The sequence below is a fragment of the Chitinophaga sp. CB10 genome, assembly GCA_001870995.2.
Lineage (GTDB): Bacteria > Bacteroidota > Bacteroidia > Chitinophagales > Chitinophagaceae > Chitinophaga.
On the sequence record MLAV02000022.1, the window covers coordinates 1 to 57,671 of the forward strand.

40 protein-coding genes and 1 pseudogene (1 of these 41 running past the window's edge) are annotated in these 57,671 nt (G+C 46.2%); 13 read left to right on the forward strand and 28 right to left on the reverse strand.

Features of this window, described 5'->3' with window-relative positions; translation table 11 throughout:
• Window positions 1-113 precede the first annotated feature (113 nt).
• Together BOC67_RS23290 and BOC67_RS23295 are read left to right on the forward strand one after the other, a co-directional pair.
• A protein-coding gene (locus BOC67_RS23290; RefSeq protein ID WP_291914245.1) for an IS3 family transposase occupies window positions 114-1,219 on the forward strand; the annotation gives its coding sequence in 2 pieces (ribosomal slippage) (window positions 114-375 and window positions 375-1,219; 1,107 coding nt in all).
• Between the two features lie 36 nt (window positions 1,220-1,255).
• Window positions 1,256-1,546, forward strand: a pseudogene (locus BOC67_RS23295) (helix-turn-helix domain-containing protein); the annotation flags it as partial.
• Window positions 1,547-1,598: 52 nt separating this feature from the next.
• On the opposite strand, the gene BOC67_RS23300 reads toward BOC67_RS23295, so the two are convergent.
• The 9 genes from BOC67_RS23300 to BOC67_RS23340 all read right to left on the reverse strand — a co-directional run bounded on the left by BOC67_RS23300 (window position 1,599) and on the right by BOC67_RS23340 (window position 25,121).
• Window positions 1,599-1,931 carry a hypothetical protein gene (locus BOC67_RS23300; RefSeq protein ID WP_291914247.1) on the reverse strand — a complete coding sequence of 111 codons (333 nt, stop codon included), beginning with the start codon at window positions 1,929-1,931 and terminating at the stop codon, window positions 1,599-1,601.
• A 1-nt stretch (window position 1,932) separates the two neighbouring features.
• Complete coding sequence (locus BOC67_RS23305; RefSeq protein WP_291914250.1) at window positions 1,933-10,239, reverse strand: RHS repeat-associated core domain-containing protein; 8,307 nt, start codon at window positions 10,237-10,239, stop codon at window positions 1,933-1,935.
• 13 nt (window positions 10,240-10,252) lie between these two features.
• Window positions 10,253-10,984, reverse strand: a complete 732-nt coding sequence (locus BOC67_RS23310) for a hypothetical protein (protein WP_291914252.1) — start codon at window positions 10,982-10,984, stop codon at window positions 10,253-10,255.
• Window positions 10,981-14,445, reverse strand: coding sequence for a hypothetical protein (locus BOC67_RS23315; protein WP_291914255.1), 3,465 nt, complete (start codon window positions 14,443-14,445; stop codon window positions 10,981-10,983). The genes BOC67_RS23310 and BOC67_RS23315 overlap by 4 nt, the downstream gene beginning before the upstream one ends.
• A 26-nt stretch (window positions 14,446-14,471) precedes the next feature.
• Entirely contained in the window at window positions 14,472-14,936 is a 465-nt protein-coding gene (locus BOC67_RS23320; protein ID WP_291914257.1) for a hypothetical protein, read from the reverse strand.
• 27 nt (window positions 14,937-14,963) lie between these two features.
• Window positions 14,964-20,552 (reverse strand): PA14 domain-containing protein, encoded by a 5,589-nt coding sequence (locus BOC67_RS23325; RefSeq protein WP_291914260.1) that lies wholly within the window; start codon window positions 20,550-20,552, stop codon window positions 14,964-14,966.
• A gap of 33 nt (window positions 20,553-20,585) precedes the next feature.
• Window positions 20,586-21,671: a hypothetical protein gene (locus BOC67_RS23330; RefSeq protein WP_291914264.1), complete on the reverse strand. Its 1,086-nt coding sequence runs from the start codon at window positions 21,669-21,671 to the stop codon at window positions 20,586-20,588.
• 9 nt (window positions 21,672-21,680) lie between these two features.
• Window positions 21,681-23,834 carry a hypothetical protein gene (locus BOC67_RS23335; protein WP_291914265.1) on the reverse strand — a complete coding sequence of 718 codons (2,154 nt, stop codon included), beginning with the start codon at window positions 23,832-23,834 and terminating at the stop codon, window positions 21,681-21,683.
• A 492-nt stretch (window positions 23,835-24,326) separates the two neighbouring features.
• Window positions 24,327-25,121 (reverse strand): hypothetical protein, encoded by a 795-nt coding sequence (locus BOC67_RS23340; RefSeq protein ID WP_291914266.1) that lies wholly within the window; start codon window positions 25,119-25,121, stop codon window positions 24,327-24,329.
• Between the two features lie 455 nt (window positions 25,122-25,576).
• Between BOC67_RS23340 and BOC67_RS23345 the strand changes: the two genes are divergently transcribed.
• Window positions 25,577-25,900 carry an FHA domain-containing protein gene (locus BOC67_RS23345; RefSeq protein ID WP_291914267.1) on the forward strand — a complete coding sequence of 108 codons (324 nt, stop codon included), beginning with the start codon at window positions 25,577-25,579 and terminating at the stop codon, window positions 25,898-25,900.
• On the opposite strand, the gene BOC67_RS23350 is transcribed toward BOC67_RS23345, so the two are convergent.
• Entirely contained in the window at window positions 25,897-26,646 is a 750-nt protein-coding gene (locus BOC67_RS23350) for a carboxypeptidase-like regulatory domain-containing protein (protein ID WP_367115586.1), read from the reverse strand. The two genes, BOC67_RS23345 and BOC67_RS23350, sit on opposite strands and share 4 nt — an antisense overlap.
• A 176-nt stretch (window positions 26,647-26,822) precedes the next feature.
• Here BOC67_RS23350 and BOC67_RS23355 point away from each other — a divergent pair, with 176 nt between their 5' ends.
• The 5 genes from BOC67_RS23355 (at window position 26,823) to BOC67_RS23375 (ending at window position 34,369) form a co-directional block, all read left to right on the forward strand.
• On the forward strand, window positions 26,823-27,761 hold the full coding sequence (locus BOC67_RS23355) for a ribose-phosphate diphosphokinase (protein WP_291914270.1): 939 nt from the start codon (window positions 26,823-26,825) through the stop codon (window positions 27,759-27,761).
• Between the two features lie 106 nt (window positions 27,762-27,867).
• Window positions 27,868-28,320 carry a GNAT family N-acetyltransferase gene (locus tag BOC67_RS23360; RefSeq protein ID WP_291914271.1) on the forward strand — a complete coding sequence of 151 codons (453 nt, stop codon included), beginning with the start codon at window positions 27,868-27,870 and terminating at the stop codon, window positions 28,318-28,320.
• A gap of 141 nt (window positions 28,321-28,461) precedes the next feature.
• On the forward strand, window positions 28,462-31,995 hold the full coding sequence (locus BOC67_RS23365; protein ID WP_291914273.1) for a SusC/RagA family TonB-linked outer membrane protein: 3,534 nt from the start codon (window positions 28,462-28,464) through the stop codon (window positions 31,993-31,995).
• Between the two features lie 13 nt (window positions 31,996-32,008).
• On the forward strand, window positions 32,009-33,493 hold the full coding sequence (locus BOC67_RS23370; RefSeq protein ID WP_291914275.1) for a SusD/RagB family nutrient-binding outer membrane lipoprotein: 1,485 nt from the start codon (window positions 32,009-32,011) through the stop codon (window positions 33,491-33,493).
• Window positions 33,494-33,655: 162 nt separating this feature from the next.
• On the forward strand, window positions 33,656-34,369 hold the full coding sequence (locus BOC67_RS23375; protein ID WP_291914277.1) for a DUF2490 domain-containing protein: 714 nt from the start codon (window positions 33,656-33,658) through the stop codon (window positions 34,367-34,369).
• 205 nt (window positions 34,370-34,574) lie between these two features.
• Here BOC67_RS23375 and BOC67_RS23380 read toward each other — a convergent pair whose 3' ends face one another.
• The 3 genes from BOC67_RS23380 to BOC67_RS23390 form a co-directional block, all read right to left on the reverse strand.
• Complete coding sequence (locus BOC67_RS23380; RefSeq protein ID WP_291914279.1) at window positions 34,575-35,054, reverse strand: YcxB family protein; 480 nt, start codon at window positions 35,052-35,054, stop codon at window positions 34,575-34,577.
• An 18-nt stretch (window positions 35,055-35,072) separates the two neighbouring features.
• Window positions 35,073-35,573 (reverse strand): hypothetical protein, encoded by a 501-nt coding sequence (locus BOC67_RS23385; protein ID WP_291914280.1) that lies wholly within the window; start codon window positions 35,571-35,573, stop codon window positions 35,073-35,075.
• Between the two features lie 587 nt (window positions 35,574-36,160).
• Window positions 36,161-39,472, reverse strand: coding sequence for a vitamin B12-dependent ribonucleotide reductase (locus BOC67_RS23390; RefSeq protein ID WP_291914282.1), 3,312 nt, complete (start codon window positions 39,470-39,472; stop codon window positions 36,161-36,163).
• Window positions 39,473-39,812: 340 nt separating this feature from the next.
• Here BOC67_RS23390 and BOC67_RS23395 point away from each other — a divergent pair, with 340 nt between their 5' ends.
• Window positions 39,813-40,574: a geranylgeranylglyceryl/heptaprenylglyceryl phosphate synthase gene (locus tag BOC67_RS23395; RefSeq protein ID WP_291914283.1), complete on the forward strand. Its 762-nt coding sequence runs from the start codon at window positions 39,813-39,815 to the stop codon at window positions 40,572-40,574.
• 85 nt (window positions 40,575-40,659) lie between these two features.
• Here BOC67_RS23395 and BOC67_RS23400 read toward each other — a convergent pair whose 3' ends face one another.
• The 3 genes from BOC67_RS23400 to BOC67_RS23410 all read right to left on the reverse strand — a co-directional run bounded on the left by BOC67_RS23400 (window position 40,660) and on the right by BOC67_RS23410 (window position 43,083).
• Window positions 40,660-41,112 (reverse strand): carboxymuconolactone decarboxylase family protein, encoded by a 453-nt coding sequence (locus tag BOC67_RS23400; RefSeq protein WP_291914285.1) that lies wholly within the window; start codon window positions 41,110-41,112, stop codon window positions 40,660-40,662.
• 259 nt (window positions 41,113-41,371) lie between these two features.
• A complete protein-coding gene (locus BOC67_RS23405) occupies window positions 41,372-42,100 on the reverse strand; it encodes a response regulator (protein WP_073081691.1) in 729 nt (242 codons plus the stop codon).
• Window positions 42,101-42,195: 95 nt separating this feature from the next.
• The gene (locus tag BOC67_RS23410) at window positions 42,196-43,083 is read right to left on the reverse strand and encodes a sensor histidine kinase (RefSeq protein ID WP_291914288.1); all 888 of its coding nucleotides are present in this window, start codon (window positions 43,081-43,083) and stop codon (window positions 42,196-42,198) included.
• A 370-nt stretch (window positions 43,084-43,453) separates the two neighbouring features.
• Between BOC67_RS23410 and dxs the strand changes: the two genes are divergently transcribed.
• The 3 genes from dxs (at window position 43,454) to BOC67_RS23425 (ending at window position 47,743) form a co-directional block, all read left to right on the forward strand.
• Complete coding sequence (gene dxs, locus BOC67_RS23415; protein WP_291914289.1) at window positions 43,454-45,379, forward strand: 1-deoxy-D-xylulose-5-phosphate synthase; 1,926 nt, start codon at window positions 43,454-43,456, stop codon at window positions 45,377-45,379.
• Window positions 45,380-45,453: 74 nt separating this feature from the next.
• Entirely contained in the window at window positions 45,454-46,500 is a 1,047-nt protein-coding gene (locus tag BOC67_RS23420) for a ferredoxin--NADP reductase (protein WP_291914290.1), read from the forward strand.
• A 52-nt stretch (window positions 46,501-46,552) separates the two neighbouring features.
• On the forward strand, window positions 46,553-47,743 hold the full coding sequence (locus BOC67_RS23425) for a PAS domain-containing protein (RefSeq protein WP_291914291.1): 1,191 nt from the start codon (window positions 46,553-46,555) through the stop codon (window positions 47,741-47,743).
• Here BOC67_RS23425 and BOC67_RS23430 read toward each other — a convergent pair.
• The 12 genes from BOC67_RS23430 to BOC67_RS23485 all read right to left on the reverse strand — a co-directional run bounded on the left by BOC67_RS23430 (window position 47,724) and on the right by BOC67_RS23485 (window position 57,319).
• The gene (locus BOC67_RS23430) at window positions 47,724-48,101 is read right to left on the reverse strand and encodes a hypothetical protein (RefSeq protein ID WP_291914292.1); all 378 of its coding nucleotides are present in this window, start codon (window positions 48,099-48,101) and stop codon (window positions 47,724-47,726) included. The genes BOC67_RS23425 and BOC67_RS23430 overlap by 20 nt on opposite strands.
• A 152-nt stretch (window positions 48,102-48,253) precedes the next feature.
• A complete protein-coding gene (locus BOC67_RS23435; RefSeq protein ID WP_291914295.1) occupies window positions 48,254-48,991 on the reverse strand; it encodes an HAD family hydrolase in 738 nt (245 codons plus the stop codon).
• A gap of 137 nt (window positions 48,992-49,128) precedes the next feature.
• Window positions 49,129-50,085 (reverse strand): DUF6528 family protein, encoded by a 957-nt coding sequence (locus BOC67_RS23440; protein ID WP_291914298.1) that lies wholly within the window; start codon window positions 50,083-50,085, stop codon window positions 49,129-49,131.
• A 98-nt stretch (window positions 50,086-50,183) separates the two neighbouring features.
• Window positions 50,184-50,897: a pirin family protein gene (locus BOC67_RS23445; protein ID WP_291914301.1), complete on the reverse strand. Its 714-nt coding sequence runs from the start codon at window positions 50,895-50,897 to the stop codon at window positions 50,184-50,186.
• Window positions 50,898-51,049: 152 nt separating this feature from the next.
• Complete coding sequence (locus BOC67_RS23450) at window positions 51,050-51,460, reverse strand: OsmC family protein (RefSeq protein WP_291914303.1); 411 nt, start codon at window positions 51,458-51,460, stop codon at window positions 51,050-51,052.
• 188 nt (window positions 51,461-51,648) lie between these two features.
• A complete protein-coding gene (locus BOC67_RS23455; protein ID WP_291914306.1) occupies window positions 51,649-52,176 on the reverse strand; it encodes a YceI family protein in 528 nt (175 codons plus the stop codon).
• 62 nt (window positions 52,177-52,238) lie between these two features.
• Entirely contained in the window at window positions 52,239-53,108 is an 870-nt protein-coding gene (locus BOC67_RS23460; protein ID WP_291914309.1) for a pirin family protein, read from the reverse strand.
• A 143-nt stretch (window positions 53,109-53,251) separates the two neighbouring features.
• On the reverse strand, window positions 53,252-54,157 hold the full coding sequence (locus BOC67_RS23465; protein WP_291914312.1) for a helix-turn-helix domain-containing protein: 906 nt from the start codon (window positions 54,155-54,157) through the stop codon (window positions 53,252-53,254).
• A complete protein-coding gene (locus tag BOC67_RS23470; RefSeq protein WP_291914315.1) occupies window positions 54,150-54,941 on the reverse strand; it encodes a segregation/condensation protein A in 792 nt (263 codons plus the stop codon). Before BOC67_RS23470 ends, BOC67_RS23465 begins: the two co-directional genes overlap by 8 nt.
• Window positions 54,942-55,015: 74 nt before the next feature.
• On the reverse strand, window positions 55,016-55,963 hold the full coding sequence (locus BOC67_RS23475) for a DUF3078 domain-containing protein (protein WP_291914318.1): 948 nt from the start codon (window positions 55,961-55,963) through the stop codon (window positions 55,016-55,018).
• Between the two features lie 103 nt (window positions 55,964-56,066).
• Complete coding sequence (gene mscL, locus BOC67_RS23480) at window positions 56,067-56,495, reverse strand: large conductance mechanosensitive channel protein MscL (protein WP_291914320.1); 429 nt, start codon at window positions 56,493-56,495, stop codon at window positions 56,067-56,069.
• A 77-nt stretch (window positions 56,496-56,572) separates the two neighbouring features.
• Window positions 56,573-57,319 carry a PPK2 family polyphosphate kinase gene (locus tag BOC67_RS23485; protein ID WP_291914323.1) on the reverse strand — a complete coding sequence of 249 codons (747 nt, stop codon included), beginning with the start codon at window positions 57,317-57,319 and terminating at the stop codon, window positions 56,573-56,575.
• 118 nt (window positions 57,320-57,437) lie between these two features.
• On the opposite strand from BOC67_RS23485, the gene BOC67_RS23490 reads away from it, so the two are divergent.
• Window positions 57,438-57,671, forward strand: the beginning of a protein-coding gene (locus tag BOC67_RS23490; RefSeq protein ID WP_291914325.1) for a DMT family transporter. 642 nt of this gene lie beyond the right edge of the window; the window shows 234 of its 876 coding nt (coding positions 1-234); it begins with the start codon at window positions 57,438-57,440; the stop codon falls past the right edge of the window.

Here is a 57,671-nt window from a genome sequence, read left to right on the forward strand (position 1 = left end):
TTATCAACCAATACGATTGCACAACATTTTTTATTTCATAATTATATACATATTTTTCATTATCATTTAAGTCGCCACTTTAATAGCACAACACGTTAACTTTAATCTTGACCATGAAAAGAAAAAATTTCACAGAAAGCCAAATCGTATCCGCCCTGAAGCAACAGGAAGGCGGTATCACCGTTAAAGACATTGCCCGCGACCTGGGTATAAGTGAAGCAACCTTCTACAACTGGAAAGCAAAGTATGGAGGCATGGAGGCCAGTGAGGTAAAACGTCTTAAGGACCTTGAAGCTGAACATGCAGAGCTGAAGAAAATGTACGCAGAGTTATGCATAGAAAACCGGGCCATGAAGAATCTTATCGAAAAAAAGTTGTAACGCCCCAGGAAAAACGGGATGCAGTTGAATACCTAGTAAAGGAAGAACAACTGAGTATCCGCAAGGCGTGTAAAATAGCAGCTATCCCGCGTAGTACGTACGAATACAGAGCCATCCGCAGGAATGATACTGCGATTCAGGATGCTTTATCAGCTTTGGTTGAAAAACATGTGGATATTGGCTTCTGGCAGTCCTATTATCGGTTAAGAAACAAAGGATATGCGTGGAATCATAAAAAAGTCTATCGCGTGTATACCGACCTGAAACTGAATATTCGTCGACGGGTTAAGCGTCGTCTCCCTTCACGGATCAAAGAGGCATTGCTGATACCTGAAACACCCAACGAAGTCTGGAGTATTGATTTCATGTGTGACGCATTGGTGGATGGCAGGAAGTTCCGGCTGTTAAATGTAATAGATGACTTTAATCGGGAATCATTAGCGATTGAAGTAGATACATCATTGCCATCTTTGCGGGTAATCAGGGTATTAGAAAGGATCATAGAGGGCCGCGGGCAGCCACGTTGTATCCGGACTGATAACGGTCCCGAGTTTATAAGCCACAAGCTCCAGCAATGGTGTGAAAGCAGAGAGATCAAGTTGGCTTATATCCAGCCTGGGAAACCAACACAGAATGCGTTTATAGAGCGAAAAAACGGAACGCTCCGCAGGGGGCTGTTAAATGCCTATCTATTCAACAGTCTTGCAGAAGTTCGGCTTATGGCGGAAGAATGGAGAATAGACTACAATACTGAAAGACCGCATAAAGCCCTTGGGTATCTATCTCCTTGCAAATACGCCGAGCGTTTTTATCAAGGTCTATTGCATGAGAAGCTCTAATCCTGACTGGCTTAGTTTTAGGGGAAGCTTACACTCTCCCAGAGCGAGTTGGCCAAGCTCCTTAATACCAATCATTCCATCATTGGTAAATATGAACGTGATGAGGTAAAGCCAACCATCGACGTGGTTAAAAGGCTCGCCGATGAACTGGATACTACTGTGGGATTTTTATTAGGGGAGACCAGCCAGGTGAACGTGCTTAAAGATCCTGCTATGCTTAAAAGACTTAATGATATAGATGCGCTCTCTGAGGAGGATAAAAAGTATATCCTGTATGCCATTGATGGTTTGCTCCGCGATGCTAAAACTAGAGCTGCTTATAAATAGAAACAGGCTCCCAATAATTGAGAGCCTGTTTCTGTTTTCTTAATCTCCAAAGCTATTCTTGTTTTGGATTTCTAATCTTATCCAAAGCCTTATTAAGCATTTTAAAATCATCTACTGCTATCTTTCTATTATCAACTTTAGTAATCCATTTCTCATAAGCAGCTTTGATTAATAAAAAACCTTCTTCCGTCAAATCGGATACTTGAATCTTAGTTTCTTCAGTCACCTCTTCATCATCTGCTAATATAACACGTGTAGTTAAATTATTTTGCTGCAAGTAACTAATGATACTTTTAAAATACGCATACACAATTGAACTATCAAATTCATAATTTCTTGGCTGTTGAGTATGCCAACTCACCTGATCAATAGTAAAATCTTTCATATTACTCTCTTCTACTTATTGTTGTTAAAATATCTTTTACATTATAAATTGTCCCTTTCTTTCCAGGAGCTTTGACATAATGACCGCCTGCCGCTCTAATACGTGCCTCCTTAGCTATTTGAGCTGTCTTATCCGCTGTCTTACTTGTTGTCTCAATAAGCTTGGCAACTAGGCCATTCTTAACAACAGCAAAGTCAATTCGCCTTCCTTCCCCAGTTAATGGATCAACCACCTTTTTACCATTAGCATCTCGTAAAAACCGTTCGGAGTATATCTGTGCATCAGGATATTGTTGTTTCAAACTCGCAAGTTCATCTGCTTCTCTTTCATCCCCCTTTACCCGATTCTTTTCGACGTGCGCCGCTGTAGAGTATAGCGTAACAATAGACTCAATACTCAATTTGGTAGCTGTTGTTAACAATGTATTATTACTTGCGACAGCCATACTTGGTGCACTACCTCCACCACTACCCAAACTCAACATTGCGAATCCAGGCACTCCAACGTCTGTAGCCCAATTATATGCAGGGGCCTGCTCCGGGGTCAACCCTATATCAGAGGCTGGTCTATTTAACCCCCCAAATGAAACAGAGGCTCCGCCCGCATTCATAAGCCCTAAAACAGATGGCATCACTAAGTCCAACAACGCATCCCGGTTTCGTCTACCCGTTTCAGTTACAAATGGAAAATTCTTGATACCTGTCCATATCATCTGAAGATTCTCAGGAGTTACAGGCATCGGCATCAAAGAAGAGCTTGGACCAGGACCTGCTGGCGCCATCCCTAGATGATCTATTAGGCTTATTGGAGAGTTACCTGCAAACTGATAAGGGCTATTTTCAGGATAATCCATTGTTAATGGATCGACACTTAAGAACCTGCCAATTCGTGGATCATAGATTCTTGCTTCAAACGCAATCTGATTCCCTTCTCCCTTCACCTCATTATCATTCTCTTTCCCATTAAACCCATAACGATACCTCCCATCATTCACCCCTCTACCCCAAAGCCCCATACCAAATGGTGCATAATCCTGGGCGGATAGAATCCTTGGAACATAATACGTTATAGTTGTATCATTATCCCCCATGCCTATTTTATCATCAGCTACGGTCGCCAGGACGTTACCCAAATGATTGGACAATTCAAAGAGCTTGTTACCCCGCTCAAAGGTAGTTAAAAATCCAGAACCCAAAGTCCCCAGCGACACTCTTTCACCAAGGTCATTTTCGGCACCTTCTAATTTAGTAATTAAATTATCAATACCAAGGCGCGAACTACCATAGATATGCGTTTCAACCTGACTCATTACACCTCCGTTGATACCATTATCTCCAGAGACGTAAACACTCATCACATTCCCGGAAGCGTCCCTAACATACCGGGTTTCTTTACCATCCACATTTTTACTAATCCGATTACCCGCAGCATCATACTTGTAACTAATAACAGAACCATTATCCTTTCTAATCCCCGCTATTTTTCCATATATATTCCATTCAATATTGGAGATACCCTCCTGATTATCTGCAATCAAATTTCCAATGGAATCATAATCGTAATTATTGGCAAGCTGATCATCGATATCGTTATCATAATTTCCAGTATTGGCAGGCAAATCCTCTATTCTTGCAACCTTATTGGTACCGGCAAAATAATGATAGGTGAGGTTATCCATGGCTAATGGCTTACCGGCCCAGGTATTATTACCATTCCTGTCATATGAAAGGATATTCCCATTTGGATCATAACTAATAGACTCCTTAAAATCCGGTAATTCAATTGGCGTCCACCTATTCATCGCTGAATCCAGTCCTTTAGCCACAGTCATACCTTTCAAACGATTAAGCACATCATAACTGTAATTATAGGTCAATGGCACTCCCACTCCCTGTAAGTTTACAGACATGGCAGCAATATTTCCATTGTACAACGGTTTTAGTACCTGTAATGCTGAGAACGGCCTGATAGTACCTATAGGAGTATAGTCGTTATTATAATAATAAAGACTGAAACTATACGCATCTCTAGCTGAAAGTCCTCCTGTATGCCCATCCCTTCCCATATCATTAGCAGCACCGAGCACAGTAGCGTTAACCCCTTTCAACCAACCTTCCAGCGTATAGCCATAGTCAACTCCTTGTACCTGCGCCTGTCCGATAAGAGCTCTTGCTAAAGGTCCATGCTTATAATACTGATAATAAGCATCTTGTTCCCAGTAAATACTATCCCTGCTTGTTTCAACATTTGTTATCCTGTTTTCCGCATCATAGGTGTATCTATGATAATAAGCATCCCGATTACCTACCTGATAAGCTACAGTATTCACTTTCCCACTTATCAAATCGAACGTATAGTCAATCCGCTTAAATCTATTTTCCCCGTCCGGCCTAACCTTCGAATTATACTCTTGTAATAAAGACTTTACATTACCAAGAATATCATAATCATAATATGTAGCCGCACTTTGCGCCCCCAGAACAGTATCAGCTATATTATCATAAACTGCAGTCCATGCCACCCGATTCCTCAAGTTATGCGCCGTCCAAAGTTCCGGCGTAGTACCTGCATACGGTACATCATAAACAGTTCTTGTTATCTGATTTCTTGTACCTGATGCAGCGTTAAACCAATTTTGCAAACTCATTGCCTTCCTACTGATCGTATCCACCATAGGAGAGAGACTCCTCAGCTGACCTACTTCTGTAACTCTGCCTATATCATCATATAATGTATAACTGTAATCATTAAACGCTGTCTGCTTCGAATTCTGCGAAAACACCAATCTGCCAAGCCTGTCATACCAGAAATTAGACTTACCAGCATCCGGCGTACGCTGTTCTATCACCACTCCGATGCTATTATATCTATATTCGGTAGCCAAACCATGAACTGGCACTAATTGCTCCCCCCTGCTTCTCGCCACAGCTACGCTATCCAGCCATCCACGGGACCTATTATATTTAACTCCTGCAGGTGGAACAGTCTTTACCAGGTTACCTGCCTGGTTATAATAATAAAGCGTATAATGGTATTCACTATTTGAATAGGTAACTGTGAATTCCTCGTTTGATGCTGCTGTCATGGCTTTTGCCAGGTACTGTACATCAAAGTCATTACGAATAGAATCTGTCCTGTAATTGAAAATCTCGCGGCCTTTTGTGTCCGCCATATCAAGACTGTCACCACAACTGGTTGGAAGGCTCAACTCATCCACTGCCAAAACTGGCTCTGCACTACCACAGAGTGTACGGTTAAACACATAAAAGCAACTATCCGGTGCCGGACAGCTGATCGTATTTACAAAAGGGGTTATACCTAATGCTGAAATCTGCACGACATTCAACGCACGATCATCCAGGAATACTTCTGTTTGCGGCTGCATCTCCTTTAAAATAGCTACTATTGGCGTATTAGTCGTATTAGCAGCAACATCATTACAACCTGTCCTTCCCTGGTAATCACCAATAATGATCATGGCTTTTCCGTCATGCACGCCTACTCCTGTATAGGTACCGTTATTACTTTGTACTAGTTTGTATATTCTTTCATTGCCAGACAACTGAACATGGGTAGACCATAAAACACTATTATCTGCACCTAGTTTATGCCACCATACATCCTGGGTGGACTGTGCAGCTACCACATTGTCACCGTCAGCCCCTGAAATAATCCAACTTTCAGGATCAATAGCATCCGGGCTACTTACCTTGTAAGCGTCTAACGGACTACCATCAGCGCCAATGTTTATGTAGGCCCCTGCCCCTCCACTCAATACCGCTAGTTTAAAACCATTAGCTACCGGAAGAATAGCAGTAGTGATATCATCTGCACCGATATCATACTGACTCACTGCCAAATTAGCGCCGGTATGCTTGTTCTGCTTAATCAAGACCACATCGGAAGATGCATCTGCTTTGATGGAAGCTGCAAGTACCAGCGTATCTCCGGACTCAAGCAGTGTCGGTCTGGTTTTTTGTGCTTCAGAACCATAGTGTTTCAGCCAAATAAGCTGACCAGCCGTATCCAGCACACCCGTTACCCAATCCGTAGCACTATTATTCATCTTTCGCAAACCGGCAAAGGCGAAATTCCCTTCGGAAGTCTCAATAACATCACTTCCTTCTGCACCATGTTCACCAAAATCAACCGTTTTATTCCATTCTATGTTTCCTTCCGGGTCCATCTTTACCATTAAGATTGCACCCTGATCGAAGCAATAGGACATTGTTGTACCAATAGCGAGGAAGCCACCATCACGCGTAGTAATCAGCCTGCGGAAGACATCATCGGCTTCACTGCCAAATGTTTTCGACCAAATCAGATTTCCTTTACTATCTGTCCGGATAACATACCCATCCTTACCCCCAGCGGTATTACCAGTAGTATAGCCTGCCATTATATAACCTGCATCAAAATTTCGTACATCTTCAATTCTATCCTCTCCGGAGCCGTTGGTATATACATTTATCATTTGCCTGGTGTTGGGATTACTCACACATACACGGCTACCTCCAGTACTTGGCGTGACTTTGCAACTATCATGAAACTGCAGATACTCCCAGGCCTGCTTTCTGAAACCGAGATTTTTATTCATGAAAGTGGAAAACAAGGTATTAACTTGTCGCTGACGCTCAGTTTCCTCTTCATAAGTTGGCTCAACACCCGGGTATAAGCCTTTAAACTTTGCAATGAGAGAGTCAGTAATTGCACAGCTTGCACAAGCTGGTACCACATCACACATAAATAAGACCGGCAACTTTACGAGCTTAGGCATATAGTCACAGGAAGGCGTCGAAGTTCCACATGCTGTCAATAGCACCTCCAGGTCCGATTGTGAAATATTGACTTTCCTGGTCCGTTTAATATAGCCGGATAAATTCACATCCGATGGTAGTTTAGAAACATTGTATTCTGCATTGAGAGCATTGATTTTTGTACACTCACATTCTTTAGGTTTATTATAGGAATAGCTGTCTGAATAAGCTAATTGCTTATCATATGGCCTTGGAAAAGTAATTAACTCAGCGTTACAAATAACCGGATCTGTTACGCCACGCTGCTCCTTATACTTGTTAAATACATCATCAAAACTTTTCATTAACGGCCCCTGATTCGAAGGGCCCCTTGTACCCGCTGAACCTGGTGGAACAGTGCTGGCGCCATATGGATGATTAACATCACCTCCAAGCCTGCAAACTGCAATCAGATCACCCTTAATTGCATTAATTATAGTTGGACTGTATTGACAAGGAGCCAGTTGGCTAGCCCATTTTACAGCAAGGCTGTCAATATTCTTAGCAATAGTGGTCATCATTGCCTGTTCAGCCTGTTTCCTGGCTGTTGCTGTATCCGTTGCTGCAATTGGGGATAAACCTGCATCTTTTATCGCAGTAGCATTGTCTAAGAAATACGACTTTTTACCTGCTGCACTTAGTTTAGCATAAACAGGTTCATGGCAAGTGCCAAGAACGTATGCACGAAGCGCCTCCTCACGTTTGCCTTTATATAGATTACGGAACGCTCTCCATACCATATCCAGGTCGGCGCCGCACAATTCCTGCTCCATTTCAGCAAACGACATGGTTTTATATTTAGACACACAGGAACCGGCATTCTCCGGACATTTTATTGCCATTAGCGCAGTAGCCCACATGCTAAGACCGATTGTCTGCTTGTTAACGATAGTCTTACCGTATTCGTTGTAAGCTGCTGTTATCGTACTACTTCTTGCTATGGCAGGATCTTTACTGGTACCTGCCGTTGGGTTAAGAAACCCTTTCTGTTTTGCCCCGGTGTAGGTCTCTTCTGACTCAAAATCTTTTCCCCATATCTGCTCTGCTTTAAGTACTCTGTTGTATTGATCCCAGCGGCAATACTCCGGATGTATTGTAATTAAGGTTTTAGCCCAGGACGGCTGGAATGCAGCTGCAAACTGCACAGGTGTCAATTCCTTTGGGTCTACCAGTTTCCCACTTTCCGGATTGAGAACCAAGGCAGGATTTCCATTTTCATCCAAATACTTGAAAGATGGTGTCTTATATGCAGGATAAGGTCTGTTGCCACCAATGTAAAAGATAGACATATCCGTTTTAAGGGTATCGGAAAGGAGCGCATACTGCCCATACGGTGCTGTCATATCTGCCAGCATCTGGTCCATAATGTAATCACTTTCCACCTTAGTCTTATCTTCACAATCACCACAATCCGGTCCACATGGATATTGACGTTGTGCGGCCAGCTGTTTTTCAATTTCTGACTCTACCGTTGTACAAACCGCTCCTTTCAGGAAAACACTATCTCTGTAATAATTGTAAACCTGATTACTCACCTCCAGTGACTTCGTTACAGTATAGGTCCCGATTTCCAAATCCAGGGAAAAATCAAGGACAAGTGAGTCGCCTACATCAAATGCAATTCCGGACGTATCTGATTTATAATTACTGATTTTCTTAATAACCGGTTGCCCTCCAAGACGATAATTCATTACATCGTCTGTAATCTGAATTTGTAAATCATATCTGCTTACATAAGCTATACTATCGCCATTACAGGTTGATTTTTTAAGCACCGGTGGATCCAATTTGTAAACGAACCTGTAGGTACCTGGTGTTTTAACCGTAATAGTTTTGGAAATAACAAGTGTCTGATCCTTATACCTGGTTTTATCTACGCCAGATAACCGATCTGTAACTACTTCTTCTTTCTTTTCATCCAGATCTGACAAACTTTTGTTTCTTACACTCCCTGCTAATGCTGTAGCAACGGTACGCCCATGCATATCTAAATAAGAAACTGAAATCTGCCCATTTTGATCAATCACTGAATTCATAAAATAATGGCTACTCAAACCCGCTTCTGTACCAAACAGAGCATCCAGATCTTCCTGAGATGGTTCGCCATATAAATATTTCACTTCCCGGTTTGATCCAAGCTGAGCCTCTGCCCCAAGACCTCCTTGCCTTGATGGCCGGTTTGTATTATCCGGCGTGTATTGAATCTCTGTAAATGCATACCCTCCTGCATCCGGAATATTTTCGGAAATAGGATTATTTTTATCAGGATTGTCAGGAGAATAATACTGATTACTGCCAAAACGCGTACTCATTTTCGCCGCGCGGCCCGTTACTATATCAGAAGGCAGGTCCAGCTTGTCATATTGCTCCTTATCATATTCGGCATCATTAATGGACCTATTGTAAGCGGGGGTATATTTCATGACTGTAGAAACAGTAGGCGTAGGTAGTACATTCACCGCCGGCCGGCCCTGATAATCATAGAAACTTTCAGCTACTATTGTGTGCTGCGTAGTGTTATCTTTTGTAACCGTTTGTCTGGCCCTGAGGCTACCATCAAAATAACTGGTTACCACCTTCCTTTTTCCTTCTTCTGCAAAACTGATATTAGATTGCCAGTTCAAATTCGGCTGATGCCCTTCAAAATCATAGCGTCCAAATCCCCCCGCAAAATCAGAACTCCAGGCAGTGGCAAACCTATTACCGTCCGCCTTTTCCTGTACAGCCCGCACCCGATAGAACAAAGCACCTTCTGTACCATACATCAATGGAATATTATAGGAGGTACCGCTAATGGTTGCCCGGGAACTACTAAACTGAAATACCTTTTTGGGATCGACAGGATTACCATATTTGACTGCATCCAAAGCACTACGGTCCACATAAGTCCATTCAAGATCATATACATCCGCTCCCAGCACAGCTGGCCAGGAAACAACCAGCTCATCAGTATTCTCTGAATATGGCGGGTTGTTAGACTGAATAGATTTAATTGCATCGTCAATCTTTGACAACTTGTACACAGGTCTTACCTCCATCAGATTCTCAAGATAGAGAGCTGGCAGAACGTTCATGGTGGCATCAGTAGTAATTTCCAATATCTTCACACTGACTTTATGCGCTTTGGCAAAGGTAAAAGAAGACCTAAGTGTATAGGGGTGTGTTGTATCGTAACTGATCGTTAACGTCTGATCCACTGAATCTTCCGTTAGCTGCGGTGTTGTATAAATAATACGCACTTTCGCAGATAAGCTAAACTTACCCGGCAAACGCCTGCTTGAAAATTCATCAATGCCAAGGGTAACAATATTCCGGAGGAAATATGGCGTATCCAATTTCGCTCTGTTTGCATCGAAATAAGCAGCATCCTGAATTGAAACAACAGAGTCTTTCGCCAATTGGCCGCTTGCGCCGGTTAACATTTTCTTAATAACAATCGCATGTTGTGCGAATGCTGTCGTTCCTGTTAATGTATAAAGGGCCAGGAACAACAAATTGCGGGCTATTTTCATATTTCCCAATATTTTATTTCAATAGGGTAGAGGATGTATTTATAATCTCATATTGCTCATAAGGCGACTTTGCCTTCAATATGTTATTATCAACGCTGTAATAAATCTCTGTCTGAAAGCCAGTGTATCCTGACGGCAGCCTGGAATAATTTTTATACTGCGTTCGCACAATGGATTTGCGCTCCGTTACAGTACCATCTTCATTGTCCACTGCCACATTCAGGTATTGTATAACCTCATCTATAAGACTGGTGGTAGCATCGTAAACTATTTCCAATTTTCTATAGGGTGCTCCGTCAATACAATTAATGATAATGATACATTTAGTCCCTTCCTGGATAAAATTCCAATTTCGAAACACTTGCCTGATAATACTCAGGTTGACAGACTCCTCAGTGCGGACATTTGTTCTAGATGAACCAATATTTGACACTATCATTTTTTGCATTGCTTTATACAAGGTAACCTGCGTTCGGCCGTCGTAAATAAATTCTAACTCCTCCGAAACATACCTGATCCTATCATGATCCACTGCTACTTCTGCTGTCATAGAATCTATAAATGCATCACGCTGCTCCTCATAAAAAGCTTGTGTCTTAACACTGTATTTCATTACATTCTCTCCTGAGAAGTTTCGTAGCATCTTCAGACGTTTGAATAATGCTGTCGTGTCCGTACCCTGGTTGGAGTATGCACCAGAACTTATCGACAATAATAAACAAAGTATATAGATCAGTCCTTTCATTCTATCTCTTTTATAAAACCGTTTCTTGACTCTTTCAGTGTGACAATACCTTTTTCTGTTTCTTTCTTAACCCTGATTAATGTACCGTCATCATCATATTCATAGAACGTCGCGTAATTATTTTCATCCAGTTCAGCCATCATCTTCAAACTCATCGGATCATATGCATACGATTTCATATTGGCGTGGTAGGGATGAAATCGAATATCATCGACATATACAGCAGTATTTTTTGTGGCTATCATTTCCAGTGTCAATCCGGTTGAACCTTTTGGCAAACTCACCACCTGCTCATAACGCTGCCATCCGTCAACCATTACACCTACAGGACGGGCTTCAATCATTATGCGTTGTGCCCCTGCAACATATAACGTAATCTTATTAGAAGAATAGGTAGTACAATTGCACTCACCCGCTTCTTTTACCCATGCGCTAAACACCATTTTGTCACCCGAGAGCGGAGCAAAGGGAGGAATAAGAATATTGGCATTAGTCCTCACGCTCTTCAATACTGTAGCTGGTGTGCAATTATTAGTTCCAAAAGTAAAAGTCGGATTCGAGATTTCGGGAACCGCATCTACTACATTAGACCGGATGACCACAGTGTCGCCAGCGGGGATTTTTATTGAATTTTTGCCGGTATGTTGCTCCTCAGCTGTGATAAGATTTTTATATTTGCTCAAATCAAATCTTCTGTCTGGAGGCAAGCTGTTTTCCTGGCAATCCTGCGGCAAAAAATCATAGTCTTCAAATCCATCATAAGCAGCATTTCTATATCTGCTATTCTGAATAACTGCTATTGGAATTGTATTATCGTATCCATATACAATCGAATTATACCGTCCTAGAGGGTCCACAGTTTCCAACTCTAGTCCCTTGGTATTAAAGATGGTGCTTTCAGCATTCCAAACCCATTTAGTCGTATCTTTTATGGACATCCACTTTTGAGATTGGTTTTTCCAGAACGACTGATAGTCTTTATATGTCCCGTCTTTTCGGATATTGGTTTGCTGAGACGAAGATTCTTCAGCGCGGTTTGTATAATATATATAGGACCTGACAGCTCTCCAGTTTCCAAGCATGCCGTACACATAAGGATTCACAGAAGTATCTGTCAGTAAACTGTATGGTGTAGCTACATATGGCGCCACATGGATAGGCACATCGGCTTCCAGCGGATTTTGACACATATCGGACGAAATTTTCACATGATATATACCACTATCCGATGGAGATACCCTACTGATAACGGGCTCACGGGCGGTAGTTGTCTTGCCGCTTGGGAATGTCCAAAGATAGGTTACAGCGGATGTAGGCAGGTTAATAACCTGGAATCGAACATAATCCCCTTTGCAAAACAATGGCTTATCTGCTGAAGCGATCTGGTAGTTTGCAAAATCAAGTATTGTTATATCTTGTACTTTAAAGGCATTGCAATTGTCAATAATTTTGACTGAATAGGTCGAATTTTTTACTAATTGATACCGGCTATTACTGGAAAAGCTACCAGTGTAATTACTATCCAGGTATGGGCCATTTTCGCCGTTACCAAGAGCTGCCAGTTTATACATATATTTTGTTCCTGTTTTGCTTCCATTAATACCCTTCACCCTAATTTGACCAGAATTAGCAGGAGCACCAGGGCAAACCCATCCTTTAGAACTGTCAATGTCGACACTCACAGGGGTGTAGTTATAATATATTTCAATCGTATTTTCTGGATGAACACCTATCCCTCCATACAGCTCGTAGGGATAGTATCGAGATATCTGATACCTACCTGGTAAGGTCATAGTATAACTAGAACCTGAATAAAAGGTTGTCAATAAAGAATTATCTGGCGCCGCTGTGACAGCATAGGCTGAATAAGGTACGCTGACAATATTTTCTAATGGCTTAATAGTTTGTCCCTGACAAGTGCTGTTCAGTTCATAGTCCCACTTATAGTTAAAAACGTCTTGACTGGTGATCATTACAGGTACATCCCAGACACCGCAGCTATCGGTTACACGGAAAAGATAATAGCCGGGAGTAAAATATTGCGTGACACCACTAGGATCGACATATGAATCAAGCATAAAAGAGGTATTGGTCAAACTCCCTGACGAATACCAATCGAATTTATCAGATGTAACAGGATAAACCATCTTTAAATTGGGAGTTCTTGTCCATCGCGCAGCATAAATTATGCTTATTCCAGAAACGTTACTTCGGCCACTGCTTTGCGACTTCCCAACAAAAGCTTCTCCTCTGTAATATGGAGTCGGAATGGGAGAAACATTCAGAATATCCGGGGTATCAATAATAATATCAGGCCTATTAGCCAATTTCATTTCTACGCGATAATCACCATATGGAATGTTTGTAAATTTATAATTAAAAAAATTGTAACCATCATCGATAGCCGTTCCAGTTCTTACCTCACCTGTGTTTTTATTAACAAGCTGTAGTATTGTCGGCAGACAAATACTTTCGACTGAAGCTATCAAATTAATATTATCACATGATCTTTCTATCGTATATGATATCCCTTCCGTATATAAAGGCCTGTTGTATCTTATTGTATCTCCACAAGGAGAGGCTAATGTTAAAACAAACGGTACTCTATCATACTTTGACATATCAGTACCAACAGGTAGCTGAATCGTATCGAATATCGCGTTACTTCTTCTTAGATTCCAATTTACCAAGGTGTCTGTTCCAACATTAATCAGGTACTTGATTGTTGGTACAAATTCTGGATTGGGATTATAAGAGGCGACGGAACTAATGACGAACTTATCACATGATCCAACTATGCGGCGCAAGGAATATCCACTCGAAACCATATACATACCCACAGCCGGCATAGTAATGTTTGTCGGCGCCGGAGAAGTGGAACAATCATCAATTACCCTTACGGTAAAATTACCGGCAGGCAAGCTATCAATAACATAAGTACTATCTCCCGTATAAAAGTCTCTGCGTCCTGTATATCCTGTTGGAACATTTTCCAGGTAAATATGATAAGGTCTTCGCCCATTCCTGATTATAGTTCTGATCTGACCATTCGGACATTTACCAATAGCTCCGCGTAGTATCGACGATACCGCTGTTATATCTACATAACTGCCTGGCACCTTTATCGTGTCAAGCTTTGTAGACACATACCCCTGACACACGGCATTTACTGTTAATTGATAGTTGCCTGGTTTTAACATCGGCAATACCCGATCCTTTGTTCTTTCGTACAAAAAAGAACTACCCCCTAAAAGTTTCAGACTGTACTGAACACTGTCAAATAAAGCAGCATCTGCACCGGTAAGAGTTACAGTAATGACTCCATTCGCCGCACAGGTTGCACCATCCACCTTCTTTGTTATACTCCAGTTATTGCATTGCCCATTTACTTTATTGGCAGCAAAAATGCATAGCAATAGCAGCGTATAATAATAAACTACTCTTAAAATTTTCTTTCCCATTGATTAGGGTATAACTGGTTGAGCGATTAATATTTCTTGTAGTACAGCGTCATAACCCTTTTTACAGGCTGACCGTTCTCCATAAAGGATTCTGTGATTGGTCCAATTAACAATTTATCAGCTCCGTCCAACTGATACACATAATTATTTGATTGAATTTCTGCATCCATCTTGCTTGTACGAAAAACCTGAATCCTATTATCTTCAATAGTATAATCAAAATAACCGTCTACCGAATTGGTCTGGAGCCGACACTTACTACCCTGAAATGTTAATCCGGTACAAGTAGCTGCACTTGCTTTTCGGAAGTCCTCCTTGCTTGTCAGCTTACTCGTCTGAATTAATACATTGGAAATAAGTTGATATCTTTCCTCCACGATTTCGGTCAGCTTCCAACTTCCCTGCAACTTCAGGCTGTCAATATTCTGCTGCGCCTTTACTGATAAAGAAATTATAAAAGAGCTTACTAGCATTACAAAAAACTTCTCCATACTTATATCTAATAATTTTAAATGCGTTTATTGAAAAATACATTTGATAATTTGACCTTTCTTATCCGTAACATGCCAGTTCTGCTTGAACTCAGCGGCTGCTGCATTAATAATACCACTGGTTTCATCAATGGACAGCGTGTATGTACTACCGTTCTTCATAAGCGGATTTCTTAACATTGTCACATTACCTACGGAACCGGTAATATTTCTTCTGCCGGAACGAATAATCTTAAGGGTCATATTATAACCGGTGATTGGCTTGCCTTCACGCGTAAGGAAATAAATATCCGGCGCTCCACCCGTCAACACGTTTGCATCAATAGCCCACGCCTCGGTTGTTCCAGGAAATGTTGCCAGCTTGCTGTTGCAGCCTTCATCGGTAACCTGTACATTCGCATACACTAATATTTCATCCCCGGACGTGAAGTAATCTTCCACCTTATTTGGACTAAGGCTCGTCACTAATTTGCCTTCCAGAATAGTAACATTTTGTATAGTAGCCCCTATGTTTTTGTACGCACCTGACATCCCATCATAAACCCATGCTGCCGGATAATTAAATGAATAAACCGGATCGTTAAACTCATTTTGCGTTGCTGTTAACAATACATCTCCCGTTTCACTATCATACAACAGGTTCTTCGTAACTACCTTACTTCCCTTCTGCGTAACCACCATGCTATCCAAAATACCATGCCTGTTAATAACTTTAACCATGGATGCAGCCTTATATGCCAACTCCTCCCATTGCGGAGCTCCGTATCCATTTAATATTGATATCGGGAACCCTGTAGGAACAATGTCAAGCCCAATACCTACTTTCAGGCCAACTGTATTGGTTTTCTGTTCCTTCATATCCGCCATCAACTCCAAATCCATCCCTACGAATGCACTGTCAATTATACCAGTTGGACTCATGGTAAGTACCTTATTGTTCAAATGCTTGAATTCCTGCTGCTCATTATCCACATGGTAATAGTTCGTAACTGAAGATATCGGCTTATCATCCCCCTCTGCATAAGTAAATTCAGACTTCAGCTTACCGTGCATATCATTCAATTCTACTTTAACACCCTGGCTAAGTGCAAGAAAGTTCTTAGCACCAAACTTCAGGAAGTCAAATAAAAACGGATGGTAATTCATCTTACTGAAACTCCTATCAAACTCAGATGCTACTGCAATCGTTGGAAAATCATAGCTGGTATAGAAGCATGTTTCTTTATAACCAGTAAGTGATTTTACTTTTTTATTATGTATTGAGAATACCTTTACCTTTCGGTATCCTACACCCGGCGATGGAAAAAAGCCTTCTCCCAGCGGCGTTTCAATATAAGTAGTTATGTCTGGCACCAACAGCCCGGCCCGGCTCTTAGTAATAATAGGTGTATGAAATGGATTATCATCCCCTCCGATTACAGGCTCATAGTTAGCCACACCACTACTTATTTCTACATCCTTTCCTCCAATTTTTTCAGTTGTTGTGTACTGGTATGCTGTACCATAAATTGACTCCTTTTGTCCGGTCATGGCATTCCAGTGATCATATAATACAATGCTTTTAACACGGTGCCCACCACCATATTTTTTATAGGTTGGGTCACTCAGTCGGGCGAAAGAACGGGTTAAATCCAAATCCTTCATCTGCCCCTTTGCTCGTACCATTCTGCCGAAACCACGTATCATCTCAGGAATATTCTCAAATTCTGCAACAATCGTTTTGATGGCAGATTCGCCGGTAACATCATCCCCAACATCAGATCCCGGATGTGCCTTCGAGGGCAGTTGCACTTTGAGGAATTGAACAGCAGCATTAGCCAATGGGCTGAATCTCCCGCCCTCATCTCCATCTATATCTACAGACCTTAACTTCACATAAATAGTGTTACCATTATTATAATACCCATAGCTACCTGGCTCAAGGAATCCATAGCAGGGAATATACTCGTATCCTTCTCCATGGTTATCTCCGGGAACTTTTACATTCAAGCGGAAAAACATGGTATCATTGATATTTCTTAAATAATAGTTCTGAATATCCTCCTTCGATTTTACCGGTTTTGACACATGAAAGGACACGTACAGGTTATCGCTGGAAGTACCGGAAAATGTTTCATAAAGGTGATTTTTTAAATCTGAAAGAGATTGCGGCACCTGGCTCGAAAGGCCAGCAATGGCAGTCATCACAGCTGCCTTACGGTTTTGCACATATGCATAATCATCGCTTTCATAATTTATCTTCAGACGGCCACCGTTCGGCAGCTTAATTGAATCAAGTGCCCATGCGGCTGCATTTGAGGCCATTACTGCGCTGTCCTGCAAAGCATAAGGATACTCTGAATTCAACAATCCATTGGGATTATCGGCACTATTTTTATAATTACCCCATCTGTCAAATGACTTATGATCGTAGGAGGGATTGTTCTTGCTGTAATGGAATACATAAGCATTCCGCTTGTCCTTCTCCACATTTGCAGCTTTATTTCCATTGTACGTAAACCAAACTTTCTTCAATGTCAACTTACCATTTGTACGGACAGGCTTATTAACTCCCGGGCAAAGTTCATAATTGTACTCAAAATGCACCGTCTTAATAGGCGTAGCATTTACCCCCTTTGCAGCAAATTCAGCTTTTGAGTACAGCCTGATTTCTTCCAGCTTTTTGGGCTGCACGCCATTAGGAAGCTTATGCCCATCTTCAGTAATAGCCATAAGATCTTCCCGGCTGCCCAGTTGAAAAACTGCTACATAATTCTTTGAGACAATGGAATTCAAATACCATAACTCCTTTTCTCCATATACATAACTGGCCTTATCATCGCGATCATCACTCTTGAACCCTTCATTATAATTGGCCACACTATCATATGGAACACGCCACATATAAGCGGAATCACGGCCGGCGATTTTCGTATAATTAAACTTGATAGCCGTACCCAGGTCGTCCGGAGTTATCCCATCCCCTGTTAAATCCACATAATCTGGGGAAAGAATGCCTGTCAGCAAAAAGCTATGGGCATATGCAGGTACTTCTTCTTTCGAAAAATAATTGTTACCGCCTTTTTTATTATTAACAGTATTATCCTGGTTCCTGACATACTGAGAAGTGTTGGAAGCTAAGTCTCCATCACTTTTATTGATGGAAAATGTCAGGTCTTTTTGTTTAAAGTTATATACTGGAATACCATAGACATAACGCTGTCCTTCCGTGTTCAATACAGAAATCTCAGAAATATGATGAGGTTTCCTGTATCCCGAAACCCTGGATTCGAGGGTATATTTTCCTTCAAATCGATATGACTCCGGTGGGCCTGTCAGGTAAAAATCCTCCGGCTTGACATCAGTTCCCTTACACGTCATTTTGAAGAACAGGTTACCATATGTCGTGTGGTTATTGAACTTAACCTCTAACCGGTAATATTTACCTGCCTCCAATCTAACTGTATCTACCGGACGCTGATTTAGCTTAGTATCCACTATCAAGGAATCATTAAATGACATATATACTTCATCATCAACATAGTTTGTGATAAGGTACTCTCCTGTCACAGGCGCTTTCAGCCATGATTTAAAAATGATGCTGCATGGATACTTATCACCAAACTGCACAGTATTTTCGACCTCATTGGGAGGAATAAACCCTGGTACCTTAATAGTAAGGCTATTAAGGTCTGACATTTTTGTAAAATTGATATCTTTAAATAACCTGACGCCCGCAAAATTTCTGGGTACCCATCCACCTTCATTATATATGTAGGCCACAAACCCATTCTTGTGATCCTCGTTATCCTGGGGGTAATCATCGCACGATTTTGTTGAGTAGATATTCAAATCATAGTTCTCAATATAAGTGGACAATCCCACGTGTTGCGCCTCTTCAGCTGTTAAATATGAAATCACCTGAGAGCGCCTGTCTCTCTTGTTTCGCTTCACATTGGCACTGGTAAGAGGGATGGTTTGCTTTTTTACACCACCTTTATAGCGAATCAGATTATTCGTAGTACGAATATTGGCCGTATTGTTTCCTGTTAATTCCGGCACAAGGATATCATCCCCGCCCAGCGTTTCAAAGTACTGCGGATTATTCACTGACATCTCACCTGGATTTCGCATATATACTGCTTCATAATCACGGTAGGAGTTCGAAAACGTCATAGTGCCAGCAGTAGGATTGCCGGATTTCCAGGCACGATTGGTGGTATTTGTATATACTTGCTCGAGATCGGCCTGTATCTTCGCCAGCGCGCCTGCCCCTATATCCAATGAGCCGGAGGAAGAGGTATTTCTTGTACTGTTATAGTGATCATATACATAACCGATATCATTCCGGTATGGCCTGAATACTCCACCGATACCTTCTCCTGCTATAGAAAAAACATCATAGGTATAGGAGGGCAGCCCAATACTACGTGAATCCATACTTGCAGGAATATCTCGCTCCCTGTTAAAATCCAGCAATACGTTTTCATTATTGTTAACATCGCCATAATGAAGATAGCCGTAAGCAGGGAGTATATTTGTCTGATCCTCTTTTGCGATGAACTGCTTGCTGACATAACCTGCCAGATTTAAGTTCACATGAGCTCCAAATGCTTCCGGCCCCATAGCAAATGACCCTGAGTAGGTATTTACTGTATATGGAATTTGTATTTCAGGAGTAAAGGAAGGATAAACGAAAGACAGTGAGCTCGTTAAAGCCAATCCTGATCCTCCGTCGTCTGCCATAATCCCACGCTGCACTTTCTGTAACCTATCCGCCTTTATATTGCTACTGACACCGGCAGAATACTGCACAGACTTCATACCCTCCCGGCTCGAAAACGGCAAACCCAAGGACAAATAGCCACCAAAACCACCTTTATCCTGCTTCGCTTCCTGGTGTGATAAGAGAGATAATGAACCATTCAGGGAAAACCCATCCATACTACTCAAACTTGCAGTCAGCTTCCCTGTAAAGTCGCCCACACCGGCCGCATATGCCTTGGCTGACAAGCTAACACCCGCATCAAGTCCCCATCCCCTATAGTTGTTATATTTCACGCCAATATTTACAGGTACTTTCAGTGGAATACTGAAGATTTTTGAATTGAACCCCACACTGGCACCGATCGTTGTGCTAGGTTTCATATTTAGCGTCTTACTCACAGAGTCCCTGCCATCAAAATCATCCGGTAACCCACGCATATTTCTGGTGATGCTCCCCGGATTCAAATTCCATCCTAATCCCACCCAACTGGCTTCCTGATCCATAGTAATACCGCTGTTATATCCTAATGTCAAGGGATACCCCCCTACATCAATTAGCGGGATCGTGTAATGAAAATCCCCTGAAAACAAATCCACCATATTATCAGTGCCAATTGAATGAAACGCGTCTGTTTCAGGCTGGGTTGGACCACCATCATTATCAACGGCAACAGGCAATACACTACTTTCCAAAGTCTTGGAAGGCGTTATATAAGGAGCTATTTCCTTTTTATCCCCCTTACCAACAGTATTAGGAAAAGTATTTTTTACGGATAATGCATAGGATGGCACTATAGTTTCAAAATACATCAATGCCAAAAGTGTTGACGCTATTACTCTCTTTCTTTTTGCAGCTATAGCCAGTATCATCTCAACTTAAATTAATTGGTATAGGGATGTGTATTATTTCTCTTTTGTATAGGTAAACTTGATCTGCCAATACTCATTCCGGGCGTTCCTGATACGGAATAAGTATATTTTTCCTGCCTTTACCTGAGGCATGCTTACAATGGGAACATCCAGTCTGTTGTTACCAGGTTGAATGGTAACCTTGTTTCTATATACCACATTATTCGTTTCCAAAGACAGTACTTCATAATCAACTGCAGCCTCGCCTGTTTCATTGCTGTATGCAAATTGCAATTGGTCAATACAATTGATAACTGCCCCATCCAATTGTTTCCTTAACTGCACATAGGCGCCGCCGTTATCTATCCCTGACTTACCAACCCCCTTCACCCTAAACGTCCAAACCTCCGCCTGCGCCGCAAACACAGTCCCATTCCTCGCCTTCACCGTCCACGCATACGTCAGCGCCGTATCCAGCGCCGTTGCTCCGGATGGATAGTTCGCAAACAAATCTTTCATATACGCTCTCCGGTACACCGGCGCATTCAGCTGCACCGCCTCCTCTGGCGACTGCCCCTCCCGCACATAGGTGAGCACCAGTTCATAGTTCAGGTCTTTAAACATATTTGCCGGAGTAGGAGGTAACCAGCTAAACTGCGGCCGGTCTGATTCAATCAGGCCCTTATTCTCCGGCATATTCAACAGCGGCGGACTCACCGGTTCCACCACAAACGGGATACAGTCTTCTCCCATCTGATGCTGCTTGTTATCGGACAAAATCAAACTATAACAAGCCAGGTAGTTTCCCGCCGGCAACATCCCATTAGGGCTGCGATCCACAGAAGGAGAGAGGTATTCATATTGTATGGGTGCAAAATCCGCAGCATTTAACTGCCGGGCGCCTCTGTTCAGAACAATCTCTCTGGTAATACCTGTCAGCACCGGTTGATTGGTCGTGGCATCCATTAAACGTACAGTAACGGTAACGCCAATGGGTGCTTGCGAGCCGGATACCAGTGCTATATTCCATAATTGGGCTTTTGTCAGCACTCCCGCAGGGGGTAACTGCGGCGTAATAGTCACCTGGGCTTCCGCACGTAACGCAAGAAACGCAATCAGCAGGTATAGGATCCTCTTCATAATCTAATATTAAAATATTTTGGTATAGGTCAATCTTCCTGTTTTATTTGGCACAAGCTGCTTGTTCACTCCCGGCACAAATCCTTTGTCGGCCATCAATACAAACTCCCCCACTTTTGGCACATTCAGCCGGGTATTGCCTGAATAACCAATTTGCTTATTCGCATATACAGTTTGATAATTATATACAATGCCTGCTCCCACCTCTAACCAACTATTAATGCGGTACTGCGCATTACCATCCGCGCCATACAAGGCATAATCCAAATTGGCTGAAAGTGTAGCGCCGCCGGACAAAGTCAGCGATTTCAAAAACAAAGTTTGTGTAAATTGTAAATTGCTGCTATTGAAGTACACAAAGCTACTGTCAGTCTGGCGATTATAAAACCTGGTAGCGGACAACATGGTATTCATACTTATACCCTTGCAGGCATAATTATGACTGGCAGTGCCTACCAGCGTATAAAACATATTCTCCATAAACTTATCCTCCGCTAACTTCATCAGCTGGCTGCTCGGGTAATAACCAAGCGAAAGCACAGGCCAGTTACGCCTCCGGAAAGTCGCCTGAATACTTTTAAAAATCGTTTTACTGCTATAACCCGTACTGTCAAAAATGTTATTAAATGCATTACGTTTAACCGATCCCGTTATAGTCAGCTGCTTCCTGAACAATGGCTGTTCAGCTTTCACCAGCCAGGCTACCTGCTGAGAACCGCTGGAATACAGGCTAAAAGATTGAAAGTCCGGCCCCATCAGCTTATACATACCTGTAAATCTTGTCGCTGTTCGCGGCACATAGCTGAATCCTGAAACTGAAAATGCCTCATTGGAACGCTGACCCATCTGCGTCATACTGCCGCCAAGGCTCTGATGGCTGGCTGCACGGGCATAATAGGGAAGGGAGCTCTTGGCAACTTCACCCACGAGATAATTGTTACGGTTGATCTGCCAGCGGCCTTCCACAGATATCCCCATGATTTTATTATCCGGCGCCTGTGCATTCGTATTGGTGTTATAGTTATACACTTGTTTCTTGCCCGTATAAAAAGATACAATTACATTATTGCCTTCCTTTTGCCCGGCGCCCAAACGGATGATATTCAGGTACTGTTTCGGACGATTGGCATTCAAAACATAATCCCGGAACCGGTAATCTACCGCCCCTGTGGCAAATGCTACATACCAACTGGGATTAAACTCCGCCTGGACTCCCGTGATACTGATATTCTTGGCGGTGAGCTCGCTATAGTCAACCATAGTCCGGCCAATCCCCAGAGATTTCATGGATAATAACAGCTTGTAACCCGGCGGCAAAATAGAATCAGGCAGGTTCATGGATGCCAGACTAGTCAACATCTCTTCATCATTCTTACTATTTTTGATAGCTTCCAGCAATGAAGCCTTTTTGCTACCAAGTGCTGCCCGCTTTTTATTATATAGTTTCTCTAAGCCGGTATATAACTTTTGGAGAGAATCAAGTTCCTTTTGCTTTTGTGCAAACTCTTCCCGCAGTAAAGCCACAGCACTATCCCTCCCGGCAGATACAATCTCCTTTTTATCAGGTAACTTCATGAAAGGCCTGGTAAATGTCGGCTTCTTCAGTCCCAGCCCGTCAAAAGCCAGGGAGTCCTGATACCGCAGGTTGTAATCATGTTCCCTTGCCTCGACCATTCGTTGCTTCTGACGGGGGGCTGTAAACCAGCCCTTGAGCCGTTCTATTTTAGCCCAATCCACATCCATCCTTGCTTTCAAGCTATCAACCTCACGCAGTTGCTTCAACTTACCAACATCCCACGACCTGGCCTTATCCAGCAACAGTTGTTTAAAATCGCGATTGCTATACCGCAGGTTAATACCGGTCAGATTGCGGAATAACATAGAATTTCCTTTGCTGGTACTAAACGCCAGGTGAACCGGATATTGATTTTTAACTGTGATATCCAGGTTTGTCGTAAGTGTATGCTGATAAATATCCTTTTCCAGGTAAGGCGTATCGCTGTTGGATTGATAATATCCATCGTAAGTAACATTTCCATGAACCTGTAATAACGGGATACGTTGTACTACAGGTGAAAACGCCACTGGTTTTCGTTCCCGGAGCGCCGGCAGATGGGTATCCCCCAATGGTCCCGCATATAAGGCAACAGGGATCTGGATCATTGTTTTACAACGATCCGAATGCACTGTATAGCACATTGTATCTATCACTTTTCTTGCTCCCGGAATCTCCTTCACCTGCGCTGATGAACTCAGGATAGATAATAGGGATAATATCAGTATGGTTACGGTTCTCACTTTATAACAAAGTCCTGTTCGGGCTAACTAATAAAACAATCTTTCAGGTATAGGATTCTCGAAATCAAATGTAGGAATTGCGTATCAACATTAAAACGAATGTTCATCATTTATTTAAATGCACAATACCATATTGTATTTCACAGAATATAAGATAAAATCGAACTTATCAAGGCTTCACATCATTCATCATATTTGAAGTTTTATTTTTTGAGAGATAAATTAGCGCTGCTATTTATCAATTAAATAGTTTATTAATTAAGACTTCCAGCTCTTTAATCCGCTGCTCCAATGCCTCATTTTTTTGGCTGAGCTCCTGGACGGACTTAACTAATAACCCCACAGTACTGGCCTGATCTACCCCATTCCTTCCGGGAGTGGACATTTCTTCCGGTACCTCAATACCAAATTGCCGGATGGAGTATCCTGAGAAGACTCTAAAAAAATCTTCCATTCATCTGAATGATTCCCCCAGTATAAGCCACCGCTGTGTGGAATGCCGTTTTCGAAAATTAAATTACCAGCCTGGTCCCTCATGGCAATAGTATTAGGTTCGCCATTCACATTCGGATACCGCCCTCTCAGCAAATCCGCATCCAACCCCGAGGTCTCGCCATCATTGCCAGAATGCCACAATTGTCCATCTACACCATCATGCGACCTTACCCGTAACTGGCCATTATCAGCAAGATATAATGCCATTCCCCATTTATTCGGTATGTGAAAACCATAGGAGGGATGACCATCGCTTTGGGCTCCATAATTACCCCTGGCAAATAATTCGTTCGCTAATACTGTCGCCTTGGTAGTAGTAGTCTTATTCTTCACCCAGATAGCCGAATCTGTAGTCGCTCCGCGTGCTGACACGCTGGCCAGGGTTTCACCATCGGTAGGTACCCCCAGGAACTTCCGGACAGCAGTAGCATCTACCGGCCGGATGAAATTATCATAACCACCAAATAGGCGTGTAAGGTTAGCTCCGTTCTCTGTAGGTGCGTCAGTATTAAAATAAGTGGCATAGGCGTATCCATGCTCATCCCGTGCCATTATAGAGTTGATATATGGAGCACTGTCAGCCCGGATCTGATACACCTGCTGGGCATAGGAACTACTTGCAACGAACAGTAATAATATTAAACTATGCTTTTTCATAGGACAAAGGATTCTGAACCCACAAGCCGCTGGCCTGTGGTATCACATCACGTTGGCAAATACTTATTCCCTGAAAGTTGCCACCAGGTGGCAAATGATTTCACAGTTGATAATAGAATTTTTATTATAGTTACTTCTCACAGAATTAAACACTACAATCCTATTCGGGCTAACTGAAAATTTCAATAGGTCTAGGATATCTGCTGGAACAAAAGTATAAATTCAAAGGAAGAAAACAAACAAAAAAACATAATTACAACTTGTGTGGGATATCTCCCGTCACTACTCATAACTACTAGATAAGCAGAGAGTTATCACTAACAATTAAAATCCCTGTGGCACTTATTTACCCCGGTTTCATAGGTTAAAAAAGTAGACCTGCATCATCTGGAAGAAACCCCACTGCTACCTCCATTCAGTCCCTTCCCTGATATTTACCCATCAACTATCTCATCATGGAAAAATCAACAGCACCCATCGGACTACGACTCACCAATCAACTCACCAACCGGTTCTTTGAACTCAAATTCTTCAGCGTCGCCAACTTCGGCCGCGAAAAAATGGGACAAAGCATCTTCACTGACACCAGCATCAGCCGGAATCACTGCATGATCAAACTCGTAAAAAATGATTATTGGGTTATTGATGTAGGCTCCACCTTCGGCACCTTTGTAGAATCAGACGGAGAAGAGAAAGAATGTAAATCACTCGTACAGCTGCAAAATGGCAGCATCCTTAAACTGGCGAAAGTGCCCTTCTTAGTGGAGTATATCTACTAACGCCCAGGCGCGCTGCCCGCCGTATCCGAAACCCCTTTGTCCTTTTTCCACTGCTCAAAACTATTCTTGATATACAGCAGCAGATCATACTCCGAAGCATCGTTCAAAAACTGGTAGGAGGGACGGTACTTATACATAAACGAATCCAGCTCCGGACTTTGCAATTTGGTCATCCGGCCCACCACTTCAGGGGAATAACGGTAATCGATAAATTTTTCTTTTTCCCAGTACTGCAGCTGCTCTTTAAACTGCTCCTTACGCTGCCGCGCTTTGCTGGGTACCAGGTAAGTAAGTGCGGTAATAGGGTTAGCCGGCAGTGTCTTTAACACATCCATCGCCCCAGGCTTCTTGTAGTTGAAATAACGCTCATATTCAGCCCGCATCGCCAGGGAATCCTTATAGTGACTCTTCCCCTGCACATTCACGCCCCCCAGCTCATACAACCGCTTTGCCATCAGCACGTCAAACGTCGCATTCATACCCGGGGTCACAATTACTTTTGTAGCATAACTTACCATGGAGAATTCCAACGTATCCCCCGGCATGGCCTCAATATAAAAACGGCCGTTCTCGGCACTGAGCGTACCGGTCATTGCCCGCTTATTTAAAATGGAAACAAAGGGAATCCCCACTTTAGTATCCTGATCCGCCACCATACCAGATAATCTAACTTGTGCGACAGTATCCTGCAGGTTGATGAAAAAGAAAAGAAATAATGCTCCGATATATGCGTAAAAACGAATCATGAACTGCGTTATCAACCAAAATTAAACTTCCACCCGCAAAAGAAACGTTAAAATGACTGCCGCCAAATCTTAAAATTTTCTAAATACGTGAGTGCCCCGCAACAAAATTATTAATTCTCAACCGGATAAATATATTATTAGTTATTTTTACCTCACTCAATCCAGTGAATTTATCTATGTCCCAGAAAGTCATTTTTGCAACCCAACACTATCAGTACTTAAAAGACAGGCTCCTCGCTATCTCCGTTCCACAGTGGGAAAACGGCGAGCTAGATATACGCGACTTCCCCGATGGTGAACACTACCACCGCATCCTCACCAATGTACGAAACCGCGAAGTTATCCTGTTGGGCGGCACAATCGACGATAAGGAAACCCTGGAATTATACGACCTCGCCAGCGGTTGCATCCAGCTCGGCGCCTGCGCCATCACCATCGTTATCCCTTATTTCGGCTACTCCACCATGGAAAGAGCCGTTAAATACGGGGAAATCGTAAAAGCCAAAACCAGGGCCGTACTCTTTTCCTCCCTGCCCCTCACCTCACAGGGTACGCAGGTGGTCATGATTGACCTACATGTGGACGGTATTACACACTATTTCGAAAGCAACGTACGCCCCACCCACCTCTACGCTAAAGATTTTGTTAAAGATGCCGCCATGGAACTGGCAGATGGTACCCCCTTCGTCCTCGCCAGCACAGACGCCGGCCGCGCCAAATGGGTGGAATCCCTCGCCAACGACCTCCACGTGCCCGCCGCTTTCGTTTTCAAACGCCGCATCTCCGGCGAAGAAACCGCCATCACCGCCATCAGCGCCGATGTAAAAGATAAAACCGTAATCATCTACGATGATATGATCCGCACCGGCGGCTCCCTCATCCACGCCGCCGAAGCCTACCGCGATGCCGGCGCCCGCGAAATATTCGTCATCACCACCCACGGCATCTTCGCCGGCAACGGGTTTCAGCGCATTAAAGACTCCGGCCTCATTAAAAAAATTATCTGCACCGATACCCACCCCAACGCCCTCACCATACAGGACGAAATGCTCGAAGTACGCTCCGTAGACCATCTCATCCTAAACTTCTTCGAAAGCAATAAGTTTGGCATGTAATTCGGTTGGCAGGCTATTTGTAAACAATCGTTTGCAGAGGGAATCATGCATAACTAAATCGTATTGCACAGGTTATCCCTGCATTTAATCATCCTGACTATTGCTCATGCTGAATTTTCGTATAATCGAGTACGGTAGCTGCGACTACCACGACATGGTAGCCTTACGTGATGAAATATTACGGAAACCACTGGGATTAACATTCTCGGAAGATTATCTGCAAAAGGAAATCAATGATGTACTGATTGGCGCATTCTACACTGAAAACAATTCAACATCCATAGTCGGCTGTTGTATCCTCACGCCTTCCTCCACGGAAGAAAATGTGGTGCAGCTCCGCCAGATGGCTGTAGCCTCCAATGTTCAGAGAAAAGGTATCGGCTCGGATATCATCTCCTACGCCGAAGACCTCGCACGCAACGATGGTTTTAAAGTATTGATGATGCATGCGCGGAAAGAAGCCGCAGGCTTCTACCAAAAACTCGGCTACGCCATCACTGGAAACGAATTCACAGAAGTAGGCATACCTCACTTTGAAATGCGGAAAAACCTGAATTAAAATTTTTTTTGCCCTCAAACCCATTGTAGAGGGCCACTTGATTGTATAGTTATATTGATAGATCAAATGCCAATATAACTGTAGGCGACTAAGACCGTTTTTAGCGTCTAAAAATTTTGTAACCAAATCGTGCATTATAAAATGAGAAGCCAAGTACTAGCCTGGTTGGGGCTGTGCTATGCCCTTTTCTGCTATACCTCCAGCAGCGCATACACAATCCCGCATGGGTACCTGCATATCCGGCAGCAAAAGGATACCACTACCCCGGTAGTAGTAAAACCAGCCGCTGATACTACTCCTGTAAAAACCGCAAAGGACACAACGAAACCCGCTCCTGTAAAGGAAGCTGACACCACCAAACCCACTCCTGTAAAGGACACTGCCACATCGCAGCAGGATACCACCAAACCCAAAACTCCTGCCGCCACACAGCCCAAACAGGACACCGGCCTTATCCTTCCTCCCGACGAAAAAACCGCTAAGGAAGAAGTAAATAAATTTAACCTGATCGGCACCATCAAAGATGATGCAGGCACTGCCATTCCAGGCGCCATGATCAAAAATAAAAAAACCGGCGCCGTAGCACAATCTACACCCGCCGGCACCTACACCATCAAAGCCGCTATCAACGATACCATACTGGTTAGCGCTCCTACCTTTGCCGAACAAACAATTCCTGTTACAAAACGCGGCGAAATCAACGTACAGCTCTCGCCCGTAAGCGCAGGAAAAAAAGTGCTCAACGAAGTAGTAGTAACCGCACTCGGTATTAAAAAGAACCCGCGCAGCGTCGGATACGCCATGTCCGAAGTTACCGGCAACTCCGTACAGGAAGCCAAAGAAGTCAACTTCGTCAATGCCCTCAGCGGTAAAGTACCCGGCCTCCAGGTAAATACCAACACCGGCTCCATGGGCGGCTCCTCTAAAATCACTATCCGCGGCGTTAAATCCATCCTCGGGGATAACAACGCCTTCTTCGTGGTAGACGGTGTGCCGATCATGAACACCAATACCAACCAGGGCGGACAGCTCAACGGCGGCGGCGGTTACGACTACGGTAGCCCCCTGCAGGACATCAACCCGGAAGACATCGATAACATCTCCGTGCTCAAAGGCGCTGCTGCTACTGCCCTCTACGGCAGCCGCGGCGCAAACGGCGTGCTCCTGCTCTCCACCAAAAAACGCCCGGATGCAGAAGGCGGTATCGGCGTAACCTACTCCCTCAACGCACAAATGGACCAGGTGTATGTACTGCCCAAATACCAGAACATGTACGGCGGCGGCGGCAACGGCCTCTTCGATACGCTCTACTATAACCAACACCCGGAAGGATTCCTGAACGAACAAAGCGCTACCTACGACGATAACAACGGTAAAGGACGCTACGACCTCATGCCCCAGTACTACGAAGACCAATCCTGGGGACCTAAGCTGGAAGGCCAGATCATCCGCCCTTACTGGTCATGGGGTAAAAACAAAAACAATCCTTTCTTCGGCCAAACCACCGCATGGGTGGCCCAGCCAAACAACGTAAAGAATTTCTATAAAACCGGTGTAACCATCACCAACAATATCGCCATGAGCGGCGCAAACGATAAAGGCGCTTTCCGCCTCTCCTATGGCAACATGGACCAGAAATTCGTACTGCCTAACTCCACGCTCAAACGCAACAACCTTTCCTTCAACGGAAACTATAAATTAACCAAAGGCCTCACCGCCACCGCAGCGTTGAACTATAGCTCGCTCAGCGCCAAAGGCCGCCCGGGTACCGGCTTCACCGGCCCTAACCCCACCCTCCAGTTCACCATGTACGGCCAACGCCAGCTGGAACTGGATAAGGAAAAAATCTACCAGTATCCTGACGGCTCCCAGATGACCTGGAACCGCCGCGCATGGAACAACGATACCATGTCCTCCAGCAACGGCCCTTACTGGAACCGCTATATGGACTACGAAACGGATAGCCGTAACCGTATGTTCGGTTACGCCGGCCTCGACCTCGACGCTACCAAATGGCTCACCCTCCGCGGCCGCGTGTACATGGATGATTATAACCAACTCGAAGAAGAAAGAACGGCGAAAGACTACCTCGTAGGCGGCTACATCAAACGTATCCGCACCTCCCGCGAACTCAACTACGAACTGACCGCCAACGCGCATAAAGAATTCGGGAAGGACTTCCTCCTCAACGCTACCGTAGGGGGTAATATCATGCACCGCAAATGGACTACCACCGGCGGTTCTACCAACGGCGGACTGATCACCCCGGGCGTGTACAACCTCGCCAATAGCGTGTCCCCGGCTACGCCAATCGATGACTACTTCGAAAAACAAATCAACTCCGTTTTTGCTACCGCCAACCTGGGATACAAAAACTTACTGTTCCTGGACCTGACCGGCCGCAGCGACTGGAGCTCCACCCTGCTGAAAGGAAATAACCAGTATTTTTACCCGTCAGCATCCCTGTCTTTCGTGTTCTCCGACCTGCTGAAAGACTGGACCTGGCTCAGCTTCGGTAAAATCAGGGGAAGCGTGGCAGCCGTAGGTAACGACGCCGATCCTTACCGCCTGTATGATACCTACCAGTTCGTACAGCCTTTCGGTAACAACCCGATCAATACTTTCAACCCTACCAAAAATAACCTGGACCTCAAGCCTGAACGTACTTCAGAATTTGAAACCGGTATTGAACTCAAATTCCTCGATAATCGTATAGGCGTTGACTTTACCTACTACGATAAAACCACCAAAGATCAGCTGCTGCCATTGCAAATCCCTGCTGCAACCGGCTATACCAGCACTTTCGTAAACGGTGGCAGCGTGCAGAACAAGGGAGTGGAAATAGGCGTGAACCTCAACCCGATCCGCCTCAAAAACGGATTCCGCTGGGATATCAACGCCAACCTGGCCCGCAACCGCAATAAACTGCTCAACATGAATGTAGCGCAGTACGACCTGTCCCTCCCAATGCTAACCATCGGTACGGACAGACGCACGCAGAAAGTATCCGTAGTCGCCAAAGTAGGAGAGCCCCTGGGTACGCTCATGGGTACGGATTATGTGTACGATGCCAACGGTAACCGCATCGTAGACGCTGCTACCGGCTACTATAAGGTAAGTGAAATCAAACCTATCGGTAACGCCTATCCGGACTATGTAGGCGGTATCACCAACAGCTTCAGCTATAAAGGTATCTACCTCTCTGCCCTGGTAGATTTCCAGAAAGGCGGCAACTTCTTCTCCTACACCAACCTCTACGGGGAAAAGTCAGGTCTGCTGGAAAGCACCGTAGCCAATAATATCCGCGAAACCGGTATCGTAGTGCCCGGCGTTACCGAGGATGGCAAACCTAATGAGAAAGTGATCACCGCCAAGGATCATTTCAACTTCAACGGCGGTAACGTGATCAGTAAAGCTAACCTCTACGACGCCAGCTACATCTACCTCCGCGAAGTGAAAATCGGTTATAACCTGCCGGAAGCATGGTACAAAAAGATCAAGGCACAGGCTGCCCGGCTGTCTTTCTACGGCCGTAACCTCTGGCTGATCAAGTCAAACGCGCCAAATGTGGATCCTTCCAACATCCTCAATTCCGCTTCCAATGTGCAGGGTATTGAAGGCGGCGCATTGCCTTCCCTCAGATCGCTCGGTGTTAACCTGAATGTTTCATTCTAAATTTTTTGTGAAGATGAAAAACAAACTTTTTAAATATAGCAGCGTAGCCTTGTTAGTAAGCGCGATGATTTTTTCCGGTTGTAAAAAGCTGGACGAAATGAACCGTGACCCAACTAAACCCACCACTACCCAGCCGCAATACCTGCTTACCGGCGCGCAGAAAACCGCTATGGACATGCTTTACAGCGGTCTCCAAAATGGTTACATCGCCATGCAGTACGCGCAGTTCTGGACCGGCAACTCCCGCACCAACGATGCGCAGTTCCAGCTGGATGAAGGTAACAACGCCGCGCTGTGGAATAACCTGTACAGTCAGTCCCTCCACAACCTGGATGACCTGATCAAGCAAAACAATTCCAAAACCGATAAAACCGGCGTGCCTAACCAGAACGCCATCGCCATGATCATGAAAGCATGGATCTTCCAGATCCTGGCGGATACCTACGGCAACGTGCCCTATTCCGCGGCATTTAACGTTACCACCGATATCACGCCGGCATACGACGATGCGCAGGCTATCTACAAATCCCTGGTAGATTCCCTCGAGCAACAAATCACCCTGCTCGACGAATCCCAGATCAGCTTCAACTCCGGCGATATCATCTACAACGGGAAAGTAGGTTCCTGGAAAAAACTGGCCCACTCCCTGCTGCTGCGTATAGGCATCCGCATGGCGGACGCAAATCCGCAGCTGGCGCAGCAACTCATCGAAAAGCATTATAAGGATGCCTTTACTAGCAACGCCGATAATGCCCAGTTCGCCTATCAAAGCGTGGCGCCAAACAAATTCCCTTACAACGAATCAGAAAGGGAACTCAGTGAATTCTTTGTAACATCCACGCTGACGGATTACATGAAGAGCGTCAGCGATCCGCGGCTGAATATCTACGCGCGCCCCGCCAGGAACTCCGATACCATCAAAGGCATGCCTTACGGTACTTCCAGCTCCGACCCCAGCCGCTTAACGCCCAACGAATACTCATTCCCCGGCACGCAGATCTATAGCGCTACCATGCCAGGTATCCTGATGACGTATTCCGAAGTGGAATTCATCCTCGCGGAAGCAGCCGCCAGAGGCTGGAACGTAGGCGATGCCAAAACCCATTACGAAAACGGCGTACGGGCCTCTATCGACTACTGGCGCACGCTTGCCAAAACGGATATCCCCGATGCGGCCATCAACGCATATCTCACCCGCGTGCCATACAATGCGGCCGACTGGCGCAACGTCATCGGCACCCAAAAATGGCTCTCGTTATATCCGCAAGGCTTCCAGGCCTGGTTTGAGCGCACCCGCCTGCATTTCGCCAAACCCGGCGGCCAGGCGCTGTTCATCAAACCGGTATCCGGCTCCGTGGACCCCAGCGTAACCATGGTGCCCTACCGCCTCACTTACCTGGTATCTGAAGCCACGCAAAACGCGGCCAATTACACCAAAGCCGCCGAAGCAATCGGTGGGGATAAAAAAGGAACACCACTCTGGTATAATAAATACTAGTCAACGCATAACTAACACAACTACAATCAACAGCGCCCGGACGCAGCATTCTCGCTGCTCCGGGCGTTTCCCATTTAAAGGCCACGCTTCCGTTTATCTGCTCCCGCTTTTCTGATACGCGCCTATGTTATATCTTTAACGCAACCTATATTCATTAGTAGCATGATTAGAAAAATCTCGTGCCTGCTGATGGTGGCATTCTTATGTCAAACCGCCACCGCACAGGATATGACGCACGTTTATCAACACTGGTACACGTACTTTGGTACGGCTAAGCTCAACGGCAAATTCGCAATTCCTTTCGATGTGCAGCTCCGCCTGCGGGACGGCTTCAGCGACAAAGGGCAGCTCCTGGTCCGCGGGGGCCTGCAGTACTCGCTTAACAAACAACACCACATCCTCCTGGGATACGCCTACGTGCCCACGTACAACGGCACCGCGGACGCCTGGCTGCCGGAACACCGCATTTTCCAGCAGTACATCTACAAGGCTTCCCAGGTAGATATGACGCACCGTTTCCGCCTGGAACAGCGCTGGGTAGGGCAGCCGAATGCCGCCGCTCCCTTTAAGCCCGTGGAGGACTGGAAATACGGAAACAGGGCCCGGTATTTCAACCGCACCGTACTGCCTTTCCAAAAAAAAGCCGCCACACCCTATGTAGCCTTGCAGGAGGAAATCTTTCTGAATCTCTGGGGTAACGAGATAAACAATATTCTATTTGATCAAAACCGCTTCCTGGTGGCCATCGGCTACCAGTTCAAGCCCGATCTGCGGGTCGACGTCGGCTATATGAACCAGCTGGTACAGGTCAATTCCGGCGCTGAAACCATGAACCACATCCTGCACTTCAGCGTTTTCCACAATTTTAAATTGTAAATTTTTTATATCCTATGGAGAGATCTAAGGCCGCGCCGGGTATCTCCATAGGAACCTCCGGCTTTCGTCCGGCTGCATATGCCATGACTGACCGTGCCTCCTTAGGGCCGGCTTCGGGGTAAAACGCCTGAAATCTAAATGCTGCCTGGGAAAACCATAAATGTACGCTGCCGAACAAATCCCTCCCTGCGGGCAATAACCCGTTCTACTCAATCTTCTCCCTCAGCAACCGCACGCACCCCTCATACTGCTCTTCGGAGTTAAAAGCGCTGGCAGGAATCAAAAAGAAAGTCTTCTTGTCGCGATAGAGGTAAATAAACTTCTTGGTGTCCACCACCCTGGAAAACTTGTTCCAGCTGATAGCGCGTTCATGATAGGAAGACCCAGTGGAAATCAACATCCCGTCGTCTTCGAACTTCAGACGGATATCGTCCTTGAAGGTAGCGGCACGACTATAAATGGAGAGGGGGAGTAAAAACCAGAAAATCCAGGTAAGCACCAGGATCATGACGGTTATGCCTGTTAAGGCCCCGATAGTTACAAGATTGAAGAAATATCCGGCGAAAGTAGCCAGCAGGAAGATGATAATGGTGTTGCGAAAAACCTTGATTTCGCCACGATGCATAAAATGGTACCGTAATGCACTCAACACCTCGCCTTTATTGTAATTAAATTCTACATGCATTACCGAATGCCACCAGGTTTATCTGTTAACTGAAATAGATAGTGGGTTATCCATATCGTCACGTACAGTAACTGCTTCTTTCTTACGCGGACGTTTCACGTTGCTGAGGTCGTCCTCGCTGAAGCCGGGAAAATTCTTTTTTACGAAGAGAAAATACTGTTGCAGCACCTTTGGATCCACCTTGAATGGAAACAGCAGCTCTTTACCGCTCGACTTCAGAAAGTCGCCGGCATTTACTTTACTTTCATTCTGCAGGTACCATTTGTACAGGTCCACAATCGCTTTTTCCAACTCGGCTTCATCTACCCGCTCTGGAGCATCAGCCCTGGGAAACAATAAAACAAATTCTTCTACGCGGAGTGGTTTGTTATTGTTGACGGTTTTAGAGTTATTGCGGTTATCGTTGTTATCACCACCGTTTTTATCTCCATTGTTACCTCCGTCTTTAAACCCAGTGTTGGCATTTGCTGATGCGGCTGCGGCCAAAATCACCAACAGCATAAACAACAGCTTCTTCATAAGGCGCAAAATTTACGGACTTAAAAATACAATTTATTTTGGGATTAAGTTATGTTAAAATTTTTTTCGGGAAAATTGGGCAAAAACTCAAAAAAACGGGCATTTTCATGAAAAAACAAAAGCAATGGGCGAACCATTGCTTTCGAGAGTCATTTACAGTGCGTGAAGATTCACGCGGTGTAGGAATATTTGGTTTTTCATAGGACAGTAACCATAATAAAAATTAATACAATAACAAATATATAAAAATTATATCATGATGGCGCGAACGCGCCAAATATTGACGAAAAAGAAAAAATAAAGGCTGTTTTTTCGATTTAGCGAAAAAAAGGCGACTTTTTAGAATAAAAATGAAATTGGCAGTCTTCCGGTTCGGATAAACACTGCAAAAAGATAGGAAGCAGAAGTGGGGTAATCCCCCAAAAACAGGTGTTCTCTAAAAAAATAAAAGGGCGCCTAGAAAAGCGCCCTCAATTTGTTACTATCCTATGAAAACCCTATTTGAATACAAAGGTAAGTGCATGTTATTTTTCTTTGAAATTTTAGAGGCACAATAACATATCATTAACAAGAGTTACAACACTGAATCAGCTACAACCCATGCTGTTGCCGCAATTCAGGCATTTATAACAAGTTCCCGACCTTACGGTAATATGCCCGCAGGTATTACATGCCGGCGCATCGCTCTGCATGCTCCGCAGGTAATCTTGCGTACTATTTTCACCCTTGTGAGCCGCCGTAACTGGCTGCTTCGCAGGCTTATGCGGAGATGCCGGCTGCGGCGCTGCAGCGGTCACCCGTATGCTCGACAATTGCGGCCCGGCAGGAGGGAGGTCCTCCTCCTCTTCCCCCGTATTCCCCGGTCCATCCAGGACGTGCACCAGGTCAGTGCGGCCTAAATACTCATATCCCAAAACCCGGAATATATAATCTATTAAAGATGTGGCTGATTTAATGTTCGGATGGTCTACCATACCCGCCGGCTCAAACCGGGTAAACACAAACTTATCCACAAACTCCTCCAGCGGCACCCCATACTGCAGCCCAATAGAAACCGCTATGGCAAAGCAGTTCATCAAACTGCGCAGGGTAGAGCCCTCCTTGGCCAGGTCCACGAAGATCTCGCCCAGCGTACCGTCGTTATACTCGCCCGTACGCACAAAGATGGTCTGCCCGCCCACATTCGCCTTCTGGGTAAACCCGCTCCGCTTAACCGGCAGCGTCTTACGCTCCACAATCCGGGATAACTGGCGTTTTAGGGTGGTATCCTTACTGGCAATCATCCGCTTGTTCACCTCCTCCAGCAGCTCGTCAATGCTCAGCTCATCCAGGTTGATCATCTGCGAAGCTTCCGCCGGCGCCTCGGCTTTCTTCTTTTTGTCACTCTTATTGCTCAGCGGCTGGCTCAACTTACTGCCATCCCGGTACAACGCGCAGGCTTTCAGCCCCAGCTCCCAACTGAGCATATAGGCATCCGCAATCTCCGCTACCTCCGCCTCATGCGGTAAATTGATGGTTTTGGAAATTGCCCCTGAAATAAACGGTTGGGTGGCCGCCATCATGCGGATATGCCCGTGCGGATGTATATACCGCTTCCCGGTCTTGCCGCATTTATTGGCGCAGTCAAATACCGGCAAATGTTCCGCTTTCAGATACGGCGCCCCTTCCACGGTCATCGTGCCGCATACATAATCGTTGGCAGCTTCTATCTCCTCGTCAGTAAAGCCCAGGGCATGCAGTAAGCTGAACTCCAGGTTAAAATATTCTTCCGGCTTATAGCCCAAACGCTGCAAACACTCTTCTCCAAGGGTATGCACATTGAACACAAAAGAGATATCAAAAGAGGAAGCAACGGCATTATCCAGCTTCTTCAGCTCCTCGGCTATAAAACCTTTCTCGGACAGCGTCTGGTGGTTGATATAAGGCGCGCCTGCAAAGGAACCTGTACCCCTGGCGTAATCCACAATCGCTTTGATTTCAGCAGGGGAGTAGCCCAAATGCTCCAGCGCAGAAGGAATGGACTGGTTGATAATCTTGAAATACCCGCCGCCGGACAGCTTCTTGAACTTCACGAGGGCAAAATCAGGTTCCACCCCGGTAGTATCACAATCCATGACCAACCCGATAGTGCCGGTTGGAGCGATAACGGTAGCCTGTGCATTCCGGTACCCATAGATCTCCCCTAACTTAACCGCTTCATCCCATGCCTTGGTGGCTGCCTTCAGCAGGTAATCCGGGCAATGCATGGCATTGATGCCCTGGGGCTTGATTTCCAGCCCTTCATAGGCATCCACGGCATCGTAGGCCGCCGCACGGTGGTTGCGCATCACCCGCAGCATATCCTCCTTGTTTTCCTGGTACCGCGCAAACGCGCCCAGGTGGGCCGCCATCTCCGCGGAGGTCTTGTAGGCGATGCCCGTCATGATGGCCGTAATAGCCCCGGCAATCCCCCGGGCCTCCTCGCTGTCATACGCAATGCCGCTCACCATCAGCATGGACCCCAGGTTCGCAAATCCCAGGCCCAGCGTACGGTAATCGTAACTCAGCTGCGCCACTTCCTTCGACGGGAACTGCGCCATCAATACGGATATTTCCAGTACCACCGTCCATAACCGCACGGTGTATTCAAAACCCTCCACATCAAATAAATTGCTGCTTTCATCGTAAAAGCGGCGCAGGTTTACAGAGGCCAGGTTGCAGGCCGTATTATCCAGGAACATATATTCCGAACAGGGGTTGGACGCATTGATACGCCCGCCTTTCGGACAGGTATGCCACTCGTTGATCGTAGTATCGTACTGCGTGCCGGGATCGGCGCAGCGCCAGGCCGCATAGGCAATCTGGTCCCAAAGCTCCCGGGCCTTTACGGACTTCACCGGCTTGCCCGTAGTGCGCGCAATCAGGTCCCAGTCGGTATCTGCCTGCAAACGCCTGAAAAACTCATTAGGAATTCGAACGGAGTTATTGGAATTTTGCCCGGATACCGTCCTGTAAGCCTCTCCCTCATAATCAGAAGAATAGCCGGCGGCAATCAATGCGCCAACCTTCTTTTCCTCTTCCACCTTCCAGTTGATGAAATCCATGATCTCCGGATGATCCAGGTCCAGGCAAACCATCTTGGCCGCCCGGCGGGTGGTTCCGCCGGATTTGATCGCGCCCGCAGCACGGTCCCCGATTTTGAGGAAACTCATTAAACCGCTGCTGGTACCGCCGCCACTGAGCTTTTCACCCTCCCCGCGGATCTGTGAAAAATTCGTTCCTACGCCGGAACCATATTTGAATATCCGCGCTTCCCGCATCCAGAGGTCCATAATGCCGCCGTCATTTACCAGGTCGTCCGATACGCTGAGAATAAAGCAGGCATGGGGCTGCGGACGTTCGTATGCGGAAGTGGACTTTTCAAGTTTCCCTGTATTTTGCTCCACGTAATAGTGGCCCTGGGGCTTGCCCTTAATACCGTAGCTCTCATACAAACCGGTGTTGAACCACTGGGGCGAGTTAGGCACACAACCCTGGTTCAGCATACAATACACCAGCTCATCATAAAATATCTGGGCATCCCGGGGAGATGCAAAGTACCCGTATTTTTCGCCCCAAACGCGCCAGCAATTAGCCATCCGGTGTACGACCTGCTTTACGGACGTTTCCCTTCCAAGACTGCCGTCAGGCTGGGGTACGCCTGCTTTTCTAAAATATTTCTGCGCAAGAATATCCGTGGCTATCTGCGACCATCCTACCGGAACCTCCACATTATTCATTTCAAATACAATATCACCACCGGGGTTCCTGATAACAGAAGTCCGAAAGTCATATTCAAACTGCTCATAAGGGCTCATGCCCGCCTTGGTGTACTGACGTGTAAACTCAAGACCGGCTTCCCTGTTTGCTGGATTTTTCATGCTGGTACATTGATTAGGATTATACAATACTTGGTTACTGTGTGTGGGCGTTACTAAAATTAATTTTTTAATCGCGGAGGACAACGCATTTATTTTGCACAACTTGTGGATAATTCCACAAACTCTTTCAGGGGCTGAATTGTTATTTAAGACCTGACTTTCCGGACGTTTTCCGGCTTAAAATTTGCCGTAAAAAACGCATTAGGAATATGTTACTTATATGCAGCTATTTATCATGCTATTCATGAATAAAAAATGAATGTCATGCATATTTATTTATCAATGTAGGTTATTAATAAAAAAATTATACATTTGCGACAACCGGAACAATGCGCTATTGATGTACAATAAAATATACAATTCGTTCATCGAAAGAAAGGCTAAGAAGGAAAAAGCGTTTGCGGTATTGATTGATCCTGACAAGGTAACCCCTTCCGGGATTATTGAGCTGGCCGCTAAATGCACCGCTGCTAAAGTAGACTACATCTTCCTTGGCGGCAGCCTTGTTATTACCGATCATTTGGATGAGTGTGTTCAACAACTTAAAGCCAGTTGCGATATCCCGGTTGTACTATTCCCGGGCAGCCCATCGCAGGTATCACGCTACGCAGATGCGCTGTTGTACTTATCCATGATCTCAGGCCGTAATCCTGAATTACTGATAGGTCAGCACGTAGTATCCGCCGCGGCCGTAAAAAAGAGCGGCCTGGAAGTCATCTCCACCGGCTATATGGTGATAGACGGCGGCGCGCCTACTACCGTTTCCTACATCAGCAACGCTACTCCCATTCCTTCCGATAAGGCAGATATCGCCATGTGCACCGCCATGGCCGGCGAAATGCTGGGCATGAAGGTGATTTATATGGACGCAGGCAGCGGCGCCCGCATCCCCATTTCTGAAAGCATGATCAGCAGAGTGGCCAGCCAGGTAAGCGCCCCCATCATCGTGGGCGGCGGCATCCGCGATGCGGAAAAAGCCTATCTGAATTGCAAAGCCGGCGCGGATATCATCGTGGTAGGTAACGCCATCGAAAACGACCTCTCCCTGATCAAAGAACTCGCAGATGCTGTTCACTCCGTAACAGCCCCTGTAAAAGCATAATATTAAGATCTGATCTAAAACGCAAATAAGAAAGGGCTACGGATTCCGTAGCCCTTTCACATAGTATAACCCCTTCGTTGGCTCATTATCCTAAACTGCCTACTACATAACCACCGGGAACTGTGTGGAACGCACGGTTCAGCATATTCCAGGAATTGATGGTCACCACCGCCAGGGTAATGTCCACAATCTGCGCCTTGCTAAAGTGTTTTGCCAGGTTGTTGAAGGTTTCGTCTGAAACATTCATGGCAGTGGCTTCCTCCGTATAGGCCAGCACAGCGCGTTCCGCCTCACTGTAATAAGGGCACTCCCTCCAGGCGCTTAAGGAATATAAACGCTGCGGGTCCTCCCCGAGATGAATGGCATCTTTCCAATGCATATCCAAACAAAATGCACAATCATTGATCTGAGAAGCGCGGAACTTGATCAGTTCCTGCAACAGCGGATCCAGGCCGGATTTCTTAACATACATACCGGTTTTGAACAGGCCGTCCATGGCGCCTTTATTGGCATCTTCAAATTTGATTCTTGCTTCCATGATGTTGAAATTTTTATAGTTAATGTTTTAATGTCGGTGAACACTAACAAGACAAACTTCAACACCTAAACGTGACAACTACCGCCAAAAATTTTTAAACTTTTTCATAAAAAACGGATAATCAACAATTTGCGCGAATAAAAAAATTTCGCAGGCGCAAAAAAGGGCCTCCGGGAAACCGGAAGCCCTAATATTTTGTTTAGCAACTTTACAAGCACGGTCTATGCCGTCTTATTTTTACAACACACTTTAGATCAGATCAGAGACTCATCATCTCCTTAAATTTCACCGCCTGTCTGCGGCTTACTTCAATTTTTTCACCGCCGCGCATTTCCAGCAATAACCCACCGTTGAAATAGGTGTCTATTTTTTCGATCATGCGCAGGTTGACAATATGCTTACGGTTGGCACGGAAAAATACCCGCTCATCCAGGCGCTCTTCCAGCGCGTTAAGCGATTTCAGGATCAACGGCTTGTTAGCCTCGAAATACACCCTGGCGTAGTTACCTACACTCTCAAACAGGCGGATTTCCTGGAGCTTTACAAACCAGCAGCGATCCCCGTCTTTAACAAACACCTGGTCGCTCTCGGACAACATTGTGCGCACAGCCCCGGTGGCCGCCATACGTTCTTTTTCATCCTGCTGATGCAGCTTGTGAATAGCATCCGCCAGTCGCTTCGGCTCCACCGGCTTCAGCAGGTAGTCCAGCGCATTGTACTCAAATGCTTTCAAAGCATATTCATCATAGGCAGTCGTGAAAATCACCTGTGGCGTCTTTTCCAGTTCTGCAAGCAACTCAAACCCGGTCTTATCCGGCATCTGTATGTCGAGGAACAACAGGTCAGGATGCAATGTTTCAATCTTCTCGATACCATCCTTCGCATTCACGGCTTCTCCTACCACAACAATCTCCGGATGGTCAGCAAGCAGCTTTTTTAACTCACTCCTGGCCAGGCGTTCATCATCAATTATCAATGCTTTTTTCATTGGCAATATGAAGTTTGGTTGATGAATAATTTTTTTAATACAAATATGCCGTACCCGGATCACTCCAGCTACAGCGGTTTATTCCTAAAGTTAAGTTACAATATCGGCATCACGACCTTGGCCTCCACCAGGTCCCCGCTCTTATTCCGGATCTCAAAGGAAGCCCGGTTGCCGAATAGCAAACTCAGTCGCTGACGGGTACTTTCGAGCCCAAAACCATGCCCGTTTTTGGACTTTTCCACAAACTGACCGGTGTTTTCAATCATGATTTCATGCTGTAAACCCTTCAATTTGGAACTGATATAGACGTATCCGCCGCTGATTTCTTTCGAAATCCCGTGTTTTATGGCATTTTCCACCAAAGTTTGCAACATCATCGGCGGCACCTGCAAGCTCAGCGTGTCCGGATCAATATCGTAGCTTACCTGCAATCGCTCCTCAAACCGGATCGTTTCCAGGGCCAGGTAATCCTTTACAATATTCAGCTCTTTTTCCAGGCTCACCGTTTCCGACTTCTCCGCCGCCATGGAGCTGCGAAGGATGTTGGACAGCTCCGTGATCGCCGTCCTGGCCCGCTGGGGATTCTCATCCACCAGCGCCCTTATACTGTTTAAGGCATTGAATATGAAATGCGGATTCAGCTGCGCCTTGATCGTTTTCAGCTCCAGCTCCTTCACCGTAGCCCGCAAAGTCAGCTGATCCAACTGCTCTATCCTGAGCTTTTCCACATAGTGATACAGGAAATAAATCCCCCACCAGGGCGCCAGGATCAGGTAAAAGGTCATTAACCCCGCCAGTATATCCGTCACCTCGTCCCGCAATACATACAGCACCGCCAGGTAATACACGGCATACATCAGCGAGCCGGAGCCAATCAGCATCGCAAAGAACACGAGCAACTGTTTATTCTGCGGGTACGACTGCCAGTCCAGCCTCCGGATCAGTAACCGGAATACATGAGTGGCCACCAACCCCGCCAGCATAATCGTAAATAAGCGCTGAAAATAGATTTCCGTCGTCTTCCCCTGAGCAGCATAGGTATTTAACAGAAAATACGCTGACCACCCTAAGACCTGGCATAACCAATATTTCGAAATATGCTTAAACATTTATATAAGTTCGTGTACTTCCCGTATAGCCAAATATACTTTTCGGGGGTCCAGCTTAAAACCTAATTGTTACCAATGGCCCGTAGCATGGTTAACTGGTTCGGATGGCAGGTCCTAAAGCCTGATGCGGCAATTTCACCCAAGTTCCGTAAATTTAGGAAACTATCAGCTTGTCAACAAACCGTCAACCAGAACCGCTTTTTTACGTATTTTTGTTCTTTAATAAAAACCCTGAGCCATTATTATGAATATTACGGCTGGTCAACTGTTGAGCCAAATACAGAATCCTGCTGATCTGAGAAAGTTAAGCAAGGAACAGCTTCACCAGGTTTGTGAAGAACTCCGTCAATACATCATTGACGTTGTAAGCGTGCATGGCGGCCATTTTGCTGCCAGCCTGGGAGTGGTGGAACTGACAGTGGCACTGCATTACGTATTTAATACGCCTTACGATCAACTCGTGTGGGACGTAGGCCACCAGGCTTACGGCCATAAGATCCTCACCGGAAGGCGGGATGTATTCCCTACCAACAGGAAATACAAAGGCATCAGCGGTTTTCCTAAAAGAGACGAAAGCGAATACGATACTTTCGGTGTAGGGCACTCCTCCACCTCCATTTCCGCAGCCCTCGGTATGGCAATGGCTTCCCACTACAAAGGGGAGTTCGACCGCCAGCATATCGCCGTTATCGGCGATGGCGCCATGACCGCCGGAATGGCCTTCGAAGCGCTCAACCACGCCGGCGTTGCCAATGCAAACGTGCTGATTATCCTCAACGATAACTGCATGTCCATCGACCCCAACGTAGGCGCACTTAAAGAATACCTGACCGATATCACCACTTCTCCTACCTACAACAAACTCCGGGACGACGTCTGGAACCTCCTGGGCAAACTGCCGGTAGGGAAGAAGTTCACCCGCGAAATGGCCTCCAAACTGGAAGCCAGCCTCAAAGGCGTGGTATCCAAGTCCAGCAACCTGTTCGAATCCTTCGGCATGCGGTATTTCGGTCCTATCGATGGCCACAATATCACCAAGCTGGCCGATACCCTGCAGGATCTCAAGGATATCCCCGGCCCTAAACTGCTGCATATCGTTACCACCAAAGGTAAAGGCTATGCCCTGGCAGAAAAGGACCAGACCACCTGGCATGCGCCGGGCCTGTTTGATAAAATCACCGGCGAAATCTTCAAAAAAGTGCCTGACAGGCCGCAGCCTCCCAAATACCAGGATGTTTTCGGCCATACCATCATTGAACTGGCTGAAAAGAACGATAAAATACTCGGTATCACACCCGCCATGCCTTCCGGCTCCTCCCTCAAATTCATGATGGAAAAAATGCCGGACCGCGCATTCGATGTAGGTATCTGCGAACAACACGCCGTTACCCTCTCCGCCGGTATGGCAACCCAGGGTATGCGCGTATTCTGTAACATCTATTCCTCCTTCTTCCAACGCGCCTTTGACCAGGCGGTTCACGATGTATGCATCCAGAAACTGCCGGTTATCTTCTGCCTCGACAGAGCAGGACTCGTTGGGGAAGACGGACCTACCCACCACGGCGTGTATGATATTGCCTATATGCGCAGTATCCCGAACGTAATTATCAGCGCCCCCATGAACGAGGAAGAACTCCGCAACCTCATGTACAGCGCGCAATTACCGGATAACAACATGCCTTACGTGATCCGCTACCCACGCGGCCAGGGCGTTATGCCTGAATGGCGCACGCCTTTCAAAGCCATTAAGCCCGGCACCGGCCGCAAACTCCGCGATGGTAAGGATATCGCTATCCTCTCCCTCGGCCACCCCGGTAACTTCGCTACGGAAGCTATCCGCGAACTCCTGGCCGACGGCCTGCAACCGGCGCATTACGATATGCGCTTCGTGAAACCGCTCGACGAAGCCATGCTCCACGAAGTGTTCACCAACTACGATAAAGTGATCACCATCGAAGACGGTACTATCACCGGCGGCTTCGGCAGCGCCATCCTTGAGTTCATGGCCCGCCATAACTACAAGGCTGAACTGCGTATGCTTGGCGTACCGGACAGGATCGTGGAACACGGAAAACCGGAAGAACTCTTCCGGGAATGCGGCTATGACGCCGCCGGCATTGCCCGCGCGGTACGTGAAATGATGAAAAGCAAAATCACCGTGACGGCTTAATCGCCTCTCACCAAATATTTTTTATACCGGAGTTACAGGCCCTGCCTGTAACTCTTTTTTTACCCGGCAAACCCATGTATTTGCAACTACGCATCACCGCCATCACCAGGGAAACCGAAGACACCCGCACCTACACGCTGGAAAATGTAGCCGCAGAAAAGATCGACTACCTGCCCGGCCAATTTCTCACCTTCCTGGTAAACCTCCACGGGGTGGAACACCGCAGGTCTTATTCCATCTGCACTACCCCCGGCCTGGATGCACACCTGGCCGTCACCGTCAGAAGAAAAGAAAACGGGGAAATCTCCCGGCATATCCTTCAACACTGGCAAACAGGAACGATTGTAACTGCCCTCGAACCCACCGGCCGCTTTACCCCCGGCCCGGCCAGCCCCCACCCGCGGGATATTTTCCTATTTGCCGCCGGTAGCGGCATCTCGCCCGTGTACGCCATCATGCGCCATTTCCTGCATACGGAACCAACTGCGCACATCAAACTCGTTTACAGCAACTCCTCGCCCGAAAGAACGATCTTCCTCCGGCAGATACAGGCCCTGGAACAGCAATTCCCCCAACAACTCCAGGTCATCCACCTCTATAGCAACGATCCGGATGTACACCATGCCTACCGCCGCCTCAGCAATACCCTGCTGGAAATGCTGGTAAAGGACCACCTCCGTTATAAACCGGCGGACGCGCAGTTCTTCCTCTGCGGCCCATTCGATTATATGCGCATGATCATTATGACCCTGACCTTCATCGGCTTCGACGAGGGGCAGCTCCATAAAGAGAATTTCGTAGTAAATACCGCCGCCAAAATCGAAAAAACAGGCATCCCGGACGACGCTTCCCCGCGTGCGCTTACCATACGCGTAAAAGGAGAGGAGTATCAACTGGACATCCCCGGTAATGAACCCATCCTGCAATATGCGCTGGAACAGGGCATCGCGCTGCCCTACAGCTGCAAAGGCGGAGTTTGCGGCTCCTGCACCGCCAGCTGTACCAAAGGCAACATCTGGATGTCCGTCAACGAAGTGCTGACGGATAAAGAACTCCAACAGGGCCTCGTGCTTACCTGCACCGGCTATGTAAAGGATGGGCCCGCTGAATTGGAATTATAAAAATATCTGATGGGATAAGCGGTTATTTGTGAAAAATTAATGAACTTCAGGAATGCAAAAGGCTCCGCTAAAGATTGTCATAGTGTGCCTGTTGTTTATTGTAGCATGTATCAACGGATACTTCCTGATAGCAGCTCAGTCTGGCACACAAAATATAGCAGTTCATTTTCAATACCTGCTGCTCTGTAATGAATTACTGCTCATTGCAGCTATAATTGCACTCACGGTATTGACTATACGCAGATCGAACCATAGTCTGCAATACGAACGGCTCTTCTACGACCATCCCATTCCCATGTGGATTTACGACAAGAACACCCTCCGCTTCATGTCGGTAAACAACGCTGCCATCAGCAAATATGGCTACACCCGCAAGGAATTTTACAATCTAACGTTAAAGAATATACGCAACTCGGATGAGATTCCGTATCTCATGCGCAATATCGAAGAGCGCTGCAACGGCGTGGAATACCGCGGCATCTGGAAACACCGGAAGAAAGACGGGACCGACTTCTTCGCGGAGATTTACGCGCACTCCGTCACCTACCGCGGTAAAGATGCGAGGTTCATTATGGCTAAGGATGTGGACGACCAGGTAAGGGCTACCCAGCGCGCCTCTGCGGAAGGAGTTCGTTATGAGCTGCTGGCACAGGCCACCAACGATGCGGTGTATGACAGGAACCTCATCACCGGCGCCATTGCATGGAACCATGGCCTTACCAGCATATTCCGGTACGACCACGACAAGTACACGGAAGTACTTCAATGGTGGAAAAATAACATCCATCCGGATGATAAACCCATGGTCATGAACTCGCTGGAAAATACGCTGCTGGCCAACGAGCGCTATTGGTCCGCCGAATATCGCTTCCGTTGCGCCGATGGCAGTTATAAGTACATTTCAGACAGGGCGAATATTTCCTATGAAGGCCACATGGCCGTCCGCATGATCGGGATCATGCAGGATATTGACCAGCACGTACGCCAGGCGCGGCGGCTGGAAGAGCAGAACCAAACCCTGAAAGAGATTTCATGGATCAATTCCCATGAAATCCGCAGGCCGGTCGTTTCCATCCTGAGCATCGCACAGTTGTTCGACAAGGAGAATAAGAATGTCGAACTCAATGCCCAGTTGATGGAATGGTTACAACAGTCCACCCTGCAACTGGATGAAATCATTCATAAAATTGAAGCGAAAGCCCGGCAGCTCAATGACGATTCCGCTAACCGTGGCTTGTCATGAAATGATTAAACTCGCTTTTTAGCTCCCCGTAAAGTTTCTGGAAAGTTTCCATCCGGTCCTGCAAGGTTTCGTAGTTATCGATCGGACGGTCATCGTGGTGTACCTGGGCAGGCGCATCCGACATATGTTTTGCACACTGTTTAATATCGTGGAACATTTCATCGGCAACTTCCCGCTGCCTTAATAACCGGTTTTCGAAGTGCTCAACCCGGTGCATGATATCCTTAGGCGCCTTACTTAATGCGATCTGTTCCAGTCTTTCCCGCATCAGCCCTACTTCTTCCTTTACTCCTTTTACTGCTTCCTTCCAGGAGTTAATCTGCTCATGCAGTTCAGTTGGTTGCGTGGTTGTACCCATGATGGATTAAATTTAATGATGACTGAATAATACTTATCAGCTAAACATTCCATTATCCAATTAACAGATTACACCAGACTTTTGTTACTACGCACGTATGCTAGTCCTAAGTTACATACTTTATGATGATTAACTGATAACAGCTTAATACACTATTTTACCAACAGATTTTCAACTAATCCTGCGAAAGCGCGGTGCTTTTTCATGGCTTCGAGGATGCCGCCGGCGCCTTCCTGCTTTGCATGCAATACATGCGGCATATGCGCGGTCATTGTCACCAGCTCTTCCTCTGCGCCCGCTACCACCACGCCCCTGATGCCGGTTTCAAACATGGCGAAATCGTTCATGGTATCGCCTGCCACCAGCACTTCCTCCTCCGGGATGCCCAGGTGCGCCAACAATTTCAGCAGCGTATAGCCTTTATTTACGCCTTTGGGCATCACATCCAGGTACTGGCCGTCGGAGAGCATCATATCGCAGGATAAAGCGCTGGAAATAGCCCTGGCATGCGCGATGTCGGTTCCTGCATCGTAGCGGTAGGAGCAACGGAATTGCTGATGCGCTTCCTGGTGAATGAGCCCATTTACCACTGCCATCCTTTCCCGCACGTGATCGCCGGGCCATAGGGCCGCAATGCCGGATTGTATTGGCGCTACCATTTCCATAGAATCAAGATGGGTAACGGTGGCGCCTACATCGCAAATGATGTATTCCGGCCTGGGCAAAGGCAATGGGGACTGCTCCAGTAGTTCCAATACACTGTTTACTCCTCTGCCGGTTACAAATACTAATCGTAAATTTTCGTTTTCCCGAATGATATTATACAGTAATGTTCTGTCCGCATCTGTACCTCCGAGGAAGGTACCGTCAAGATCTGTTGCCAGCAGCATAGGATTAATTGTCTTTCAACGAAGGTAGCCAAAATAGCTGAAATGTCTGTTCAGGCAATGCATTAGGGCTGCATTTTAGCGATGGCATAGGCCAGCAGCGCCACCGCTCCATACGTGGCACTGCTCCTGCCCGGCATTTATTTTTTACAATATCTAAAATCTTTTTTGTCAGGATTGCTAAACAAATCCGGTAACACCCATCTGGCCTTATAGATTTTTAATCCTTTTTGCAGAAAAACGGTATGGCCATTGGCGTCAATGACCTCGTCCGTCCACCAGGATTCCTTTGGCAATGCGCAGATGGTTGGCAGTCCGCCGGGGCCGGAGGAAACGCTCTTTACATTCTGCTGGATAATGTTCCTGGCAGGCAGTGTTTTCAGGGTTTTCAAATCGAAATACCACACATTGGTAAGGTTACTCAGCCATAGTAACCGTTTGCCATACACGGGATAGAGGTCATGCGCCTCCGTGCCGGGCAGTTTTACACGGGTTTTCAGTTGTAAATCGGGCGCCTCGCAATTATTGTTGTAGGAAAACACCAGCATGGAATCCATGGCAGCGCTGTAGAGTTTTTTGCCGGCAGCGTCCCATACTACGTTATGCGCAAAATGCGCCCATATCTTTTTGGCGTAGACATTTTCAGGAAAATGCGTAGTGTCCGTTCTGAACACCGTGAGGAAGTTGCCGGTACTGGAAGCGCTCACGATATTACCATCCGGCAGCAATTCTGCGGAATGGGTATTGCCGCCGGCATAGGCATAAAATACCGTTTTCCGGTCCGCCACGCGTATCAGCGCCACGCCGCCACCAGAGGCCGTCATGAGTACGTATTTACGGTCGTACACCATCTTTGCTTCGCTGGGGTTGCTGAACCACTTCACGTCGGACGGGCGTACATTGGAATGCTCCGGTTTCCACTCCCAAACGATGGCGCCGGTGCGGGTATCTGCGATGATGATCCGGTGCTGGGATTGCTCTGCGGCTACGATACAACTGCTGCATGCGGCAACAGTATCTTTCTTATCATTGTTCTTTGCTGATGTGGCCAGCGCCGCAAATAAGCCAGCCAGCAGCAACAGGGTGGTTTGCTTCATGCGACTAAAATATAAATTCATTGCAGAGAAAGGAAATAAAAAGGGCGACCGGTAAGCGGCCGCCCTCTAATGAATGGGTTAGTATATAGTATTAAATATTATTGCAGCATTGGCACATCTATTAACAAAAACTCTGCCGCTTTGTTTACTTCGATGTGTAGCTGCTCATATGCGGATACGCCTATACCATCCCTTTCGTGTAATATTTCATCGCCCACCTTTGCTTCACCGCTGATCAGGAACAGGTAGGATCCTTGCCCCTGCTGCTTTGGCGTGATAGTAAGCTGCTGACCTGCGTCAAAATTTCCCAGGGAAAACCAGGCGTCCTGGTTGAGCCATAATTTTCCTTCTTCCTGTTCCGGAGATACTACTACCTGCCACCGGTTATGGCGCTGGCCAGGGTCAAACGTCTGCTGATCGTAGCGCGGCGGCACATTGCGGTATTTGGGGAACACCCATATCTGCAGGAAACTAACCGGCGCCGTTTTGGACGCGTTAAATTCCGAATGCACAATGCCGGCGCCGGCGCTCATGATCTGCACATCGTTTTTATTGATGATTTTATCTCTTCCTGTGTTGTCTTTATGTGCGAGTGCGCCATCCAGTACGATGGACACGATTTCCATATTATCGTGGGGGTGTGCGCCGAAGCCCATGCCGCCTTTCACCTCATCGTCGTTCAGCACGCGCAGCGCGCCGAAGTGAATGGTTTCCGGATTGTAATAATTGGCGAAGCTGAAGGTATGATGGGATTTGAGCCAGCCGTGATCTGCGAATCCCCTGTCTGCCGCACGATGTATGATCTTTTCCATAATTGCTCCTTTGATGTTTACGATACAAATATCGTACATACGGCGCCGCAACAGAATGGATTATAAGCGGTAAAGGGTGGACATTTTACCATGGCCGTAAAAAAGAAAGAGGCCGCGCAGTGCAGCCTCTCTATGCCTTATTACGGGTACGCTTACACTAAAGCAGCGTCCATGGTAATTTTAGTATTCAGCAGTTTGGAGATAGGGCAGTTTGCTTCCGCATCTTTTGCGAACTCAGCAAATTTTTCTGCATCCAGGCCTGGTACGCTTGCTTTCACATCCAGGTGGCTTTCCACGATAGCGCCATTTTCGAAGGTAATGGTGCATTTGGTATCGATGTTACCAGGAGTCAGACCAGCACCGGAAATGATGAAGCTCAGTTTCATGGTAAAGCAGCCTGCATGGGCAGCTGCAATCAGTTCTTCAGGGTTGGTACCTGCGCCATCTTCGAAGCGGCTGCTGAAAGAATATGGCGTGTTATTGAGGGCGCCGGCCTGGGAAGTCAGCGTACCTTTACCTTCTTTACCTGTTCCTTGCCAATTGGCAGATGCAAATCTTTTCATGTTTGATATTTTACTTTTTGCGGTGAAAATAGCAGTGTAGGCCGCCAAATTACAAATTAATTCCGGATTTTACCGGAAGCTAAAAAGGGCTTCCATACATAATAATGCATGAAAGCCCTTTTCTGTTCCAGTCTGTCGGTATATAGTCCGTTTCTGCGAATTCTTCCGGTTGCTTATGTACTTTTTTATTATTGCTGTTTTACCATTTGAACGCTCGCCAGCAGTTTTACTTCATCGCTCAGCATTACGCCGCCGGTTTCCGTAACTGCATGGAAAGTGAGGCCGAAATCTTTACGGTTGATTTTACCGCTGAGTTCAAAACCTGCTTTAGTCTGACCCCATGGATCCACCACTTCGCCGCCAAATTCCACTTTCAGTTCCACCGGACGGGTATTGTCGCGGATGGTGAGGTCGCCGATCAGTTTATAGTTTTCATCATCTACTTTTTTCACTTCAGTGGAAACGAATTTCAGTTTAGGATACTTTTCCGCTTCAAAGAAGTCGCTCTGCAGCAGGTGCTGATCGCGCTGCGCATTCTGCGTAGTGATGCTGTTAACGTCCGCTTCGAAAGTGATTTTCGCATTGGAGAAATCACTGCCATCTGTTTGCATGGTAGCATCGAAAGCGCCGAACTGTCCGGTAACGGTAGTGATCATCAGGTGTTTCACTTTGAATTGAACGTCGCTGTGAGTAGGATCTATTTTCCAGGTTGTCATATACTGTGTTTTTGTGTGTTATAAATTGTTTTTTTATTTTTTCGGGAGATATTAATGCTGTATTACAGGAATCCCATCTTTCCGGCGTTATAGTCTTCGATGGCCTGGACGATTTCCTCTTCATTATTCATCACAAACGGGCCATATGCGAAGATCGGCTCATCAATAGGTTCGCCGCTAAGCAGCAGGATGGAAGCGTCTTCCAGGGCGGTGATGGTAATGTCGGTACCATTTTTATCGAAGAAGAGCGTTTCTACTGCAGTGCCGGTTGTTCCGTCAAAATCAGCCTGTCCGTGCATGATCACTGCCATGGTGTTAAAATGCGCAGGGAAGGCAGCCGTTACGGTATCGCCTTTTTTCAACTGCACGTCCAGTACGTTTACCGGGGAGTAGGTGCTGGCAGCGCCTTTCTGGCCGTTGAATTCACCGGCGATCACACGCAGGTAGCTGTTGCCGGACAGCTGTACAACGGGGATTTCCGCTTTGGTCAGGTTCTGGTAATGCGGCTGCTCAGATTTATACGCTTTAGGCAGGTTTACCCAGAGCTGCGCCATTTCTACCTTTCCGCCTTGTTTGCTGAAGGCTGTTTCATGTTTTTCTTCGTGTACGATGCCATTTGCGGCAGTCATCCACTGCACATCGCCGGGCGCCAGTTTACCGTAGCTGCCGGTGGAGTCGCGGTGTTCCAGGGCTCCCTGGTACACCACTGTAACGGTTTCAAACCCTTTGTGCGGGTGTTGGTCCACACCGCGGGGCCTGTTGGTGGGAGGGAAGTAGGCAGGCGCGCCGTAGTCCATTAAGATGAACGGGCTTACGCGGTTACCTTCATTCCTGGTACCTCCGGGCAGTACGCTGTGTACCCTGAAACCATCGCCTACCATGTGAGGGGCAGGTGCTTTATAAATGTCTGTTACATGTTTTACTGTTTTCATATTGTCCTCCTGTTAAGACGATACAAAATTACGTGTTGCAACATCGATGTAAAATGGATAAAACTCAGGGAGTAATGGACTTTTTTTGGGGGAGGTTCCCGGGGAGGTGATATGAATAGGTAAAAAGCCTGGGGTTTTTGTGGTTATTCCGCCGGATTCACCGCCCTCGACGCCTCCTTAAACTCGGAAGGACTCTGGTTCGTGTACTTCTTAAAAAACCGGCTGAAATAATGCGGGTCTTCAAACCCCAGCTTATACGCAATCTCCTTCGCGGTAAGATCCGTAAAATGCAAATAGCGCTGGGCTTCCAGGATCACCCGGTTACGGATATGCTCCCCGGCGGTAATCCCGGATAATTGCTTGCTGATTTCATTCAGCAGCACCGGCTTGATATATAATAAATTAGCGTAATCCGAAACATTTTTCAGCTCTACATACTTCTCCTCAATTAAATTCTTGAAATTCAGGAAGATAGAGCTGTTGTGCGCACTGGTTTGCTCCGGTGTGGAAATAACGCTTTCCCCTTTCACCCGGGAAGCCAGTACCAGGAAATAACGGAGCAGGCCATGCAGGGCGGTATCATAATCAGGCTCCTGCAGACTCAGTTCCTTCATCATCAGGCTGATTACCGCTTCAAAATCCTTTGATTCTTCTTCGTTAAGCCGGATGATGGAGCTAAACTGGTTATTGAAAAACAGGCTGGATTTAATGGCGGAGACCTGCGACTGATCCCGCAGGCACATAAAAGCATCCTGGAAGGCGATCATATAGCCTTCAATCTTCTCGCTGGACCGGATGTTGTGCACCTGGCCCGGCGCCAGGAAGAACAGGGTATTTTCCTTCACCTCATGCACTACCGAATCAATCGTCTGGGTGAGCTTTCCGCTTTTGATCCAATAAATGGTGTAGAAATCATGCCGGTGCGGCACGCCTATCTGCTGGAAAAAAGTATTTCCCAACTCGCACAATCCGGATACGATAAAAGTAGGATTGGTATGCGCATAATCCGGTAAGGACACAATTTCAATATTACCACGTTTCTCAGCCATCGATTACTACTCCTGCAGGTTCTTCCTCCCTGTCGGAAGGATCTATGTATTCAATAATAAAGTTATTTCTGCCTTCGCCCACCATAATGCCCAAATGCTTCATCTGTACCAGTTCCAGCATACTGAGGAAGAGGAAGATGGCATGCACCCTGTCTTTACAGTGATCAAAGATTTTTTCAAAAGATAAAGTCCTTTCAGCGCGGGCCAGCTCCTCCATGTACATCCTGGAACCTTCCATGGTATAATCGTACTTGTACACCACGTGCTGGGGCTTGTTATCCCGCTCTTTCATACGCTGCATCACCTTTTCAAACGTTTTCGCCAGTTTGAAAAGGGTAAGCGTCTGCACTTCTGTGCCCTCGCTGGTAGCCTCGCCGATTTCAGCGAGCTCCTTCTGGATATTTCCGCGCTTCACCGCCAGCAGCCGCTCCGCCTCCATTTCAGCCAGTTCCATGGCCGCCTGCTTGTAACGCTTGTATTCCAGGATCTTATCAATCAGCTCCAGTCGCGGATCAATCTCGTTCCCCTGCTCATCCAGCTCCTTGCGCGGCAAAAGCATCTTGGCTTTGATACGCATCAGCGTGGATACAAACAGGATGAACTCACTCGCCAGTTCAATATTGAGCGACTCAATATGATGGATATAATCCAGGAAGTCCTGCGTCAGCTTGTTGATGGGGATATTGTAAATATCCAGTTCATCGCGCTCGATGAAAAACAACAACAGGTCAAACGGTCCTTCGAACTGCGGTAGTACTATTTTGTAGGTAGATTGTTCAGCCACGGTATCTGTTTAATTATCGCAGGGGCTGAAAATTCAGCCCCTGCATATATCAAAAATAACAAAATTCCCGCTAATCAAAACTTCGCCGTAAACCCGATCCCGATTACCTGCTTGATCTGCAGTCGGGCCCCTTCCACGCCGGTTTTGCTGTCCTTGATCTTGGTGTCATCGTCATAGATCATGTCCAGCGTAAGCAGGGCGGAAATCCACTTGTTCACCTTCAGTTCCAATGCGTTGGTTAAGAACATATCCACATTCTGCGGGTTATGCCGGTAGTCGGAGAAAAGGTCTAACCGGCCCTTATATGTCATATTCTTTGCAAATGTTTTAATATAATTGGCAGAGAGATAAGCACCCATCTCATATTTCATGTGTTTGCCTGAATCCACGCCAAAAGCACCCATTCTGGACAGGTATTGGTCCATCACCACTACGAAACGGGCCGTAATGGGAGAAAGGAAGAGGGAAAAGTCCTTATTGGGCTTGTAATCAAAACCCGGAGATACCAGCACATAGGCAGGGGAAAAAAACGTAGAGTTAAACTGCGGCGTGGTATCAGATGGGTACAGGTAACCGTCGGTAAACTGGGTCCTGAGGTTCACCAGCCCGCTTACAAACCAGTTTCTGCCAATATCATAGCCATATTTGGAGGTCAGGTCAATGCGGTCGTCACTCTTACGGCTGCCCAAACTGGTGGTATTGATATAACCGTAGGCCAGGTCTGCCACGTTACTCCATTCTCTCCGCCCATTTTTATAATTAGCCCACGCAAAAATGGTGGACCCCAGCGAAAAGGAAAAGTTGTCGCCCCCTGCAGCCCAGTTACTCAGGGAGCCCTGGTTGATGTTCACGTTAATGTTCATTCCCTTGAACCAGAGCTTGGGGATAGTATCTTTATCATCTCTCTTCTTCAGCTTCTTGGCCGCTTCATCCCGGTCCGTCTTCATCCAGTCATTTTGTGCCTGCGCCGTAAACACAAACACGCACAGCAGGCATGCTATGGATAAAGTAAATTTTCTCATCTATTTGATATTTAAGTTTGGATTATACAAAAGCAGGAAAGAAAAGAACCATGCCCGCAGGCATGATCCTTTTCTAAATCATTACAGCGTATATGCGATAAGGTTATTTGGATTTGATAGCATCGCGGATTTCGATGAGCAGTTTCTCCTGGGTGGTAAGTTCAGCAGGAGCAGGGGCTTCTTCTTTCTTACGGGTAAGCCTGTTCATGAATTTCACCAACATGAAAATACAGAAAGCGATAATCACGAAATCAAGCACGCTTTGGAGGAACGCTCCCCAGGCCAGCACGTTTACACCCGCCGCCTTGGCTTCTTCCAGCGTTTTGAAGTTGGTGGTGTTATCGAAGGATAACACAGTGAATTTGTCCTTAAAGTTCACACCGTTTAAGAAAATACTAACGATAGGCATCAATAAGTTATCCACGAGTGATGTAACGATCTTTCCAAAAGCGCCTCCAATAATCACACCCACAGCAAGATCCATTACATTGCCCTTTAAAGCAAATTCTTTAAACTCCTTAATGAACGACATAATGAAAGGTTTTAGTGGTTAAAGTTTCTGTAAACAAAAGTAGTATTTAAATACGGAACGCATTCATTGACAATCTATTATTTCTTCAGACGGGGATATTTCATCTTCAGGGATTTTAGTGTATCCCTCAACGTTAACGCAATCAGGTATTCCTTGTACCAGTTCTGATCTGCCGGCACGACCATCCAGGGGATGTAGTTACAGTTGTTGATCGCATCCTCATACGCGCTCATGTATTTGTCCCAGAGCTTTGACTCTTCCAGGTCCTTCTCATTGTATTTCCACATTTTCCGCGGATCTTCCGTACGCTCTACGAGGCGCTGCTGCTGCGCTTCGTGGGATACGTGCAGGTAAAATTTCAGGATCTGCGTGTTCCCGTGCACTGCCAGCAACTTCTCAAAATCATTGATAGCATCCATCCGCTTATAGGCGGTTTTATCATCGATCCACTTATGCACCCGTTGGATGAGGATATCCTCGTAGTGCGACCGGTTAAACACCTGGATCATGCCTCTTCCCGGAGCATGCTGATGTACGCGCCAGAGGAAATCGTGATCCGCCTCTTCAGGGGTAGGCGCTTTAAAGGAATGAACGGTAACGCCCTGCGGATTTAGCGTGCCGGTAACGTTCTTTATTACGCCGTCCTTGCCGCTGGCGTCCATGCCCTGCACAATCAGCAATACGCTATGCTTATGCTCTGCGTACATTAAGTTCTGTAACTCGTCCAACTCCTCCAATATCTCTTTGGTAAGGGCCTTGGTTTTGTCTTTATCAAATTTTTTGGGTGCTGAAGTTTTGATGTCTGCTAACTTGATTTTGCCCATAGCTATTTGGTTCTTAATTTAAATGTAACAAAATGTAGCCAGTAGTGTTGACTTAGCACCTATTCTTTTTGATATCTGATCGTATAATCTCACCTTTGCTGTCATAAAATTCTGCCACTTGAACCAACGAATAGTAAACTGGGGCATATTTCTGCTATTGTCGCTCACCTGGGGTAGCTCCTTCATCTTAATGAAAATAGGGCTGGAAGCCTTTAGGCCTTACCAGGTAGCCAGTCTGCGACTGGTAGCCGCCGGCCTGGCGCTATTGCCCTTCCTGCCCAAGGCCCTGAAGGCAACGCCTATACGTAAATTACCCATTATCATCCTATCCGGCCTGCTGGGCAACGGCATC

What these genes read in the sequence shown, in the direction of transcription:
- BOC67_RS23300 (WP_291914247.1), bottom strand. Translation starts at nt 1,931, where the DNA reads ATGAAAGATTTTACTATTGATCAGGTGAGTTGGCATACTCAACAGCCA.
- BOC67_RS23305 (WP_291914250.1), bottom strand. Translation starts at nt 10,239, where the DNA reads ATGAAAATAGCCCGCAATTTGTTGTTCCTGGCCCTTTATACATTAACA.
- BOC67_RS23310 (WP_291914252.1), bottom strand. Translation starts at nt 10,984, where the DNA reads ATGAAAGGACTGATCTATATACTTTGTTTATTATTGTCGATAAGTTCT.
- BOC67_RS23315 (WP_291914255.1), bottom strand. Translation starts at nt 14,445, where the DNA reads ATGGGAAAGAAAATTTTAAGAGTAGTTTATTATTATACGCTGCTATTG.
- BOC67_RS23320 (WP_291914257.1), bottom strand. Translation starts at nt 14,936, where the DNA reads ATGGAGAAGTTTTTTGTAATGCTAGTAAGCTCTTTTATAATTTCTTTA.
- BOC67_RS23325 (WP_291914260.1), bottom strand. Translation starts at nt 20,552, where the DNA reads ATGATACTGGCTATAGCTGCAAAAAGAAAGAGAGTAATAGCGTCAACA.
- BOC67_RS23330 (WP_291914264.1), bottom strand. Translation starts at nt 21,671, where the DNA reads ATGAAGAGGATCCTATACCTGCTGATTGCGTTTCTTGCGTTACGTGCG.
- BOC67_RS23335 (WP_291914265.1), bottom strand. Translation starts at nt 23,834, where the DNA reads ATGATCCAGATCCCTGTTGCCTTATATGCGGGACCATTGGGGGATACC.
- BOC67_RS23340 (WP_291914266.1), bottom strand. Translation starts at nt 25,121, where the DNA reads ATGAAAAAGCATAGTTTAATATTATTACTGTTCGTTGCAAGTAGTTCC.
- BOC67_RS23345 (WP_291914267.1), top strand. Translation starts at nt 25,577, where the DNA reads ATGGAAAAATCAACAGCACCCATCGGACTACGACTCACCAATCAACTC.
- BOC67_RS23350 (WP_367115586.1), bottom strand. Translation starts at nt 26,646, where the DNA reads ATGATTCGTTTTTACGCATATATCGGAGCATTATTTCTTTTCTTTTTC.
- BOC67_RS23355 (WP_291914270.1), top strand. Translation starts at nt 26,823, where the DNA reads ATGTCCCAGAAAGTCATTTTTGCAACCCAACACTATCAGTACTTAAAA.
- BOC67_RS23360 (WP_291914271.1), top strand. Translation starts at nt 27,868, where the DNA reads ATGCTGAATTTTCGTATAATCGAGTACGGTAGCTGCGACTACCACGAC.
- BOC67_RS23365 (WP_291914273.1), top strand. Translation starts at nt 28,462, where the DNA reads ATGAGAAGCCAAGTACTAGCCTGGTTGGGGCTGTGCTATGCCCTTTTC.
- BOC67_RS23370 (WP_291914275.1), top strand. Translation starts at nt 32,009, where the DNA reads ATGAAAAACAAACTTTTTAAATATAGCAGCGTAGCCTTGTTAGTAAGC.
- BOC67_RS23375 (WP_291914277.1), top strand. Translation starts at nt 33,656, where the DNA reads ATGATTAGAAAAATCTCGTGCCTGCTGATGGTGGCATTCTTATGTCAA.
- BOC67_RS23380 (WP_291914279.1), bottom strand. Translation starts at nt 35,054, where the DNA reads ATGCATGTAGAATTTAATTACAATAAAGGCGAGGTGTTGAGTGCATTA.
- BOC67_RS23385 (WP_291914280.1), bottom strand. Translation starts at nt 35,573, where the DNA reads ATGAAGAAGCTGTTGTTTATGCTGTTGGTGATTTTGGCCGCAGCCGCA.
- BOC67_RS23390 (WP_291914282.1), bottom strand. Translation starts at nt 39,472, where the DNA reads ATGAAAAATCCAGCAAACAGGGAAGCCGGTCTTGAGTTTACACGTCAG.
- BOC67_RS23395 (WP_291914283.1), top strand. Translation starts at nt 39,813, where the DNA reads ATGTACAATAAAATATACAATTCGTTCATCGAAAGAAAGGCTAAGAAG.
- BOC67_RS23400 (WP_291914285.1), bottom strand. Translation starts at nt 41,112, where the DNA reads ATGGAAGCAAGAATCAAATTTGAAGATGCCAATAAAGGCGCCATGGAC.
- BOC67_RS23405 (WP_073081691.1), bottom strand. Translation starts at nt 42,100, where the DNA reads ATGAAAAAAGCATTGATAATTGATGATGAACGCCTGGCCAGGAGTGAG.
- BOC67_RS23410 (WP_291914288.1), bottom strand. Translation starts at nt 43,083, where the DNA reads ATGCTGGCGGGGTTGGTGGCCACTCATGTATTCCGGTTACTGATCCGG.
- dxs (WP_291914289.1), top strand. Translation starts at nt 43,454, where the DNA reads ATGAATATTACGGCTGGTCAACTGTTGAGCCAAATACAGAATCCTGCT.
- BOC67_RS23420 (WP_291914290.1), top strand. Translation starts at nt 45,454, where the DNA reads ATGTATTTGCAACTACGCATCACCGCCATCACCAGGGAAACCGAAGAC.
- BOC67_RS23425 (WP_291914291.1), top strand. Translation starts at nt 46,553, where the DNA reads ATGCAAAAGGCTCCGCTAAAGATTGTCATAGTGTGCCTGTTGTTTATT.
- BOC67_RS23430 (WP_291914292.1), bottom strand. Translation starts at nt 48,101, where the DNA reads ATGGGTACAACCACGCAACCAACTGAACTGCATGAGCAGATTAACTCC.
- BOC67_RS23435 (WP_291914295.1), bottom strand. Translation starts at nt 48,991, where the DNA reads ATGCTGCTGGCAACAGATCTTGACGGTACCTTCCTCGGAGGTACAGAT.
- BOC67_RS23440 (WP_291914298.1), bottom strand. Translation starts at nt 50,085, where the DNA reads ATGAAGCAAACCACCCTGTTGCTGCTGGCTGGCTTATTTGCGGCGCTG.
- BOC67_RS23445 (WP_291914301.1), bottom strand. Translation starts at nt 50,897, where the DNA reads ATGGAAAAGATCATACATCGTGCGGCAGACAGGGGATTCGCAGATCAC.
- BOC67_RS23450 (WP_291914303.1), bottom strand. Translation starts at nt 51,460, where the DNA reads ATGAAAAGATTTGCATCTGCCAATTGGCAAGGAACAGGTAAAGAAGGT.
- BOC67_RS23455 (WP_291914306.1), bottom strand. Translation starts at nt 52,176, where the DNA reads ATGACAACCTGGAAAATAGATCCTACTCACAGCGACGTTCAATTCAAA.
- BOC67_RS23460 (WP_291914309.1), bottom strand. Translation starts at nt 53,108, where the DNA reads ATGAAAACAGTAAAACATGTAACAGACATTTATAAAGCACCTGCCCCT.
- BOC67_RS23465 (WP_291914312.1), bottom strand. Translation starts at nt 54,157, where the DNA reads ATGGCTGAGAAACGTGGTAATATTGAAATTGTGTCCTTACCGGATTAT.
- BOC67_RS23475 (WP_291914318.1), bottom strand. Translation starts at nt 55,963, where the DNA reads ATGAGAAAATTTACTTTATCCATAGCATGCCTGCTGTGCGTGTTTGTG.
- mscL (WP_291914320.1), bottom strand. Translation starts at nt 56,495, where the DNA reads ATGTCGTTCATTAAGGAGTTTAAAGAATTTGCTTTAAAGGGCAATGTA.
- BOC67_RS23485 (WP_291914323.1), bottom strand. Translation starts at nt 57,319, where the DNA reads ATGGGCAAAATCAAGTTAGCAGACATCAAAACTTCAGCACCCAAAAAA.